Here is a 56,453-nt window from a genome sequence, read left to right as displayed (position 1 = left end):
TCCGCACGGCACGGGCCAAGGGCATGGCACCGATCCGGGTCGTGGCGCTGCATGCTCTGCGCAACGCGCTGATTCCGGTCGTCACGGTCATCGGCCTGCAGGTCGGCACGCTCTTCACCGGCGCAATCCTGACCGAGACCATCTTCTCCTGGCCCGGCGTCGGCAAATGGCTGATCGAGGCGATCAGCCGGCGCGACTATCCCGTCCTGCAAGGCGGCACGCTGCTGCTTGGCGTCGTGGTGATGAGCGTCAATCTGTTCGTCGACCTGCTCTACGGCCTGATCAACCCGCGCATCAGGCACGCGAAATGACCCCCCGCTTTTCCTCTTGCTCCCATCGGAGCCTCGCCGCATGAGCACCGACACACTGCAAGCCCCGGCCGCCGCGCCAAGCGCCGCCCCGCCTCATCCGCTGCGCGAGTTCTGGACCTATTTCAGCGCCAATCGCGGCGCCGTCGCCGGGCTCGTCGTCATCGTGCTGGTTCTGCTCTGCGCGCTGTTCGCGCCCTGGATCGCGCCGCATGACCCGAACCTGACCAACAACGCGGTCTTCCTGAAGCCGCCATTCTGGCAGGCGGGCGGATCGCTCGCCTATCCGCTCGGCACCGACGCGATCGGCCGCGACATCCTCTCCCGCCTGCTCTACGGCGCGCGGCTCTCGCTCGTCATCGGCATCGCGGTCGTCGCGCTCGCCATCGTCGTCGGCATCGTGCTCGGCCTGATCGCCGGCTATTTCAAGGGCATCGCCGATATCGCGATCATGCGCCTGATGGACATCCTGATGACCATGCCGAGCCTGCTGCTCGCCATCGTCATCGTTGCGATCCTCGGCCCCGGCCTGATGAACGCGATGCTTGCGGTCGCCATCGTCGTACTCCCGCATTACGTCCGCATCACCCGCGCCGCCGTCATTACCGAGGCGAGCAAGGACTATGTCGTCGCAGCCCAGGTTTCGGGCGCGCAGACGATCCGGCTGATGTTCTCCGAGATCCTGCCGAACTGCGCCGCGCCGCTGATCGTGCAAGCGACGCTCGGCGTCTCCACCGCGATCCTCGACGCCGCCGCGCTCGGCTTCCTGGGCTTAGGCGCCCAGCCCCCGACACCGGAATGGGGCACGATGCTCGCCGACGCCCGCGAGTTCGTGCTGCGCGCCTGGTGGGTCGTCACCTTCCCGGGCCTTGCCATCCTCATCACCGTGCTCGCCTTCAACCTTCTCGGTGACGGCCTGCGCGATGCGCTCGACCCCAAGCTGAAGCGCTGATCCCATGCCCCTTCTCGAAATCGAAAACCTCAGCGTCGAATTCCCCACCTCGCAGGGGACCTTGCGCGCCGTCGACCGCATCGACCTCACCCTCGACGAGGGCGAGGTGCTCGGCGTCGTCGGCGAGTCCGGCTCAGGCAAGAGCGTGACCATGCTCGCGCTGATGGGCCTTGTCGGCTATCCCGGCCGCGTCCGCGCCGACAAGCTGCGCTTCGACGGCCGCGACCTGCTCACCATGTCCGCCCGCGACCGCCGCCAGCTCACCGGCAAGGACGTGGCGATGATCTTCCAGGAGCCGAGCACCAGCCTGAACCCGTGCTTCACCATCGGCTTCCAGCTCGCCGAAACGCTGAAGAAGCATGAAGGCATGGACGGCAAGGCTGCGAAGCGCCGCTCGATCGAATTGCTCGAGCAGGTCGGCATTCCCGCGCCTGAAAGCCGCCTCAAGGCCTTCCCGCATCAGATGTCCGGCGGCATGAACCAGCGCGTGATGATCGCGATGGCGATCGCCTGCAATCCGCGCCTGCTGATCGCCGACGAGCCGACGACCGCGCTCGACGTCACCATCCAGGCGCAGATCCTGGAACTGCTGATGACGCTGCAGCGCGAGCGCAACATGGCGCTGGTGCTCATCACCCACAACATGGGCGTCGTCGCCGAGACGGCGCAGCGCATCATGGTGATGTATGCCGGGCAGATCATGGAAGAGCGCAAGGTCGACGCGCTCTTCGCCAACCCGCAGCATCCCTATTCCGCTGCGTTGCTCTCGGCCCTGCCCGAGCGTAGCGAGCATGCGACGCGGCTCGCGACCATTCCCGGCATGGTGCCCGGCCTGAATGACCGGCCGAGGGGCTGCCTGTTCAGCCCGCGCTGCGCCTATGCAACCGAGCATTCCCGCACTATCCAGCCGGAGCTCCGGAGCTGGATGGACGGGCGCGTGCGCTGCCACTATCCGCTCGGCGACGCGAACCGGGAGGCCGAGCGCGCCCGCGACGAAGCCGGCCATGCGAAGGAGGCCGTGCGATGAGCAATCCCGTCATCGAGGCCCGAGAGCTGACGCAGATCTATCCGGTCAAGCAGGGGCTCTTCAAACCGCCGGCGCAGTTGCAGGCAGTGAACAAGGTCTCCTTCGCCGTCGAGGCCGGCCGCACGCTTGCCGTCGTCGGCGAATCCGGCTGCGGAAAGTCGACGCTGGCGCGCATGGCGACGCTCATCGAGACGCCGACCTCGGGCGCGCTGACGCTGGACGGGCTCGACGCCGTCTCGCCGCCGGCCAGCGAGCGCCGGCGTCTGCGCCGGACGGTGCAGTTCGTGTTCCAGAACCCCTATGGCTCGCTCAACCCGCGCAAGAAGATCGGGACGATCCTGGAGGAGCCGCTCAAGATCAACACCGACCTCTCCGCGGCCGAGCGCACCGAGAAGGCCCGCGCGATGATGGCCAAGGTGGGCTTACGCCCCGAGCACTATGCGCGTTATCCGCACATGTTCTCGGGCGGCCAGCGCCAGCGCATCGCGATCGCCCGCGCGCTGATCCTCTCGCCCAAGGTCGTGGTGGCCGACGAGCCGGTCTCTGCGCTCGACATCTCGATCCAGGCACAGGTGCTCAACCTACTCGCCGACCTACAGGACGAGCTGAAGCTCGCCTATCTCTTCATCTCGCACGATCTCAGCGTGGTCCGGCACATCGCCCATGACGTGATGGTGATGTATCTCGGCAATGCGATCGAGCACGGGCCGAAGGAGCGCATCTACGCGCGGCCGCTGCACCCCTATACGCAGGCGCTGCTCGCCTCGACGCCGCGCGTCGATGCCGGCAAGCGCGAGCGCATCATCCTGCGCGGCGAACTGCCCTCCCCGCTCAACCCGCCGAAGGGCTGCGTGTTCTCGACCCGCTGCCCGCATGTCACCGATCGCTGCCGGACCGAGCGGCCGGAGAAGCGCGAGATCGACGGCCGGAAGGTCGCCTGCCATTACGCCGAGGATTTTCTCGCCAAGGCCGCGTGAGCGGAGCTGAGCGCTTTCAGGCGGTCCGGCGACGCGGTATTGCGCCGGCCGGAGCAGCTTCGCCCAAGACTTCAGGATGCCGTTGGGTTCGCGGCTACCGGCATTCGCCTCCCCATGAATCCAGCGCTGCGATTTGTTCCATCGCAACGCGGGCCAGATAATTCTCGTGTAACTTTCGAGACAAGCTGGACGAATTCGCGGCTGTGGAATCAAAGTGACTTTCCGGCTCGATACCATAGGGAGGGCGGGATGCGTACGGAAGCTGAGGCGATCAACCGCCATATCGGAGATCGGCTGCGCATCCTCCGCAAGAAACGCGGCCTGAGCCAGGCGGACCTTGGCGCCGTCCTCGACGTCTCGTTTCAACAGATGGGCAATTACGAGAAAGGCAAGGACCGCATCAGCGCGGGCGCCCTCTTCATGCTCGCGCGCTTTCTCGGTACCAGCCCGGCGGCCTTCTTCGAGGGCCTGGCTCCGGCCGAGACAGGATTTGCCGAGGACGCGGCGGACTACCCGGCAGCCAGCGAAAGGCCGCCGCAATCCGACAAGCTCGACGCCGCCTTCGGGCGTATCCGCTCGCAGCGCGACCGGGCACTTGCGGTGGCGCTCGTGGAGACGATCGCGCGCCGCGACGAAAGCCCGGCCTGACGACAGGCCGCTATCCGCCGATAGCGCGCCGGACGGCGATGGCGATGTCCGGCCGGTCGGTGGTGAAGGCCGTGACGCCGTCGACGAAGGCCTTTCTTATCGCCGGCTCGTCATGGGCGCCGTAATAGCCCAGCTTCACAGCCTCGCGGCGGCAAGCCTCGCCATCACCATCGCGGGCTTGCGCGATACGGATCGCGATCTCCGGCACGCCAGCCACGCCCGCCTTGCGACACAGACCGCGGAGGTCGCGCGCCGGCGGCACCAACAGCTTGTCGGCGATCAGCCAGATCGTCGGCGTCGCCGGTGCGAGGCGCAGAAGCTCAACCAATGTCGGCAGATCGAAGGAGGTGAAGGTCGTGCGGTCCAGCAGGCACCGTTCCTGCAATCGCGCCACGACCTGCGCCTCGATGCCCGGATAGCGCTCGCCGCCTTGCCGCGTCTTCAATTCGATGCGCAGCCTGATGCCGCTCGGCTCGAGGATATCGAGGATCTCGTCGAAGCTCGGGATGGTCTCGCCATCCGTGCCGATCAGCTCCACCGCCTGCAGCGTGGCCCAGTCCATGTCGCCGACCGCGCCGGCGCCTGACGCCGTTCGGCCGAGCACGGAATCATGATGGACGATCAGCATGCCGTCGCGGCTGCGATGAATGTCGAACTCGATGAAATCGACCGGAAGGACCGCGGAATTGCGGAAGGCGATGCGGCTGTTCTCGGGCCAGATTCTGGCGCCGCCGCGATGCGAGGCGATGTCCGTCATATCTCTGTAACCATGCGGAGCGATGCCTGTGTATGCAACATAAGTTGCTGATTAGCGAGTCTGCAATTTAACTTGCAGATCACTGCAAGGCTCCGTTACGCTGCCGGGCATGGAAGAGACGATGAACCTGACGGAGATCATCGCGGCGCGACGGGAGGAGCTGACCGAGTCGGATCGCCGCTTGGTCGAGGTTCTCCTGGCCAACCGCACGGCGGGCAGCTTCCTGCCGTCGCACAAGGTCGCCGAGCAGGCGGGCGTGCACGCCTCGACCGCCGGGCGCCTCGCCCGCAAACTCGGCTTCGCCTCCTATCGCGAGATGCGTGGCGCCTTGCAGGACACCGTCGTCGCCGACCTCGATGCGTCGGTCAGGGTGCGCCGCCGGCTCGATCGGGTGCGCGGCGATTCCCTACTGGGCTCCGTCGTCGAGGGCGAGATTCGCGCACTCGGCGCCCTCATCAGCCAGATTTCGGATGCGGAGATCGTCGCCGCGGCCGACATGCTGCGGCAGGCCGGGCGCATCCTCGTCGCCGGCGAGGGCCATGCGAGCAGCCTCGCCGAACTGTTCGCGCGGCGCCTGGTGCGATCCGGCTATCGCGCGACAGTCGTCGCCCATGCCGACTGGCAGGCGGCCGACCAGCTGCTCGGCCTTGCCGCCGACGATGTCGTGATCGCGCTGATCTTCCGGCATGAAAGCCCGGCTATGACCCGCCTCGTCGCCTGCGCACGGGAGATCGGAGCGAAGACGCTCCTGATCACCGACAGGCGCACCGGCGTTCCCGCCTGCGACATGCAGCTCGTCGCCGCACGCGGCGAGCAGGGCGAGTTCCATTCCCTGACCGTGCCGATGGCGATCTGCAATACGCTGATCCTGGAATTGTCACGCACCGATGACGGCCGCTCGCTGGAGACGCTTGCGAAGGTCGAGACCCTGCAACGCCTGTTTCGCGGCAAGCCCGGATAGAGCTGCCGCGGCGACGAGCGACGGAACACCGAACGATTCCTGTCCGATGGGAGGATGCCATGACGAACTCGACCACACGCAAAGCGCCATTCGGGGTCATGCTCGGCGCAAGCCTCGCGATCGCAGCCGGCGCCAGCGCCATCGCGCAGGAGCGGCCTGCCCTCACAGTCGCGGTGAACGAGCTGGCACGCTCGCTCGACCCCGGCGAGCACACGGGCAATGTCGACACCCGCATCTACTACTCGATCTTCGACACGCTGATCCGACGCGACTTCGCCAAGCCGAAGGCAGATGGCGGCGCCAATCTCGTGCCCGGCCTTGCCGAAAGCTGGTCCTGGACCACGCCGACCACCTTCGACCTGAAGCTGCGCCGCGGCGTCGTCTGCCATGACGGCAGCCCGTTCGACGCCAATGACGTGCTGGCGACTTTCTCGCCGGACCGCCTCTGGGGGCCGAAGGCCTATTACCCGGAAGGCCGCATCTATTTCGGCAATTTCACCAATGTCGAGAAGCTCGACGACTTCACCGTACGGATCACGGTGGCGCAGCATGATCCGATCATCGAGCATCGCCTGTCGAGCTACATGTCCTTCGCGATCTGTGACGAGCCCTGGAATGCCTTCCGCAAGGAGGGGGTCGATTCCAAGGTCTGGATGGATCAGGCAGCGAAAGCCCTCCGCTGGAAGCCGGTCGGCACCGGTCCTTACAGCTTCGTCGACTACCAAAAGAACGACAGGATCACGCTCGCCGCCTTCGACCGCTATTTCGGCGGCCGGCCTGCGGCCAAGTCCATCACCTTCCGCTCGGTCCCCGAGGTCGCGGCCCGCGTCGCCGGCCTCGTCGCGGGTGATTTCGACATCGCCGTCGAATTGCCGCCGGACCAGTGGGACGGCCTGAAGCGCTACAAGGACGTCTCGGTGAAGACCGAGCCGCTGGAGAACAGCCATGTGCTCCAGTTCAACACCAGCGACCCCGTTCTCGCCGACAAGAAGCTGCGCCACGCGATGAGCCTGTCGATCGACCGCAAGGCGCTGATCGACGCGCTCTGGAAGAGCCAGACCTATACGCCGAACGGCCACCAGCTGGCGAGCTTCGGGCCGATGTATGTGAAGGAGAACAAGGGCTACGCCTACGATCCGGCGCTGGCCAAGAAGCTGCTGGCGGAAAGCAGCTACAAGGGCCAGGAAATCTCCTACCGGCTGATCCCGAACTACTACCTCTACAATGTCGAGGCGGCGCAGGTGATCCAGGAGATGTGGCGCGCTGTCGGCATCAACGCCCGCATCGATTTCGTCGACAGCTTCAAGGAGGTACGCAAGCCGGGCGCACAGGTCTTCGCCTGGTCGAACACCTATCGCGTGCCCGATCCGTCTGGTGCGATCCTGACCCTCTGGGGTCCCGAGAGCGAGAACCAGAAGACCTGGAAGCTCTATGGCGCGAGCCCGGCCTTCAACGATGCCGCCAAGGAGCTGACCGCCGAGACCGACGAGACCAAGCGCCGCGCGGCCTTCGCCAAGCTGCTGACGGCCTTCGAGGACGATATGCCGATGACGATGCTCTACAACCCCGTCACCGGCTATGGCGTGAAGAAGGGCATCAACTGGACGCCCTACAGCCAATACTACATGGATTTCCGCCCCTCGAACTTCTCGCTGGCCGCGAAGTGACGGGGAGCGGGCGCAGGATCGGCACCGACGGGGGCAGCGACGCGCTGCTCTCCGTCGAGGGACTGACCGTCGGCTTCCGCACCGCGAAGGGTTATGCCGACATCCTGCACGCAGTGTCCTTCGCGGTGCGGCCGGGCACGACGACCTGCATCGTCGGCGAGAGCGGCAGCGGCAAGAGCGTCTCCTGCCAGGCGGTGCTCGGCCTGCTGCCCGGGAACGGGCGCCGGACGGCGGGACGCATCCTGTTCGAAGGGCGCGACCTCGCCGCCGCCAGCGAGGCGGAGCTGGAAACCATCCGCGGCCGCGGCATCGGCATGGTGTTCCAGGATCCGCTCGGCTCGCTCAATCCGCTGCATACGGTGGGGACGCAATTGCGCGAGACCCTGCGCCTGCACACCGCACTCTCCGAGCCGCAGCGGCAGGCCCGCGCGCTGGAGCTGTTGCGCCTCGTCGGCATCCCCGAGCCGGAGCAGCGCCTCGCGTCTTATGTCCACCAGTTCTCCGGCGGCATGGCCCAGCGCGTGATGATCGCGATGGCGCTGGCCTGCGAGCCGCGCCTGCTCATCGCCGACGAGCCGACAACCGCGCTCGACGTGACCATCCAGGCGCAGATCCTCGACCTCCTGAACAGGCTCAAGGCCGAGCTCGGCATGGCGATCCTGTTCGTCACCCATGACCTCGGCGTCGTCGCCGAGATGGCCGACGATGTCGTGGTGATGCGCCATGGCCGTGTCGTCGAAGCCGGCCCGGCCGAGCGCGTCCTGAACGCACCCGAAGCGCCCTATACACGCGAGCTTCTGGCTGCGATGCCGCGCCTCGATGTCGCCGCCCCGGTCTATCGCGAACGGGCGGCGTCATGAGCTGCGCGACAGAGCCTCTGCTGCGCGTTTCTGCCTTGCGTCGGCATTTCGGCGGCGGCCGTTCCTTCCTGCGGGCGCAGCGGACGATCCGCGCCGTCGAGGACGTCTCGCTCACCCTGCGTGTTGGCGAGACGCTCGGGCTCGTCGGCGAATCCGGCTGCGGGAAATCCACCACCGGCCGGATGATCGTCGGACTCGAGCGGCCGAGCGGCGGCGAGATCCTGTTCAAGGGCCGCGATCTCACGAGCCTGACGCCGAAGGACTGGCAGCGGCAACGCCGCGACATCCAGATGATCTTCCAGAATCCGCAATCGGCGCTCGACCCGCGGCTCAGCATCGGCCGGCAGATCCGCGAGCCGCTCGACCTGCACGCGATCGGCGAACGCAGCGGGCGCGATGCCGAAGTCCTGCGCCTGATGCAGGCGGTGGCGCTCGCGCCAGAGATGGCCGACCGTTTCCCGCATCAGATCAGCGGCGGGCAGGCGCAACGCGTGGTGATCGCGCGGGCTCTGGCGATGCAGCCGAGCCTGATCGTCTGCGACGAGCCGGTCTCGGCGCTCGACGTCTCCGTGCAGGCGACGGTGACGGAGCTGCTGCAGGAGCTGCAGGAGCGCTTCGACATCGCCTATCTCTTCATCTCGCACGACCTGCGCGTGGTGAAGAAGCTCTCGCACCGCATCGCCGTGATGTATCTCGGCCAGATCGTCGAGGAAGGCCCGACCGACCCTGTCTATCGCGGGCCGATGCACCCCTACACGATGGCCCTGCTCGCCGCGATTCCGGACCTCTCGGCTTCGCGCGGAGCCCGGCCCGTGCGGCTCACAGGCGATCCGCCCTCGCCGGCCAACCCGCCGGCCGGCTGCCATTTTCACACGCGCTGTCCCCATGCCCGCCCGCGCTGCTCGGCCGAAATGCCGGCTCTGCGCCCGATGGGTGAAGGCCGCAGCGTCCGCTGCCATTTTGCTGGTGAACTGGGAGTTGCGTCATGACCCGGCCGCTCGTCATCGCCCATCGCGGCCATTCCGCGCGCTGTCCCGAGAACACGCTGGAGGCCTACCGCGCCGCGATCGCGTCGGGAGCCGATCTCGTCGAGACCGATGCGCGGCTCAGCGCCGACGGCGTCGTCATCGCCTTGCATGATCCCGATCTCGTCCGCATCGCCGGAAGCGATGCCGCGATCGCGGAGACGTCGCATGAGAACCTCAAGGTCATCGCCCGCTCAGGCGGTGTGCAGCTCGCGACGCTGGCAGAGGCACTCGCCGCGATCTGCCCGCATCGCCAGGCGCTGATCGACATCAAGACGAAAGACCTCGCGATCATCGACGCGGTGCTCGCGGTGATCCGTGAACTCGGCGTGCTCGACCGGGTCTGGATCGGCGCACGCGAGGTGCTTCAGGTCGCACATGCCACGCTTACGGTGCCCGGCCTGCGTGTCCTCGCCTTCCTGCCCGACAAGGCCAATCCGGATCACTATGCCGCCGCCGGCGCGAGCGCCTTCCGAATCTGGGAAGGCAATCTCGACGGCCCGGTCGCGGCGCGGCTGCTGGGGCGCGTGCCTGTCTGGGTCACGTCCGGAGGCAACGGCACCGGCCGCATCGTCGGCGATGTCGATGGCGACGGCCTTCGCGCCATCCTCGCGCATGCGCCGCAGGCCGTGCTGCTCAACGATCCCGACCTGCTGACGGGCTTGCAGAGCCGCAAGGCGTCGTGATGCCGGGCCGGCTTTTCCTGACGAAACTCGCGCGCGGTCTGCTGACCGTGTGGCTGATCGTGACCCTGACCTTCGTCGCGCTCAATCTCTCGGGCGACCCAATCGAGGCGCTGGTCGGCGACCAGGCGCCGGCCGAGGTCATCGCACATTACCGCGAGAAATTCGGTCTCGACCGGCCGCTCTGGCAACAATACGCCTCCTATGTCGCCGGGATCGCGCAGGGTGATTTCGGCCTGTCGCTCTCGGACCAGCGCCCGGCGCTCGAATTGATCGCCGCAGCATTGCCGCGCACGCTCAGGCTCGGGCTGATCGCGTTCGTGCTCGGCCTTCTGCTCGGCGTCGGGCTTGGCATCGTCGCGGCGCTGAACCGCAACCGGCCGATCGACCGCTTCGTGATGAGCTTCGCCGTGCTCGGCTTCAGCCTGCCGAATTTCTTCCTTGGCATCCTGCTGATCCTGCTGTTCTCTTTGCACTGGCGCCTGCTGCCGAGCTCCGGCGACCAGACGACCTGGCACCTGATCCTGCCGGCGATCACGCTGGGCACGCATTTCGCCGGCACCTTCGCCCGCTTCACGCGCTCGGCCATGCTCGAGGTGCTGAACAAGCAATATGTCACCGCCGCCCGCGCCAAGGGCGTGCCGCGGCCGCGCCGCGTGCTCTGGCATGCCCTGCCCAATGCGGCGATCCCGATCATCACGATCATCGGCCTCAAGCTCGGCGACCTCGTCGCCGGCTCGATCATCGTCGAGACGGTGTTTGCAGTGCCTGGCGTCGGGCGGCTTCTGGTCAACGCGGTGACTTCGCGCGATTTCGCGTTGGTTCAGGCGATCCTGATCATGACCTCGATCACGATGGTGCTGGCCAATCTCGCCGTCGACGCGATCTATGCGCTGATCGACCCGCGCATGCGCGCTGCCCGGTCGGAGAGCTGAGATGGCGCTCTTGACCCTGTTCCGCCGGAAGGATGACGCACCGGTCCGCGCCGAGGCGCGCTATCCGGCCCTCGTGATCGCGGCGCTCGTCCTGCTCGGCCTGATCCTCCTGATCTTCCTCTTTGCCGACTGGCTCGCGCCTTACGACTACCGCACGCAATCGCTGCTGAAGCGCCTAAAGCCGCCGAGCTTCCTCGGTGGCATGCCCGAGCACCTGCTGGGGACGGACGAGCTCGGGCGCGATGTCCTCAGCCGCCTGATTTACGCAATCCGCTTCAGCGTGCTCGTCGCGCTCGGCGGCACGCTGATCGGCGCCTTGATCGGCACGACGCTCGGCTTCATCGCTGCCCATTTCCGCGGGCTCACCGAAGAGGCGATCATGATGCTGGCCGATGTGCAGGCGTCCTTGCCGTTCATGATGATCGCGCTCGCGCTGATCGCCCTGTTCGGCGGTGGCTTCTTCCTCTTCGTCGCGATCATGGGCTTCTATGGCTGGGAGGTGTTCGCGCGGCTAACGCGCGGCGTCGTCATCGCCGCCAATACGCAGGGCTATGCGACGGCCGTGACCGCGCTCGGCGCACCGGCCCGCCATGTCTATCTCCGGCATGTCCTGCCGAACATCCTGAGCGTGCTGATCGTCCAGTTCACGCTGAACTTCCCGCAAGTGATCCTGCTGGAGACCTCGCTCAGCTTCCTCGGCCTCGGCATCCGCCCGCCCCTGACCAGCCTCGGCCAGATGCTGGGCGCCGGCCGCGCCTATCTGACCAGCGCCTGGTGGATCGCGGTGCTGCCGGGCATGGCGATCTTCCTGACGACGATGTCGATCTCGATCGTCGGCGACTGGATCCGGGACCGACTCGACCCGACGCTGCAATCACGCTGACCGGTCTTCGTCAGGATAGATCGGCCCGGCCGAGAACCCGTCGCGCCGCCATCCGCAGCGCACGCTGGTCGGCATAGCCAACTGCCTTGACGACCTGCTGCGGCGAAGCGCCATCGCTTGCCATCGTCATCGCCCTGAGCACACGCAGGCGCGAGCGCCAATCGCCGAAGCTCATCCCGGTTTCGGCCCGGAAGCCGCGCGTCAGCGTGCGCCGGCTCGCACCGGCCCGCTCGGCCCAGCCGTCGAGATCGATGTCCAGCGCCGGGTCTTTCAGCAGCGCATCGCAGATCCGCCGCAGGCGCGGATCGCGCGGCAGAGGCAGCGTCAGCGCCGTCTCCGGTGCCCGCGCGATCTCGTCGAGGATCAGCGCGGCGAGATGGCCGCCGCGCCCGGCCTCGTCATAGAGCAACGGCTCGGCGGAGAGCGCCTCAAGCGTCGAGGCCAGCAGGCTTGAGACCTCCAGCACGCGACACCCTGTCGGCAGGATTCCGACCGCCTCGGGCGCGATATAGGCCGAGCACATCGAGACCGCGCCATGCATCCTGACCTCATGCGAGAGGCGCGGCGGTATCCAGAGCGCGTGCCGGGCCGGCAGCACCCAGGTGCCGTCCTCCGCCCGCACCAACGTCAGGCCGGCCGTCGCGTAAAGCAATTGCGCGCGCGGGTGGCTGTGCCAGCCCGTGCTCGCGCCGGCCTCATAGCTCTTCGGCATCACGGCAACTGCGCGTGGCACCGTCTGATAGGCCTCGCTCTCGCTGCGCATTGCCCATTCTCTTTGGCCCGATCATGTCGAATAACGACCCGACAGGCTTAACGGGTCAAGCTAGGATTTCGCATCATCGCTGCGAGATCACCCATGAGTCCCGAGACGCTGTCCAGGCGCACCCTTCTGTTCGTCAACGCCGCCCATGCGCTCGATCATTTCGTGCTGCTGATCTACCCGACCGCGGTCATCGCCATCGCGGCGCAGACGAACCTCAGCTATGCCGAGCTGATCGGCCTCGCCACCGGCGCCTTCGTCGCCTTCGGCCTGTGCTCCCTGCCGATGGGCTGGCTCTCGGACAAGTTCGGCCGGCGCAACATGCTCGCGGTCTTCTTCATCGGCTATGGCCTGTCCTGCCTCGGCGTCGCCAGCGCGGACCGGCCCGCCGCCTTCGCAGGCTGGCTGCTCGTGCTCGGCGTGGCCTCGGCGATCTATCACCCGGTCGGGTCGACCATGCTGGTCAGCCATGCCCGCCAGCTCGGCCGCGATCTCGGCGTCAATGCCGTCTGGGGCAATCTCGGCGCGGCCTCTGCCGCCGGTGTCACCGCGCTCATCGCCGCGCAATTCGGCTGGCGCTTCGCCTTCATCCTGCCTGGGCTCGTCTGCCTCGCGCTGGGGGCGGCGTTCATCGCGCTCGTGCCCGGCGACGGAAGCCCGTCAGCGAACCGCTCCGGCAAGGCCGAGCTCATTCCCGTCAGCAGGCCGGTCGCGCTGCTCGTCGTCTTCGCCGTCGCGATCATCGCCGGCGGCATGACCTTCAACATCACCACGATCGCGCTGCCCAAGGTCATCGACGAGCGGCTCGGTCTCGACCTGCCCTTGGCGCTCATTGGCTCGCTGGCGACGCTGGTCTTCGTGTTCGGCGCCGCCACGCAATGGCTGATGGGCCGGCTGGTCGACCGCTATACGCTGCCGGCCCTGTTCGTCGGGCTCGCGCTGTTCCAGCCGCTGGGCCTCGCGCTCGCGGCGACGACCTCCGGCGTGCCGCTGCTGATCGGCCTCGTCATGACCATGGCCGCGATCTACGGGCAGGTCGTCGTCAACGATGCGATGGTCGCCCGCTACGTGCCGGCGCAGCACCGCGCCAAGGCGTTCAGCGTGCGCTATTTCCTCGGCTTCACGGTCAGCGGCTTCGTCGTGCCGATGCTCGCCCTGCTGCATGCGCAAGGCGGGTTCGGGCTGGTGCTGGCCGGCGCCACCATCTTCGGCCTGATCGTCTGGTGCGCCTCGCTGGCGTTCTTCTTCCTGGCGCAGGCAGCGCCGGCGGCGAGCACCGTCACTGCCGAGCAATAGGCCTCCGGCAGCGCAGGCTGCCGGCCGATCATTCAATCGGGATCGAGGCATAGCCCCGCCATGCATAGCGGGGCTCAAACATCCTTGATCATGCGTTTCTGACATCTCACAAAATGATTGTCAGATGCTAGAAACTGAGCCAGCATGGCTCATGCTCGATCAATCGCCCTTTTCTCTTCCCAAGCCGCCGGCAGCGGAGAGCGACATCGCCTTCGCGGGCCGGCGCCTGCGGCAAGCGCTCGTGCGCTGCGAGCTCGCGCCCGGCACCTATGTCCATGAAGGCGATCTCGCACAGCGTTTCGGGCTGGGGCGCGCGGCTGTCCGCGTTGCGCTGACGGAGCTTGCCGGCGCCGGCTTCGTCGCGCGCCACGCAAGGCAGGGCTGGCGCGTCGCGACGGTCGATGGCGCGCTGGCGAGCGCGATCGTCGAGGCACGGCTGCGGATCGAGCCGACGCTGGTCGAGACGCCGCTCGATGAGCGCAGCACGGCCCTCCTCGGCAGCCTGCGGGGCGCGATCGACGCCGTCATCGGGCGGGACGATCCTTCCGCGCGCACCATGGCCCAGCAATTGTGCCGGCAGGCGCTCGACCTGCTCGCACAACGGACCGGCGGTTTCATCGCGGTCTGGCTGCGCGATCTCTGGGACCACACCGAGCGTCTGGCGCGCGCGCTCGAACTCGCCGGCGCGACGCCGCCCGCGACCGATCCGCGCCCGCTGCTCGATGCGCTCCTGCGCGGCGATCGCGCGGCCGCGCTTCTGGCGCTTCAGCATGAGCAGAAGCGCTTCATCGATGCGGTGGCGCATGGCTTCCTCGCCGCCGCCCGCCTGCTCCCGCAGGACCAGCCCGTTTCCGTGCGCAGCCGCCGGGCACGCCGGAGCACGAACGACCGCAAGCCGTCCACCACCATATCCGGGGAGAAATCGCGATGAGCCGTGTTTCGAAAGCCGCAGCCGTCTTCCTCGTCGCCACCGCTCTCGGCCTCGCGGCCGGGCCCGCGCTGGCCGCCAAGGATCGTTTCGTCGTCGACCTCGTCAACGAGCCGTCCTCGCTCGACCCGCAGGTGCAGTGGAACCCGGACAGCTACTACGTCTACCGCAACATCTTCGACAATCTCGTCACCCGCGACGACAAGGGCGCGATCATCCCGCAGGTCGCCACCGCCTGGAAGCAGCTCTCGGACACCGAGATCGAGTTCGACCTGCGCAGCGACATCACCTTCCATGACGGCTCGAAGCTGACCGCCGACGATGTCGTCTTCAGCGTCAAGCGCATCACCGATCCGAAATTCGCCAGCCCCCAGCTCGGCCAGTTCGACAAGATCACCGATGCGGTCGCGCTCTCGCCGACCAAGGTGAAACTCGTCACCGCCGGCCCCTACCCGGCTCTGCTGGCGCAACTCGTCAAGCTCTCGATCGTGCCCAAGGCCGTCGTCGAGGCCGTCGGCAAGGACGCCTTCAACCTGAAGCCCGTCGGCAGCGGCCCCTACAAGTTCGAGTCCTGGCAGCGCGGCGTGAACGTCCAGCTCACGCGCAACGACGCCTATTGGGGCACCAAGCCGCCCTTCCCGGCCGTGACCTTCCGCGCGGTTCCCGATGCGGCGACCCGCCTCGCCAACCTGCAGGCCGGATCGAGCGACCTCGTCGTCACGCTCGATGCCGACCAGGCCGCCCAGCTCAAGGCCTCGCCCAAGGCCCAGGCCCTGATCGGCCTGACCGAACGCGTCGCCTATGTCCGGCTCAACACGACCAAGCCGCCCTTCGACAATCCCAAGCTCCGGCTGGCGGCGGCCTATGCGCTCGACAAGCAGGCGATGATCGACGGCCTGCTCGGCGGCCATGACAAGCCGGTTCCGGAACTGCTGACCCCGGCGATCTTCGGCTGGATCGACGGCATCAAGGCGCCGGAGCACGACCTCGCCAAGGCGAAGGCCCTGATCGCCGAGGCCGGCCCCGCCGCGAAAGCCGAGATCGACCTCGCCACCGCACCCGTCTTCGACCAGCGCATCGTCCAGGCGATCCAGCAGATGCTGGTCGATGCCGGCTTCAACGTGAAGATCGCGATGTCGGACATGGCGACCTATCTCAAGCGCGCCCAGGCCGGGCCGGAAGCCACTTCGCTGCTCAGCTTCGGCCGCTGGTCCTGCGCCTGCCAGGATGCCGACGGCGTGCTCTTCCCGCTACTGCACAAGAGCAGCGGCTGGTCGGCCTATCGCAATCCAAAGATGGACGCCCTGCTGGAAGAAGCACGCGCGACGCTCGACACGAACAAGCGCCTCGCCGCCTACAAGCAGGTGCATGAGATCGTCGCCACCGACGTGCCGGTCGTGCCGCTTTATCAGGCGGTGGTGATCTATGGAGCGGCGAAGAACCTGACCTTCCAGCCGACGCCGAACGAAAGCATGTTCATCAACCGGATGAGCTGGAAGGACTGAGCCGCGGTGCCGGGTTTCCTGCTCCGCCGGCTGGGCCAGGCGCTCGTCACCATCCTCGGGGTGGTGACGCTGATCTTCTTCGTCCAACGCCTGACGGGGGACCCGACCTACCTGCTCGTGCCTGAGACGGCGACGCAGGCGGACATCGCAGCCTTGCGCCACCAGCTCGGCTTCGATCGACCATTGGTGGTGCAATATCTCGACTTCCTCGGCGAGCTCGCGCGCTTCGATCTCGGACAATCGGTGGTGCAGCGCGTGCCGGTGACGACGATCATCGCCTCACGCCTGCCCTATACGCTGATGCTGGCGGCCGGCGCGCTCACCGTCGCCTGTGGCATCGGCGTGCCGATCGGCATCCTGCTCGCGATCTTCCGCAACTCGCCCGCGGCAAAGGCGGCCGCCGGCTTCGTCCTCGCCGCACAGAGCATGCCGACCTTCTGGAGCGGCATCCTGATGATCCTGGTGTTCTCGGTGCTGCTCGGCTGGCTGCCGCCCTCCTCCACCGGAGATCTCTCGCATCTCGTGATGCCGTCCTTCGCGCTCGGTCTTTTGAGCATGGCGACCTTCGCGCGGATCACGCGCTCGGCCCTGCTCGACGAACTCTCCAAGGATTATGTGCGCACCGCCCGCTCGCGCGGCGTCCGCAGCGGCCGGCTGCTCATCCGCCATCTCGCGCGCAACGCCTCGATCCCGGTCATCACCGTCGCCGCGCTCGAAATCTCGAACCTGCTGGCCGGCGCGGTCATCGTCGAGACGGTCTTCGCCTGGCCCGGCCTCGGACAGGTGACGGTGCAGGCGATCCTGGCGCGCGATTTCATGATCGTGCAGGGCGTGGTGCTGCTCGGCGCCTTCGTCACCGTGCTGCTCAACCTGCTTTCGGACCTGCTCTACAGCCTGGTCGATCCGCGCATCGTGCTGGAGGGGGGGCGGTGAGCGTCGCAGCCGCAAGCCCGATACCGCGCCGCAAGAGTCGTGGCCTGTGGCGCTGGTGGCCGGTCGGCATCATCGTGCTCGTCGTTCTGGTCGCAGTCCTCGCGCCCTGGCTCGCGCCCTATGATCCCAACCAGCAGAACCTGCTTGGCCGCCTCAAGCCGCCCGGCACGGTCTCACGCAGCTTCCATTACTGGCTCGGCAGCGACGAGCTCGGCCGCGACCTGCTCAGCCGCGTCATCCATGGCGCGCGCATCTCGCTGATGGTCGCCTTCGCCTCCGTCGTGCTCTCCGGCGTGGTCGGGACGACGCTGGGTATGATCGCCGGCTACCGGCGCGGCTGGGTCGAGATCGCGGTGATGCGCGTCGTCGACGTCTTCCTGTCGATCCCGGCGATCCTGCTCGCGATCATCACCGTCGCGGTGCTCGGCCCCGGCATCGTCAACGTCATCATGGTGCTCGCGCTGACACGCTGGCCGCGCTACGCCCGCATCGCCTACAGCCAGACGCTGTCGGTCGCGAACATGCCCTATGTCCGGCTTTCGGCGCTGATGGGAGCGAGCGCGCCGCGCGTGCTCTTCCGCCATGTCCTGCCCAATATCGTGGGCGCGGTCAGCGTCGTCGCGACGCTCGAATTCGGGCTGATGATCCTGTTCGAGGCCGGCCTCTCCTTCCTCGGGCTCGGCGTCCAGCCGCCGACCGCGAGCTGGGGCGCGATGCTCTCGACCGGCCGGAACTATGTCGCGACCGCCTGGTGGGTCGCCACGCTCCCCGGCATCTGCCTGTTCGTGCTGGTGCTCGCCGTCAATCTCACCGGCGACGCCGTTCGCGACCGCCTCGATCCGCGCCATCGCTGAAGGAATTACCCATGTTCGAGGACATCAAGGGGAAGCGCGCCGTCGTCACCGGCGCCTGCGGCGTGATCGGCCGCTGGATCACCGAGGTGCTGCACGAGGCTGGTGCCACGCTCTGCCTGACCGATGCGCGCGCTGGTGACCTTGAGGCGCAGGCCAAGGCGATGGGCCTCTCGAGCGAGAGCTTCGTCATGCCGGCCGACCTCACCGACGAGGCTTCGATCGTCGCGCTCTCAGGGGAGATCGGCAAGCGCTGGGGCGCCGCCGACATCCTCGTCAACAATGCCGGCATCTATCCGAGCGCCTTCCTGCTGGACACGCCGACGGCCGAGTTCGACCGCATCCTCGCGATCAACCTGCGGGCGCCGTTCATCCTGACCCGCGAGCTTGCGACGCAGATGGTGCGCAAGGGCGTGAAGGGCTCGATCATCAACATCTCGTCGGGCGCCTCGCGCAAGATGCGCCGCACGGCCTGCGTCTATTCGATGTCGAAGACCGCGCTCGACCGATTGACCAAGGGCTTTGGCGTCGAGCTCGCCGAATACGGCATCCGCTCCAACGCGCTGGAGCCAGGCTTCGCCGCCGGCAGCACGGTCAGCGCCCTGACCGACGCGCATATCCAGAACACCATCGCGCAGATTCCGCTCGGCCGGGCCTCCTCGCGCGCCGATGTCGGCAACGCCCTGCTCTATCTCGCCAGCGACGCCTCGGCCTATGTCACCGGCGCGACCTTGACGGTCGATGGCGGCAACTCGATCGGCTCGCTCGCCGTCCATCAGGACAAGAAGCAGGCGCTCTGAGGAGGCCAAGACATGACCGCCCCGAACGCCGCCCGCCCCGCCTATGAATGGCCAGAGGGCAAGTCGAGCGCCTTCTGCTTCACCATCGATGTCGATGCGGAGAGCCCCTACCAGTGGAGCCTGCCGGAAAGCGCGCCGGTCGCGCTCGGCCAGATCGAGCAAAGACTGTTCGGCCCGCGCGTCGGCATCTGGCGCCTGCTCGACCTGCTCGATCGCTACGGCATCAAGGCGACTTTGTTCGTGCCGGGGTTGATCGCGAAGAACCACCCGGAGCTACTGCCGGCCTTCGTCGCGCGCGGTCACGAGATCGGCCTGCACGGCTATTTCCACGAGCTGGCGACCGAGGCCGGGCCGGAGGAATTCGCCCGCGCCATGGACGAGTCGCTCGCGCTGTTCAAGAGCCAGGCGGGCGTCGTGCCCAAGGGCTTCCGCTCGCCGGCCTGGGAGATGACGCCCTACATGCTGGAGGAGGTGAAGCGGCGCGGGCTCTACGATTCCTCGCTGATGGGCTTCGACCATCCCTATACGATCGACGGCGTCACGCAGGTCCCGGTGCTCTGGGCCGTCGATGATGCCGTCTATTTCCGCTTCACCGGCAGTGCGCAGGACCGTGCTCCGCCATCGGCCCAGAACGGCATCCTCGACGCCTGGCTCGACGAATGGGAGGTGCTGCATCGCGAGGGGCGGATGATGATGCTCACCGTCCATGACTGGATCTCCGGCCGCGCCGGGCGCGTCCGCATGCTGGAGAAGCTGCTCGACGTGGTGACCGCCTCGCCCGGCACCTGGATCGCGACCGTCGGCGAGCTTGCGGCGCATCACGCCGCGAGCGCCAATTCCCAGCGCTTCAGCGTGCCGATGCGCCTGCCGCAGCCGAGCGCGCCCTTGCGCTTCCGGACCAAAGCCTGATGCAGACCTTCAGTATCCGCCGCCCGGCCGTCCGCTCGCCGCACGGGCTCGTTGCCGCGCAGAACCGCCACGCGGCCGAGGCGGGTGCTGCCGTGCTCGCGCGCGGTGGCAATGCGATGGATGCGGCCATCGTCACCGTGCTGGTGCTGAGCATCGTCGAGCCCTGGCTGTCCGGCGTGGGCGGCGGCGGCTTCCTGATCCACGCCGATGGCAAGACGGGCGCGCTCGACACGCTCGATTTCAACGTGCGTTCGCCGCGCGGGCTCGACCCCGCGGACTATCCGCTGACCGAGGCCGGTTCGGGCAACTGGTTCGCCTGGCCTTCGGTGGTCGGCGAGCGCAACGTCGCCGGCTATGGCGCGATCTGCGTGCCCGGCGCCATCGCCGGTTTTGCGGCGGCGCTCGAACGCCATGGCACGATTTCCTGGGATGAGGCGCTGCAACCGGCGATCGAGCATGCCGAACGCGGGCTGGAGATCGACTGGTATGCGGCGCTGTGCATCGCGGTCGAGGTCGCCGGCCTGTCGCGCGATCCGGCGATTTCCGCGCTCCTCCTTGATAACGGCCAGCCGCCCAAGGCCGGCGCCGATACCCGCCGCTTCAAGCCGATGACGGCCAAAGCCGAACTCCTGAAGCGCTTGGCGAAGGCCGGCGCCCGCGACTTCTACGAGGGCGAGACCGCGCGCCGGATCGCCGGCGATCTCGACGCCGGCGGCTCGTCGATCCGCGCTGAGGATCTCGCCTGTTATCAAGCCGTCTGGTCGCCGGCCCTGACCGGGCGCTATCGCGATCTCGACATCGCCGCCATCCCCGGCCTCAGCGGCGGCCCGACCTTCTTCGATGCCGCGCGGCGCGTGGAAGCGCGCGGCCTCGGCCAGGGCAGCACCGAGGCCGATGCGGCGCTGACCTATGCGACCGCGATCCGCGAGGCCTACGCGGTGAGGCTCAACAGCATGGGCCATGCCGCGACACCGCAAGCGGGTTGCACCTCGCATGTCAGCGTCGTCGATCGCGACGGCAACATGGTCTCGCTGACAAACACGCTGCTCTCGCGCTTCGGCGCCCGCGTGGCGCTGCCGCGGGCCGGCATCATCATGAACAACGGCATGATGTGGTTCGACCCGCGCCCCGGCCAGCCCAACAGCATCGCGGCCGGCGCCAAGCCGCTGGCGAACATGTGCCCGCTGGTGCTCAGCCGCGACGGCAGGCCCTGGCTTGCGATCGGCGCCGCCGGCGGCCGCACGATCTTCCCGACTCTCCTGCAGATGATTTCCGGCATGGCCGATTTCGGGCTCTCACTGGAGGACGTCTTCCACCGGCCGCGCATCGACGCCTCCACGCCGCGCATCAAGGTCGATGCCCGGGCGGAGCCCGATGTCGCGGCGCGGATCGCCGGCGCCTTCCCGGTCGAGGTCGTCGAGGACACGCTCTACCCCGTGAATTTCTCCGTGCCCTCCGCCGTGATGCGGGCGGAGGATGGCGGCTTCCTCGGCATGGCGCATCCGACCAGCCCCTGGGCTGCGGTCGCGGCAGCCTCGGTATGAGCGAACGCGCCGACCCGATGCTGGCGATCGAGGGGCTCGCCATCGAGATCGACGGCAACCGCATCGTCGATGGCGTCTCGCTCGGCGTCGAGACCGGTCGCATCCTCGCGATCGTCGGCGAATCCGGCTGCGGCAAGAGCCTGACGGCGCTCTCCGTGCTCGGGCTGCTGCCGGGCGCCGCACGGGTTTCCGCCGGCTCGATCCGGCTCGGCGGACGTGAATTGACGGGGTTGTCCGAGGCGGAGCTGTCGCAGGTGCGCGGCAACGATGCCGCGATCATCTTCCAGGAGCCGGTAGCCTCGCTGAACCCGCTGATGCGCGTCGGCGAGCAGGTCGAGGAAGCCTTGCTCCTGCATCGCGGGCTGTCACGGGCCGAAGCGCGCGAGGAGGCCATCGCGATCATGGCACGCGTCGGCATTCCCGATCCGGCGCGGCGCGCCCGGCAATACCCGTTCGAGCTTTCCGGCGGCATGTGCCAGCGCATCATGATCGCATCGGCCCTGATCTGCCAACCTTCCCTGCTGATCGCCGACGAGCCGACGACCGCGCTCGACGTCACCATCCAGGCGCAGATTCTCGACCTGATGCGCCGCTTGCGCGACGAAGTGGGCAGCGCGGTCGTGCTGATCACCCATGACATGGGCGTGGTCGCCGATCTCGCCGACGATGTCTGTGTGATGTATGGCGGCCGGATCGTCGAGAGCGGCCCGGTCGATGCCATCTTCGCCGAACCCAGCCACCCCTATACCCGCCTGCTGCTCGGCACGATCCCGAAGCTCGACGGCGCCAGAAAGACGGTGCTGCGCACGATCGAGGGCATGGTGCCGCCGGCCGGCGCCTGGCCGGAAGGCTGCCGCTTCCGCACGCGCTGCCCGCTCGCCGACGAAGCATGCGAACAGGTGCCACCGGCCGTGGCGGTCGGAGCGTCCCATAACGCCGCCTGTTGGCATGTCGACCGGCTGGAGGCGATGGCATGAGCGCCCCCCTGCTAGAGGTTCGCGACCTCAAGGTGCATTTCCCGCTGCGCGGCGGCATCGGCACGCCGGGCGGCGTGGTCAAGGCGGTCGACGGCATCTCGCTCGACCTCCAGGCCGGGCGGACGCTGGCGCTGGTCGGCGAATCCGGCTGCGGCAAGTCGACAACGGCCTATGCCGTGGTCGGGCTGGAGCGGGCGACAGCCGGCACGATCCGCTTCGACGGGCGCGACATCACTGCACTCAAGGGCCGCGAGCGGGCGGCGCTGGCGCAGGACATCCAGATCGTCTTCCAGGACCCGTCCTCGGCGCTCGACCCCAAGATGACCATCGCAGACAGCATCAGCGAGCCGCTCGCCATCGCAGGACGCAGCCGCGCCGACCGCAAGGCCCGCGTCGCCGAACTGCTGGACCGCGTCGGCCTGCCCTCAGCGTTGGCCGAACGGCTGCCGAGCGCGCTCTCGGGCGGACAGCGCCAGCGCGTCGTCATCGCGCGGGCGCTCGCCCTGTCGCCGCGCCTGCTCGTGCTCGACGAGCCGGTCTCGGCGCTCGACGTATCGATCCGCTCGCAGGTGCTGAACCTGCTGCTCGAATTGCAGCGCGATCTCGGCCTGTCCTATCTCTTCATCTCGCATGATCTCTCGGTCGTCCGGCATATCGCCGACGAGGCGATGGTGCTCTATCTCGGCACGGTCGCCGAACAAGGCCCGGTCGATGCGATCTTCGAGCGACCGCAGCACCCCTATACCAAGGCCCTGCTCTCGGCGATCCCGCTGCCGGACCCGCGCGCGCAACGCAACCGCGAGAAGATCATCCTGAGCGGCGACCTGCCGAGCCCGCTTTCGCCGCCGGTCGGCTGCCCCTTCGTGACACGCTGCCCGGAGCGGGTCGCAATCTGCGCCAATGACCGCTTCCCGCTCGCCGCCGGGGTTACCGGGACCGAGGCCGCCTGCGTCCATGTCGGGCGGCAGACGGCTGGCTAACCGCGGACGCGCTCCCATTCGGCCAGAGCGAGCAGGAGATGGTAGAGTACCCGCACCGGAATGACGGTCTGCCGGGGCGTTCCGTCCTTCGCGAGCTGGTTGAGCCAGAGGCCCGTTTCAGGCGTGACGAACCAGCGGAACAGGCTGGCGAGATGGAGATCGAGACGCACCGCCGCGTCGGCGTCATCCAGGAATTCGATCCGGGCCAGGAAAGCCTTGATCGCCTCAGTCTGAGGCCAGAGCAGCTTCGTCGGCGCCGTGACATGGCCTGATCGGTCGAACACGTCGAAGGCGGCAAGCGGACCTGCCGCGCCATCGTCGAGGCCGTGCCGGATGGCGAAGCCGTAGAGTCTCTCCGCCAGATCGCGCGCCTGTGCGTCTCCCGTCAGGCGCCAGTGATGGAGCAGAAGCCAGGTCCATTCGAAGTGGTGGCCGGGCTCGCAGACCTGGCTGGCCGCGCCGGGAATAGGCTGCCAGTCATCCGTGAAATACTCGCCGAGCGTGCCGGTCTCCGTATCGACCAGGTGCTCGCGGGCGAGCCGCACGATCGCATCGGCACGATCGAGCCAGCGTTGTTCGCCGGTCGCCTCGACCAAAGCGTGGAAGGCCTCGAGCAGATGCATATGCGGGTTCTGCCGCCGTGGCAGCGTGCCCAGCGTATCCTCGGCGAAGCCGCCCTGTGGATGCGCCATCTCGCTTTCGATGAAGCCGATCACCTCATTGGCGATGGCGAGCGCCTGATCGTCCCGCGTCGCGCGGTAATACCAGGCCATGGCGAAGAGCACGAAGGCGAGGTCGTAGAGATCGGTGCGAGCATCGATCGGTGTGCCGTCCTCGCGGACGGAATGCAGGAAACGGCTCTGCCCCCCTTCCCGGCAGGCATCGCGCAAGAAAGCGAAGCCGTGGCGGGCGGCGGCGAGCGCCTTCCCCTGCGGATCGAGCAGATGGGCATGGCTGAAGACATAGGTCAGCCGGGCCGTGACCAGCGTCGTCCGAACCGGGCCGGGATCGCGATCCGGATCGGCCGGATCGAACATCTCGACGAAGCCGGCATGGCCGGGCCTGACAGCGCGATCGATCCAGGCCGGGATGAGGTTTTCCCGGAGCCACGCCTTCGACGGCAAGCCCGCGGCAGTTCCCAAGGCTTCTTCAGGCTTCATCGGACGATACCCCCGGGGAGAAAACCATGGGCGAGGCAGAGTGCAGAGGAACTGCGCCATCGCGAGCACGTCGGATCGATAGCCGCTGCCCGAGCAGGCGCCAAGACGGGCAACCCCGCTTATGTCGCGCCCCGGCCGACGACTTCGCGCATGGCGATATAGCTGTGATATTCCGCGACATTGGGATCATCGTGGAAGACCTCGCGGGTGAAGGCGGCGTAGGCCGCCATGCTCTCGACCTGCAGGTGCAGCACGAAATCGGCGCCGCCGGTGACATAGGACGCCTGCTTCACTTCGGGCCGGGCCTGCAGCTTGCGGGCGAAATCGCCATAGGTCCGAGAGCCTTGGATGATCGAGACGGTGACATGCACCGTCACCGGCACGCCCATCACCTCCGGGCTGACGATCGAGACATCCGCCGTGATGACCTTTTCCGCCCGCAGGCGCCTCAGCCGGCGCAACACCGCGCTCTGGGACAGGCCAACCCGCTCGGCCAGCACGCGCGCCGGCGTCTGGTTATCGGCCTGCATCTCTTGCAGCAGGGCGTAATCGAACTTGTCGAGGTCGACTGCTTTGGCCACCACCCACCCTATGATTGGCGAAATTCGTCACTCGATAGCAAAAATGGGCGACAATCGCCAAGCGCTTGCCGGCATGATCTGGATTAGATGCCGCCCCTGTCGGTGGCGACCAAACCGGAAAGCGGGTCATGACTGCGACGAAGTGGACCAAGAGAAGCCTTGCCGCGCAGGCCATGGGCAAGATCGACCCGACCACCAAGGGCGTCGTGCCGCCGATCCATATCTCGACGACCTATATCCGCGACGAGGATAACGGCTATTCGACCGGCTTCATCTATGGCCGGCCGGATAACGAGACGGTGCATGAGGCGCAGGCCGTGCTCGCCATGCTGGAGGAAGCACAGGCCGGCGCGCTGCTGTTCGGCTCGGGCATGGCGGCGGCGACCGCCGTGTTTCAGGCGCTCTCGCCGGGCGACCATGTCGTCGCCTCCAAGGTGATGTACTGGGCGTTGCGCGCCTGGCTGCTCAACGAGGCGACGCGCTGGGGCATCAAGGTCGATTTCGTCGAAACCGACGATCTCGCCGCGCTGAAGGCCGCCGTGAAGCCGGGCGCGACCAAGCTCGTCTGGATCGAGACCCCGTCGAACCCGCTCTGGACCATCACCGATATCGCTGGTGCGGCGGAGATCGCGCACAAGGCCGGGGCGAAGCTCGCGGTCGACTCGACCTGTGCCTCGCCGGTGCACACGCGCCCGCTGGCGCTCGGCGCCGATATCGTGATGCACGCGGCGACGAAGGTGCTGAACGGCCATTCCGATGTCGTGGCCGGCGCGCTCTGCGCCCGCGAGGACGATGAATTCTGGAACCGGGTCAAGACGGTCCGCAAGGGCCAGGGCGGCATTCTCGGCCCGTTCGAAGCCTATCTGCTGATGCGCGGCATGCGCACGCTCCATGTCCGGCAGGAGCGGCAGGCGGCGTCCGCGATGGCGCTGGCGCAGCGGCTCTCGGCCCATCCGCTGGTGGCGCGCGTGCTCTATCCCGGCCTGCCGCAGCATCCCGGCCACGACATCGCGGCGCGGCAGATGGAGAACGGCTTCGGCTTCATGCTCTCGGTGCAGGTCACCGGCGGCGAGGCTGCCGCGATCAAGACAGCGGCCCATGTCGAGCTCTACAAGCGCGCGACCTCGCTCGGTGGCGTCGAAAGCCTGATCGAGCACCGCGCCTCGATCGAAGGCGCGGGCTCGCCCTGCCCGACCGACCTGCTGCGCCTCTCGACCGGCATCGAGGATATCGACGACCTCTACGCCGATCTCGATCAGGCCCTGAAGGCCGGACATCGCGCGTAAGACGCCGTGCCATGACCACGACAGGCTCCGCTTCCGTGCCGGCCAGTCAGGCGGTCGGCAAGGTCTTGCTGCTGGCCACGGCCTTCGGCTGGGGCCTCAATTGGACGGTGCTGAAATTCGTCCTGCAGGACTGGCCGCCACTCTTCGCGCGGGGGACGGCCGGCCTCATCGGCGCGCTCTGCCTCGCCCTGCTGGCATTGGCGCGCGGCGACAGCCTTGCTGTGCCGAAGGAGGCGCGCGTGCCTCTCGTGGTTGCGGCGGTGATCAACGTCTTCGCCTGGATGGGCTTTACCGCGCTCGCACTGAACTGGCTCAGGGTCTCGGAAGGCGCCCTGATCGCCTATTCGATGCCGATCTGGGCGATGTTGATGGCCTGGCCCCTGCTCGGCGCGCGGCCAACCCGGCGCAGCCTGGTTGCGCTAGGGCTCAGCATGACCGGCATGGCCGTTCTGATGGGCGGCCCCGACTTCACAGCGGCGAAGCTTCCCGGCGTGCTCTTCGCCTTCGCGGCGGCCGTGCTGTTCGCGTTCGGCACGGTCACGGCGAAGAAGCCCCTCGCGATGCCGGGCCCGGCCGTCGCGGCCTGGCAGGTCGCCCTCGGCTGCCTGCCGATGGTGGTCCTCGGGCTCCTGCTGGAGCGGCCGAACATCACCGCGCTCTCGGTCCCGGGAGCGCTCGGGCTGGCCTACATGGCCGTCGGCCCGATGGCGCTTTGCTATCTTACCTGGTTCGGCGCGCTCAAACGGCTGCCGACCGCGGTCGCGGCCACAAGCATGCTGATCGTCCCGGTCGTTGGGACGATCACCGCCGTCCCTCTGCTCGGCGAAACGCTCGGGCTCCGGGAGATGTTCGCGATCGTGCTGACCATCGGCGGCGTCGCGCTGGCATTGCGGCGCGCCCCTCCGCGCCGCCCGGTCTGAGCTGTGCCGGACAGCGGTGGAGAGACGAGTGCCTTGGCCATAAGCACGGGCACATTCAATCTCCCCAATCGATAGATACTAGAAATATCGAACTTCACAAAACGCCAACTCAATTCAAATATACTTATTTTCTGCAGAGTATTGATTGACAATCGAGCGCCATCGAATGTCGCGAGCCAATTCAACGCTCCACGACAACGGATGGAATCTCGTCATGCCTGACCTGATCGTGAGATCATCTCCGCTCGACCCCAGAGCGGAGGTTCTGCTCGAAGGCCTCATCGCCGAGTATGACGGCCGTTACGGGTTCAACAGCCGCCCCGGCGGCGCACGCTCCGAAATCCTGCGCTACCCGGCGGAGGCCTTCGCTCCGCCGCTCGGGGGCTTCCTGCTGTTGCGGCGCGGCGACGAGACGATCGCTGGCGGCGCCTTCATGAGCCATGACGACGAGACCGCCGAGCTGAAACGCATCTGGACGCGCGACGACCTGCGCCGTCAGGGACTGGCACGGCGTATCGTGCTCGCGCTCGAGGAAGCGGCCGCCGATCTCGGCTATACTCGCGCCTATCTCACCACCGGCTTCCGGCAGCCGGAGGCGACATCGCTCTATCTCTCGCTCGGCTACCGGCCGCTCTTCGACGTGAGCGCCGATCCAACGCTCTATCGCTCGCTGCCCTTCGAGAAGCATATCGGCGCGAAGGCCGGTGTCGCCTCCAGCACACCGGCCTATCCACCCGCTGCCTCGCTGGAAGAAGCGACCGCCCGCGTCGGGCCGGTCAAGGCCGCGCAGGAGGCCAGGATCGCGGCAAGGCTGTCCGCCCATCGCACGGCTGCGGCCTAAGGCCCGGCGCCCAATTCGGATCGTTCCGCAACGTCATTTTCTTGAACGAAGGTCGTACAACTCCTTCGTTCTCCGGAACGCCCAAACAAAAAAATCCTGTTCGGCTTCCGCAAGCCGGCGCGTGGCGAAATCATGGCGGAGCTTTCAATCTCAAGGAGATCGCGCCATGTTCGCCCTGTCCCTGCTGCGCCGGAGCGCCATTACGCTCGCAGCGGCCCTGCTGCTGGGCGGTGCCGCGCTTGCCAATTCCGGCCCGCTCGTCACCACCGACTGGCTGGAGAAGAATCTGAGCGATCCGAAGGTGCGGATCGTCGAGGTCAGCGTCGAGCCCGGCCTTTACGAGCGCGGCCATATCCCCGGCGCGCAGAATGTCGTCTGGCATACCGACCTCGTCGATACGGTCGAGCGCGACATCGCCAAGCCGGAGAAATTCCAGGCGCTCGCCCGCAAGCTCGGCCTCGACAAGGACGTCACCATCGTCCTCTACGGCGACAGCAACAACTGGTTCGCCGCCTGGGGCGCCTGGGTGTTCGACATCTACGGCCTGCGCGACAACGTGAAGCTGCTCGACGGCGGCCGCAAGAAATGGGAGCTGGAGAAGCGCCCGGTTTCGACCAATCCACTAACGGCCAAGGCTTCCGCCTTCACCGTGGCCGAGCCCAACCGCAAGCTGCGCGCCCGGCTCGCCGATGTCGTCGCCACCGTCGAGAAGAAGTCCGAGGCGCGCGTGCTCGACATCCGCTCGGCCGATGAGTTCTCCGGCAAGATCATCGCGCCGGCCGGCTTCCAGGAACTTGCCCTGCGCGCCGGCCACATCCCCGGTTCCGTCAACGTGCCCTGGGCCCAGGCGGTCAACCAGGCCGACGGCACGCTGAAATCGCCGGAGGAATTGAAGAAGCTCTACGCCAATGTCGGCATCGACGGCTCGAAGCCGGTGATCACCACCTGCCGCATCGGCGAGCGCTCCAGCCACACCTGGTTCATCCTGTCGCGCGTGCTCGGCTATCAGGTCGCGAACTATGACGGCTCCTGGACCGAGTACGGCAACACCGTCGGCCTGCCGATCAGCAACCCCGCCGGCACCGTCTGGGGCGGCAAGTAAGCCGCCGCCGCGCCGATGAGCCTGTCCGACGAAAGCGGCGCGCTGGATTACCAGCGCGCCCGTGAAACGACCATGGCGGCTCCGGCTGCCGTGGCCGAGCGCGCTTCCGGGCTGTCCCGGGGCATCCTCGCCGCGCTTGGCCTTACCGCCCTCCTCGCACTGGCGATCATCGGTATCGGCCGCCATGGCGATCCGGCGCCGCAGCTGCAATTGTCGCTCATCCTCGGCGCCACCTTCGGCTTCGTGATCCAGCGCTCGCGCTTCTGCTTCCTCTGCATCTGGCGCGACTGGCTGGACCGCCGTGATCCGCGCGGCCTGCTCGGCATCGTCACGGCGCTGGCCGTCGGCATCACCGGCTACACGCTGATCTTCGGCGCCTGGCTGCCGGACCCGTCGGGCACGCGCCTGCCACCAACAGCCCATATCGGACCGGTAAGCCTCGCGCTCGTGCTTGCCGGCCTCGCCTTCGGAGCGGGGATGGCGCTTTCAGGATCCTGCCTCAGCGCCCATCTCTACCGTCTCGGCGAGGGCTCGCCGACCGCGCCTTTCGCCCTGCTTGGGGCCGTCGGCGGCTTCATCCTGGGCTTCCAGAGCTGGAACGGGCTCTATCTCTGGACGATCGCGGGGGCGCCGGTCCCATGGCTGCCGCGCCATCTCGGCTATGGCGGCGCGCTGGCCACGTCCCTCGCCGTCCTGGCCGCCTTGGCCTGGCTCCTCCTGCGCAAAGGTAGCCTTCCCGCGCGGCCGGAACCGCCGCGCGATCCTCTCGTCGCCGTATTCCGGCAACGCTGGCCGGCCTGGCTGGGCGGCCTGCTCGTCGGCCTGATCGGGGTTGCCGCCTATCTGCGCGTATCGCCACTGGGCGTGACGGCCGAGATCGGCTCGCGCTCGCGCCAGCTCGCCGGTGCCTTCGAGTTGCTGCCGTCTCGGCTCGAAGGTCTCGACAGTTTCCGCGGCTGCGCCACCGTCATCCGCGACACCGTGCTGACGCCGAACGGACTGTTCATCGCCGGCCTCGTCGCAGCCGCGCTGATCGCGGCGCTGGCTGCGGGCGAATTCAAGCCGCGTCGGCCGACCGGCGGCCAGGCGCTACGTGGATTGAGCGGAGGCCTCCTGCTCGGCTGGGGCACCGTCCTCGGCCTCGGCTGCACCGTGGGCACGCTGCTCTCGGGCATTTCGGCTGGCGCCCTCTCGGGCTGGGTCTTCGCGGCGGCGCTCGGCATCGGCGCCACCGCTACGCTGAAGCTCGGACGGTGGGCAGGGTGGCCCCTGTAAGGCGCGAAGGCGAACGAGAAGCCTCGCGCTGGGCTACGAGAAACGTCAAAACGGGTTGATGCCGTCGGTGATCGCGATCTGCCGCAGCATCTCCCTGCGGGTGACATGCGCGATCCCGGCGTTTTACCCGGCCACTGGCGCCCGGCGTGAATGCCAGCGTGCAAACCAATATGTCGCGGCATTTGAAGCGAGCCATCGACGCAAGCTATTCTCTTGTTCACATGGGATGGCAGTGATGAGCGAGGGGGCCGATCAGTGCTGGAGATTTCGCAGCGCTTTCCGCGCTCACATGCGACGAGCGACCGAGCGGCCCCTGTTTCTCGCCCAACGCATGCGGCCTGACGAGAAACGTCCTCCGCCGCCGCAGCGCGGCACTCCATCGATCGCGGCCGTGTTTCATGCCGCGACGGTGCTCGCCGCCGCCTGTTTTTTCATCTTCGCAGGTTCGCAAGCAAGCGCCGCCAGCAAACCGCCGCTGTTCCTGCGCAGTTGCACCATCACGCCTCCGGACCCGGCTCCGCTTTTCTCCTTCTCCACCGCCTCGAAGCCCCCCGCGGCAAGCGATGAGGACGACGACGCCGATGATGAGGACGACGAGGATCAGGATGACGAAAGCCCTCGCGGCTTCGTCTCGCCGGGCTCAGGCACCTGCATCGCCGTGTCCGGCTCGGTCAATGCCGGGATTCAGCGCGACGACTACAAGGCGAATGCGCTGGCGCGGGCGACCGGGCTGGTCCCGCAGAGCGCGACCAGCTTCCCCCTGAGCACCACCTTCCGGATCGAGACCGGACAGACGCTTGCCAATGGCAGCTATCTGGCGAGTGCCTTCGAATTCTCGGTGGACACGACCAGCGAGGGCGGCAGCGAGCTCACGATGAGCGAGGCCAGCGTCACCTTCGGCGCGTTCGTTTTCGGGTTGGCAGGCTCGCGCTTCGATTTCTGGGCCGGCGACGAATTCGCCTTCGTCGGGCGGGTTCCGAGCCGCACCGTGGCGCTGATCGGCTATGAGCGCCAGCTGACCGAACAGCTCAGCCTGTCGCTTTCGGCCGAAGACACCTCCGCCGACCGGCGCGCGGTGTTGCCGACCCGGGGAAATCGTGTGCCCGACGGTGTCGCGCGCTTTCTCTACGAACAGGGCGGATTGACGCTGCACGGGGCCCTCGCGGCGCGGGACTTGCCGGGTGGCGGCTCCAGCCGCGTTGGCCGGGCCGCGATCCTCGGCGCGACCTGGGAGAAGACGCTTCTGGGCCGACCGATGAAGCTGACCGCCCAGGTCGCCGGCGCCGTGGACGCGGCGACCTATATCGGCTCCAGGCTCGATCAGCGCACAGCCTTTTCGGTCCTGACCGGCGACCTGACGACGCGCGGCTGGTCCGGCGTCGCCGCGATCGGGCGGGAATGGACCGACGAATGGTCGAGCAACGCCTATGTCAGCCGCTACCGGCTCTCGATTCCGAACGCCTCCGGGCTGGCTGGCCGTATCCAGATCGACCGCGTGGCGGCCAACCTGGTCTGGGCGCCGGTCGATGGACTGCGCCTCGGTCTCGAGGGCTCCGTCGCCTGGCAGAAACTCGACATCGCCGGAAACGCGCGCGCGGCGAGCCTTTCCGGCCGGCAGAGCTCGGCACAGCTCTTCCTCGAACGAACCTTCTGATGCGGCGCTCGATCGCGCAGGCGTCGGCACGGGCCAGGCGGTGGGAAACCATCAAGCAGCAGCGACCTTCGCCGGATCGAGTCTCTCAGTGCGTGGGAGCGGCCGTGATCGTCATTGCCTCTGCCCCTCCCCGGCGAGGCAGGCGCGCGCCTGCAGCGCCATCACACGTTCTTCGTTCGCCTTGATCACGACGACGTCGAAGGCGCCGAGAAAGCGCAGGCGCTCGACGATCGCATCGCGTATGGGCGCCGCGTGTTCGCCGATGCCGCCGGTGAAGACGAGCGCGTCGATCCCGCCGATGACGGCAGCCATGGATGCCGCGAGCTGCGCGACCTTGAGCGCGAAATAGTCGAGCGCGAAGCGGGCGCGCGGGTCGTCGCTTTTCAGCAGCGTCTCGACATCGTTGGAGAGGCCCGACAACCCGAGCAGGCCCGAGCGCTCATAGAGCGCGTCCGAAACCTCCTGCGCGTTCATCCCCAGGCTCTGGAACATGTAGAGCACCGCCCCGGCATCGAGCGCGCCGCAGCGCGTCCCCATCGGCAGGCCATCGAGGGCCGTCATGCCCATGGTCGTGTCGATGCTGCGCCCGCCCAGGATGGCGCAGAGGCTGGCGCCATTACCGAGATGAGCCGCGACGACGCGGCCCGCATGGAGCTCCGGATGCTCCTCGGCCAGCACCAACTCCAGCCATTGGTAGGACAGGCCGTGGAAGCCGTAGCGGCGGATGCCCTTGTCGCGCAGCGCCTGCTCGAGCGCGAAATTGTGGGTGAGAGCGTCGTGCCGGGCGTGGAAGGCGGTGTCGAAACAGGCGATGTTCGGCACGTCGCCCATCAGGCGCCGCGCGGCGGTCACTGCGGCGAGGTTGTGCGGCTGATGCAGCGGCGCCAGCGGCGAAAGCGCCTCCAGCGCCGCGAACACCTCGGGCGTGACCACGACCGGATCGACGAAGCGTTCGCCGCCATGGACGACGCGATGGACGATCGCCGTCATCCGCCAGGCATCGTTATGGCAGTCGACGAAGGCGAGGACAGCGGCAAGAGCCGTGTCATGGTCGCAGGCCGGCGGCAGCGCAATGCGCTCCCGGGTGCCGTCCGCGAGGCTCGCGTCCATGGCGGGTTCCGGTTCGCCAAGGCGCACGGCCTTGCCGCGCGCGAGCACGTCGAGATCGCCGACGCGAAAGACCTGGAACTTGAGGCTGGACGAGCCGGCGTTGAGGACGAGGACGGTGTCGATCACTTGATCCGCCCCGTGCGGCGCGCTTCCGCCAGGAGGACGGCCAGCGCGCAGGAGAGCAGGCGTGCGCGCAGATTGTCGGCGCGGCTCGTCAGGATGATCGGCACGCGCGCGCCGAGCACGATTCCCGCAGCATCGGCGCCGCTCAGGAAGGTCAATTGCTTCGCCAGCATATTGCCGGCCTCGATCTCGGGCACGAGGAGGATATCGGCATGGCCGGCTACGGTCGAGGTGATGCCCTTCTCCTTCGCCGCTGCGGCGCTGATCGCATTGTCGAAGGCGAGCGGCCCGTCGACGATGGCGCCGGTGATCTGGCCGCGATCGGCCATCTTCGAGAGGGCGGCGGCGTCGAGCGTCGCCGTCATATGAGGATTGACGGTCTCGATGGCGGCCAGCACCGCGACCTTCGGCAATTCGTCGATGCCATTCAGCGCGACATGCCAGAGATTGACGGCGTTCTGGACGATATCGGCCTTCGTCATGAGATCGGGCGCGATGTTGACCGCGGCGTCGGTGATGATGAAGGGCTTGGGATAGCTCTCGATATGCATCACGAAGGCGTGCGAGATGCGCCGCTCGGTCCGCAATCCGGAATCGGCCCGGACGACCGCGCCCAGCAGCTCGTCGGAGTGGAGCGAGCCCTTCATCAACGCATCGAGCTCACCCGCGGCGGCCAGCGAGACCGCCTTCGCCGCGGCTTCGTGGCTGTGCTCGGTATCGACGATCTCCCAGGGCGAGATGTCGATGCCGGCTTCCTGCGAGGCAGCGCGGATGCGGCCGGCCGGGCCGATCAGGACAGGCGCTATCAGCTGCTCGCTGACGGCGTCGGCCACCGCCTCGATCACATTGGCCTTGACGGGATGCACCACCCCGGTCCGCACGGCCGGAAGAGCCTCGCAGCGGCCGAGCGCGAGCCGGAAATACTCGGATGAGGTCAGCGTCGTCATGGCGCCTCTCTAGCTTTGAGCAACGAGCCAGCGGGCGATGCCGGGCCATGTCTCGCCCAGCGTCTTGCGGCCCATGAACAGGCCGATATGGCCGCCGGGCACCAGCTTCTTCTCGATCTGCTTCTTCGGCGTGCCGACGAGGTCCTCCGCTGCGAAGACCTGCTCGCTGGTGGTGATGTCATCCTCGGCGCCGGCCAGCAGATAGACCGGGCAAGTCACGTCCTTCAGGCTGAGGCGCCGGCCGAGGCCAACGAACTCGCCCTTGGCGAAGCGATTGCCCTTGAAGATCTGCTCGATGGCCTGAAGGTAATAGACGCCCGGCAGGTCGAGCGGGTTCTCGTACCAGGCGGCGAAGGTCTCGGTCCGGTCGAGATAGTTGCGGTCGGCGAGATTCTGGTAGAGCCGGACGAACTTGTCGACGTAGTGCTCTTCGGGATGCATGTTCTTCCAGCCCGCGAGCATGAAGCGTCCCGGCATCAGCCCGCGGCCGGCCCGCACCATCGCCTGATAGCTTTTCAGCGGCATGGTCTGGGCCATCTGCTTGATCGGGCCGTTGCCCGCGTCCGCATCGATCGGCGAGCCCGCCAGGACCAGAGACCTGACCTTGTGCGGGAAGCGCGAGGCGAGCATCGCGCTCAGCCAGCCGCCCTGGCAGAGCCCGACAAGGTGCACCTCGCCGCCGAGATCGTCGATCGCAGCGTTGAGCTCGGCCAGATAGGTGTCGATGCTGAAATAGCGCATTTCCTGCGTCGCCGGCTTCCAGTCGGTGACGAGGACGTGTTCCACGCCGTTCTCAAGCAGAACCTCGACGAGGCTCTGGCCCTTGTCGTAATCGGCAATGGTCGCGCCATGCCCGGCATAGGGTGCGTCGACGAGAACGGGAATGCTGCCGGGGACGGCCCTGCCGAACTCGCGCAGGCGCATGGTCGGCAGGTCGAGGCGCACCGTATTGGGCGTCGCCCAGTCCGGCGGCGGCGGGCGGGTGATCTTCACCGCTTCGGAGAGGAAATCGAGATTGCGCTCGGTCAGGCGCAGCGCGGCATCGACCGGCCAGAACCAGGGCAGGCTGAGTTCCGCGGGGCGGTCGCCATCGGCCTTTGGGAGGGGATTCGTCTTCTTGCGGGCGGTCATGTCGAGCGGAGCCTCCTCCCGTCAGGTCGGAACACTAGGAAGCCGACAGCGCGATGACAATTGATCGGAGGGTCTCCCCTCCCGCGGCAAAACCGCCCTCACGCGAAGATCACTTTCCGGAAGCGGGCGAGCGCGAAGGCGAAATAGGCCGCGCCGATCGCGATGATCTTGGCGATCTCGGGCCAGACCACGTCGAGGCCGGCGCCGCGGTAGAGCACGCCTTGCGAGAAGGCGACGAAATGCGGCGTCGGCGAGAAGACCCGCATGATCCATTGCAGCCAGATCGGCATGCTCTCCATTGGCGTTGTCGCGCCGGACAGAAGCTGCGTCACCACGAAGACCGGGATCGCGAGCAGGCCGAACTGCCCCATCGTCGTCGCCAGCGTGCCAAGCAGGATGCCGAGCGCCGCGACCGAAAAAGCATAGATCGCCGTGCCCAGCACGAAGATCAGGAGCGAGCCGACGATCGGCACGCCGAGCGTCCATTCGACGACAAGGACAAGCGAGGCCACCGCCGCGACGAGGATGACCAACGCGTTCGCCACCATCTTGGCGAGCATGATCTCGACCGGCGTGACCGGCATCACCAGGAGGTGCTCGACCGTGCCCTGCTCGCGCTCCCGGATCAGGGCCGCGCCGGTCAGGATGATCGTCAACAGGGTGACGTTGTTGAGCACCTGCATGACCGAGCTGAACCAGCCGGAGTCGAGATTGGGGTTGAAGCGCGCCCGCACGACGAGATTGATCGGCAGCGCCGTCGCGGTCTCGCGCCCGGCCTGCCGGTTCGCGATCTCCTGCGCGATGATCTGCTGGATATAGACCGCGCCATTGCCGGCCTGGGTCATCGCGGTGGCATCGATATTGAGCTGCAGCGCCGTCTGCCGCCGGGCCAGCAAGTCCGCCTGGAATTTGGGCGGAATCTCCAGCACGAAGACGAGCCGGCCGGAGTTCATCTCGGCGTCGATCTCCGAGGCGGCGATGCGCTTCGAGACCTTGAACAGCGGCGGCCCGAAGGCGCCGAGCAGCGAGCGCGAGAATTCCGACTGGTCCTCGTCGACGATCCCGATGGTGAGGTCGCGCGCCTCCAGCTTCACGCCGGTCGCGACCGTGTAGACAGCGATGCTGAAGGTATAGGCCACCAGCACCAGCATGATCGGGTCTGCGCGCAGGCTGCGCAGCTCCTTCACGACGAGGCGCAGGATGTTCTGGAGATGGATGACGAGCGCGGCCATCTCAGGCCTCCTGCTTGCGTAGCGCCAGCTGCGCGACGACGAGGAAGAGCAGGAAGAAGAAGCCCAGCATCACCAGATTGGGCCAGAGCTCGGCTGCGCCCAGTCCCTTGGTGAAGACGCCGACGCTGACCGGCTGGTACCAGGCCGGCGGCAGGCTCATGCCGATGATCCGGCCGCCGCCGGAGAGCGAGGCGACTGGCACCATCAGGCCGGAGAAATTGACTGCCGGAATGATCGACAGGATCGCGGTCGCGAAGACGGCCGAGACCTGCGTGCGGGTGAAGCTGGAGATGAGCTGGCCGAAGCCGGTCGTGGCGGAGACATAGAGCAGAGTCGCCAGCACCAGCACCCAGGCCGGGCCCTTGATCGGAACCGCGAAGACGGTAAGCGAGATCAGCGCCAGCATGACGAAGCTCGCCATCGCCACCGCGATATAGGGCAATTGCTTGCCGAACAGGAACTCGAAGCGGCTGATCGGCGTCGAGCGGAAATTGGCGATCGAGCCGGTCTCCTTCTCGCGGACGACGCCGATCGCCGACATGATCGCCGGGATCAGGATCAGCATCAGCATAATCACGCTCGGCACCATCGCATTGGCGCTTTTGAAGGCCTGATTGTAGCGGAAGCGGGTTTCGATCGTGACCGGCGACGGCGCATGGCTCGACGCCGCCTGTGCAGCCGCGAAGCCCTGCGCATATTGCGTCGCCAGGCCGGTGACATAGCCGCGCGTCGTCTCGGCCCGGAACGGCATGGCACCGTCAAGCCAGACCGAGAGCTCCGGCGCGCGCGCCGCCATCAGGTCGCGGCCGAAGGAGGGCGGGATCTCGATCGCGAGCTGGATCTCACCGCTTCGCAGGCGCTGGTCGAGTTCAGCCGCGGAGCGGATCGGCGCCTGCTCGTCGAAATAGCGCGAGCTGGAGAAGGCCTCGACCAGTTGCCGGCTCTCCATCGAGTTGTCCTGGTCGAAGGCCGCGAATTTCAGGTTCTCGACATCGAAGGAAATGCCGAAGCCGAAGGCCAGCATCAGCAGGAGCGGCCCGAGGAAGGAGAAGCTCAGCCGGATCGGATCGCGCAGCAGCTCCATGGTCTCGCGGCGGGTGCAGGCCCAGAGCCGGCGCGGATCGAAGCGGCGGGCCGGGGGCGCCGGCCGGGTCGCGGCGGCAGGCACCGCAGCCGCCTCCGGAGGCGTATCAGCGATGCCGGCAGCCTCCTTGAGATAGGCGATGAAGGCCTCTTCGAGCGTATCGACACCGCGCTTCTGCACGAGCTCCGGCGGGGTGCCGACCGCGAGCACCTTGCCGGCATGCATGAAGGAGATGCGGTCGCAGCGCTCCGCCTCGTTCATGAAATGCGTCGACAGGAAGATCGTCACGCCGTCATCGCGCGAGAGATCGATCAGCGTGCGCCAGAAGGCGTCGCGCGCGATCGGATCGACGCCCGAAGTCGGCTCGTCGAGGATCAGCATGGCCGGCTTGTGCAGGACGGCGACAGCGAGCTGCAGGCGCTGCCGGATGCCGAGCGGCAGGCTCTCGGGCCGCTCGTCGGCGACATCGGCCAGATCGAAGCGGGTCAGCAGCTCCGTGATCCGGCCGGGGATCTCGGCCGGCGGCAAATGATAGAGCTCGGCATGGAGCACGAGATTCTGGCGGACCGTCAGCTCGCTGTAGAGCGAAAACGCCTGCGACATGTAGCCGACATTGCGGCGCGTCTCCATGTCGTCGGCGGCGAGCGGCTGGCCGAAGAGCCTGGCCGTGCCTTCGCTCGCCGGCAACAGGCCCGTCAGCATCTTCATCGTCGTCGACTTGCCGCAGCCATTCGAGCCGAGAAAGCCGAAGATCTCGCCGCGGCCGATGCGGAAGCTGACATGATCGACCGCGACGAAATCGCCGAAGCGGCGGGTCAGGCCCTCCGCCTCGATCGCGGGCGTGGCATCGTCGCCCACGACCCGCGGCCGCAGCACGACCTCCCGGTGCTGCGCGCGCTTGGCTTCCGGCAACAATGCGACGAAGGCGCCTTCCAACGTCGATTGCCCGGCCTTTTCGCGGAGTTCGGCGGGCGTGCCGGTGGCGATCGCCTTGCCGTCATCCATCGCCACCAGCCAGTCGAAACGCTCGGCCTCCTCCATATAGGCGGTGGCGACGATGACGCTCATGCCTGGCCGGCGGGTACGGATCGTATCGATCAGGTCCCAGAACTGGCCGCGCGAGAGCGGATCGACGCCCGTCGTCGGCTCGTCGAGGACGAGCAGATCGGGGTCATGGATCAGGGCACAACAGAGCGAGAGCTTCTGCTTCATGCCGCCGGACAGCTTCGCGGCAGGCCTGGCCTCGAACGGATCGAGCCCCGTCGCCTTCAGCAATTCGTCGATGCGGCTGCGGCGCTCGGCCGCGTCCTGCCCGAAGAGCCGGGCGTGGAAGTCGATATTCTCGAAGACCGAGAGCGTCGGGTAGAGATTGCGGCCCAGTCCCTGCGGCATATAGGCGATGCGCCCGCGCCGCGCCTCGCGCTCGGCCTTGATACCGAGATCGCCGCCAAGCGCATGGACGCTGCCCTGCTGGATGACCCGCACCCCGGCGACCAGCGCGAGCAAGGTCGATTTGCCGACGCCGTCCGGCCCGATCACCCCGATCATACGGCCGGCGGGGATATCGAGGGTCAGAGCGTCGAGGGCGATCGCCTGGCCATAGCGGTGCGTGACCCCCGCGAGGCTGGCGGCAGGGGCAGCCTCCGTCATGGCAGCTTCACGGCGAGAGAATCGGGCCATTTCGCGCTGGGGGAAGTGCGGACGAAGCCGAGGCCGCGTACGCCCGTCTTCACCTGCCGGTGATATTTGGCGAGCAGCTCGCGATCGACCTGCAGCTTGGCCCGGAAGACCAGCTTCTCGCGCTCCTCGGCGGTCTCGACGGCCTTGGGCGTGAACTGGGCATCGGCCGCGACAAAGCTCACGGTCGCCGGAATGACATATTGCGGCACGGGATCGAGGATGATGCGCGCCTCGTCGCCCAGCGCGAGCTGCCCCGCCTGCGCGGCCGGCAGGTAGATCGTCATGTAGACATCCGAGAGGTCGAGGATCGTAACGACGCGCGTGCCGGCCGCAACCACTTCGCCGGCCCGGGCAAGCTGGTACTGGACGCGCCCGCTGCGCGGCGCCAGCAGCACGAGATCGACCAGGATCGCCTTGATCTGCTCGGCATCGGCCTCGGAGGCATGGATCGCGAACTGAGCCTGATCGCGCTGCGCCTGGGCGGCCCGCAGCGCCGCATCGGCCGCATCGGCCTTGGCCGAGCGCTGGTCGTCGACCTGCTTGCTGAGATAGCCCTTCGCCACCAGCTCCTTGCCGCGCTCGGCATCCGTGCGGGCGAGGATCTGGTCGCTCTTGCGCTGGGCGATCAGCGCCTCAGCCTCCGCAAGTGCCTGACGGGCGCGCAGAACCTGCGCCTGCGCGGACCGCAACTGCGCTTCGTATTCTGGCGACGAGATGCGGGCGATCACCTGCCCGGCGGTAACCTCGTCCCCCTCCTTCACAGTGACCTCAGCCAGGCGGCCGGCATATTTCGAGGACACGTCGACCTGCGTCGCCTCGATGCGGCCGTTGGTCTTGACGATGCCTTCCGGCATCGTGTCGCCCCGCAACCTCTCGATCAACGCCCTGATACGGGATTGCGCCTGCACGCCTGGCGCCGGCAGGACGAGTGCAGCGAGAAGGATTGCTGCAACGGCTCGAAAGCGGCGCATCTTGCATCTCCGAAGAAAGCGGCGGAACCGGTATAGGCTATCGCCTTAGCATGCGGGACGCAGCCGACGAGGCCAAGCCGCGACTTCGCGTCACAATGCCTCGTCAGTTCCTTCCGCTGGAAGCAACGTCTGCGATGCCGGTCTCTCTCGCCAGCCGCGTTTGGTGCTCGACAACCGAGCATGCCGGCTCTGGCCCAACGGCCGATGCATTGCAGCCGCACGGCCAGAGGGCTTGCTCCCATTGAATGGGGGCGAGATAGCGAGGTGACGGGGGCAGGCCGTCGGGGCGGAGCGGGGCTGACGCAGGGGCGCCTACGACACGGCCATCCAACCGGGTGTTGGCCGAAAACCGTCCTTGTGCATCGCGACTAAAGCGGGGTGGATCATCGACCATAGCGAATCGATGATGAACTCGACGTGCGATGCCAGCTGGAGCGCAGCCTCGCAGTTAGTTTTTGCATCATCTTTCGCATTCTCGGCGATGTAAGCTCGGAGGAAAGCGCGCCTCTCGGGCGTGGGCGGGTGGGTGTCGGCAGCCCAAGGCCTCTCCTCGCCATAGGCCAGCACCGACACAGCTTTCTCGACCACGTCGATGCATCCGAAGAAGGCGTCCGCCCCCCAGAAACTAAGGCTGAGATCGTAACCTCTCTCGTTCATAACCGAGAGCATCGCATGGAGGCCGATGAAGTCCGCTTCGAACTCTTGCCGGTGGTTGGTCGAGATCGCGTCCACGTCGAGGTCGGCCACGGCTTTTCGCTGGTCAGCGGCGTCGTCGAGGTGTCCGGCGACCAGGTGCCCGTATTCGTGCGCAACCACGAAGGCTTCCATCGAATTGCGGAGGCAATCCGCGGTGATCATCGCGGTCCGGGGCGCGATGTACGGCTCCGCCATATTTGGATGTCCCTCGACCAGATACGACGCGAGAGCATCGAAAAACCGCGCAGGGATCTCCTTGTTGGTTCTCAGTACGGTCTCGATCTCGCGCCGATCAGTTGACACCGAGACTCGTCCGCCCTGCTCGCCTGGCTTTTCAGGAAACGCCATGGCGATGGCCTTGCACATGAGATTCGCGAAGCCGAACAAGCCGTCCTCAAGGAGGATCACTCGGTAGCGGGTGTTTGGTACGCGCGCCGCGAAGCCGTTGACGCGCCCTGTCGGCACAGTGCCAAAGAGCGGCTTGATCTGTGACCTTTCAAGTTGAGCTGCGAGAGCTTTTTCGATGCTTCCTGCAAAATCCGTCAGAACAGCATACCAGGCTGGGTTTTCAAATTTTGTCGGGACGGCCTCTCGCATTTTTACGAGCTCGTCGTAGAAATTATCCATGTATTCAGAAGATAATTTCAATTCTTTCTGTAAGTTCTTTAAATAATCTTGAGTATCGTCCGAAATTACATTATCCCCGTTATATTCTTCCGGGTCGATATTAAGAGCGCCGTATATCTTTTCTTGAATATCCGATAACCATGCTATGGCAACTTCATATTCAGGATCAACAACGCGAGGATTTTCCATGAGCGATTTTTGATGCTGGTCAGACATGATTGCGTCCGGCGACAGGGAATGAGCGCAGCACAAGATCAGAGGAATTGCCGTCTGCTGGCAAGCTGTTCCTGCAGGCAAGCGAATAATTCCGCATCGTCTTAGCAGCTCTATTCTTTGGCGAGAGACAGGTTCTCATCGGATATCACGCGGAATATCGTGATCGTTCCCGGCATGATCGGAATGGCCAGGTGCGTCGGGGGCACGCCCCCAGAACGCCTCAAGTCCACCCGCGCCTGCGCCCGCCCGCCAGAACACTTCCATATCGGTCCAGCGCGCTTCGAGAGCCGGGTTTTGCGCGGCAAACCAGCGCGCCTCGATCAGAAGCGTCCGCGACCGCGCGAACAACGTCACGGGACGTTTCAGAGCCATAGAAAGATACCGACTGACGGATTCACTCACGGTGTCGTCAGAGGCGTCCTTGGGCCGGTTATAAATCCAGGCCCAGGCGGCGATCACGGGGCCGTCCGACGCATAGGGAGAAGCGTGACACAGATTGCCTGCCCATTCCAGCGGCAGGCGAGCCGGGCTGAAACGCAGGAGGTAATGTGCCGCAATCAGCGCTTCGGCTGGCTTGCGGAACTTGTCGAGCAGCATCGCGAGAATGGTGTCGGTATCTTGCGCCGCCTGTTCCACGAGATCGGGCGATACCTGGCTCCAGATTGTCTCGGCCGATTGCGTGATCGGGGAGGCAAGAGCCGACAGAAGATCGGCGACCGCCGGCCTGGCCGGGTTCACCACGGCAACGGGAACCCGCTGCTGGCCTGGGCTTGTCCCACGATCGATAGCGTAGGCGGAGAGGCCTTTCTTCACGAAGGTCAGTTCGACCGGGTCGGCGAAGGGAGGCAGCATGACATGCGGCCCGAAACCCGTGCCGTCGACCGCGCTGATGCACCGGACCGTGCCTGCTCCATCGCCGCCTGCGGCGGCCGGCCGAATGGTTACCTTGTAAAGGTCGTCCGCTCTTGTCACCTCCAAGGCGCCGTCCGGCGCTTGGGCTTCTTGCCAACCTCGACCGTCGAAACGCCACGTCCTGAACGCCGGCGCCGCCAAATCTGGGGGCGGCTTGGTGCCGGCCACGATGGCCCTGACGGCTGCATTGCCCAGGATAGAGGCGAAAACGCCTGACAGCGGCGCGCCGAAGCTCGGCTGTGTCGTTCTGGTGGGGAGTGCGATGTCCCCACGCTCGATTTCCCGCTGCATCTTCGGGTTGGGCACCGGACGAAGCGCCTCGGCGAGGTTGACGGTCATGTCTTCGTTCGACACGTCCGCATTGCGGCGCAGCTTCGAGCCGTTGGGTCGCCGTGCAATCACCGTGTACCGGCCCGCATGGGCCGGCAATGTCTTCGACAGAGTGCCCGAGGAGAGCGTGAACTCGAAAGGTTGCTCGCTCTCGTCTGGGGGATAAACGGAGACGTCGAGCGGCCCCATGGCGACCGAGCAGGATATCGTGAGTTCGATCATTGCACCTCGAACTCCGCGGGGTCTGCAAGCGGCAGGTCGGCGAAGCAAGAGCGCAACTGCGGCGTCGCTCCCTCGGCCAGCACGACGGCCTTGACCGTGTAGGTCTTGCGCGGCGGCAGCTTGAAGCAAACGAGCGCGGTGTCCGGCTGCTTCGGCTCGAACCCCAGAACTGCTTTTGAGTCGTCATCCTCACCATCCGGGAGCACGCATAGGCGCATCTGCTTCAGCGCCCCCTTGCGAGGCGCTGAACTCGCGAGCAGGAACGACATCGGCGGCGCGGTCAGAGCGCGAAAGCGCATCCGCTCCGGAGTGTCCGAGAAGAAGGGCGTGGAAAAGATGTAGAATTCGGGGTTCTTCAACGCGGGGTGCCGCTTGACGTAGGTCTGCATCGCCTCCTGGATGCCGATGTGGTCGACCCACCATGTGCCCTCGATGAGCTTCGTGGCACCGGCGCCGTCCAGCGCTTCGACTAACATCTCGGTGAACCGGGTCGCCTGTCCGGGCACGCCGAACGCCTTCGCGCCGAGCGCCGAGGAGGCGATGCCGAACCGGGAGGATCGACCCTTCGACGCGATTGCGGCGGAAAGCTTCGAGGCGAGAGGCTGAATCAGCGAATCCCCCACTTCGCCGAGTGCATCAAGAATCTCCATCGGGATGTCGGCGCAGCAATCCCAGAAGAGCCACACGGTGCGTGGCGACTCCTGCTGCAGTGCGAGGTCAAGTTTCGTCAGGTTCACGACCTTGCGGCCCCACGGGTTGCCGCCCAGACCGAAATCCCCGGCGACGAAGTATCGATCGGTCCTTGAGAACCCGTGGCCGCAGAACAGCAGCAGCAGGGCTTCGTCCGCCTCAGCTCCAGCGCGCGCCTCCTGCAGTGCCTGGTCGATATTGTCGAAGGTCGCGGGGCTGATCGGCGTGAGGGCGGCCACCTCGCCGGCAGCCCCGAAACCTGGCCAGACGGCGCCGGCGGGCTGTGCCGGATCGCTCAGGAGCAGGTCCACCGTCAGCAAGTCTGTTGCGAGGGTATCGCGCCAGGTCGTGAGCAAGCACTGAGCGAACGTCATGATCCCGGGCGCGACGCTGGTCAGGTCGTCAAGGAGAGGGATCCCAGCCCGGCCCTGCTTGGTGTGCGGGTAGACGCCTGCTCCGACAAGCAGCACCCGTAAGCCCTTCGTCTTGCCGGGCGCCGTGTAGACGCGGGTCACGCCTGCGCCGGCAGGCCCAGACGGTCCTGCAGCCTGCTGTAGAAGCTGGGGCGCTGGAAATAGGCCGAATGCGCCTCCAGGGCTCCCGATACGTTGTCGAAAGCCAAGTCCTTGACGTCGGAAAAGAACGGCTCACACCGAAACGATAAGACGTCTGTGTAGTCGAAGACGTTCATCCAGCTCTGGACACAGGAAGGCCGCGGCAGCTTGCCCGATTCGCTGTTGCCATAGAGACCCATGTCGGCGAACAGGCCGGGCTGGGCGCCGACTGTGACCAGGGCATCGATCGACAGATCCTTGCCGGCGGCGTCCCGCACGGCTTTCAGAGACCGCTCGTTCGTGAGCAGGTCATAGAGAATGACAGCCCCCAGACTGTGACCGACCACGATCAGCTTCTGGCCGTCCCGCTGGGCGGCGACAGCCTTCACGAGCGCCGTGATAATGGGCGTGAAGATGCGGTTGTAGGTCCCGTTCTCTCCATCCGTCTCGCGGTAGCGAAGATAGACGAAGATGTCACCCAAGAAGAGCGCGACCTGCTGGCTGAGCGGTTCACGCACGAACCGGAGCACGGCATCCGACGACTTGTTCCTGACCGAATCCGTCACCTTCTTAACCGCGTCGCCGATGGCCGAGAACACGTTGCCGATGCTCATGGCCTCGACCACCGCAGGCGGCATGGCCGGCCCCAGTTCGTCCCTCAGGGTCTGCGTGAACTGCGCATCTGTCTCGTTTGGCCCGAAGGCCGTCTTGTCGCCGCCCTTGGCGAGATAGCCGACCGCCGCCGCGAAGACGTCGAGATCCTGTTGGCTGAGTGGCTGGTTCTCGGCGGCGCGACGCTGGAGAAGCGCTGCCATTGCGAGATCGACACCCTGTTCGACATCGCGCGATGCGACGGCGGACGCGACCGATGCACCGTCGGCTACGAGGGCTTTGCCGCCGCCCATCGCCTCGTTCCCGCCGGGTGTCGGAACCCATCCGCCCCTGAAGAAGGTGACGGCGTCACTGCCCCAATCGGGGTCGAACACTTGATCGTCGTTGCCGATGACGAGCCGCTTGAACAGGTCGTCCCGCTGGCTCACGAAGGCTTGGTACGCAGGGGTCTGGCGAGTGGCAACACCATGAACGAACACAAGAGGCATCGCTGCTCGTCCCTTCGGCAATATCAACAGGTTCTATCGTCCCGCCGGGTTTTGCAATCCCCAATGGGCCGCTTCTTGCGAGGCTGCCGATTTCCGCTTCTGGCACATCGGACATGTCCGACAAATCGCCAAAGCCGATCATGGCTTCCACGCCACGAGCCTTTCAGCCCAAAATGTTTGATGATCGAGCTCCCGGATGCGTTGAGCTAAGTGAGGCTCCCCTTTGCGGCCCGGCTGTTTGCACTCCGACGTCAATTCCACGAGCGTCGCAGCGAAACTGGCGGACCTGGAGGCCGCGCGCGAAACGCATGACCCCCCAACCTGGCCGGCCTGTATCGCAGGAAGGTCGAAACCTTGCGCGAGGCTCTGACAGATAAGGAACGTGCACGGAGGCGCTCGACATTTCTCGGTTGCTGATCGAGGCCTCTGTATCCGGCCGATCGAGGGCGGCTATGAGATCGCGAGCATGATCGATGTTGCGGTCGATTCTCCCAACAAAAAAGCCGCCCTTTGGAGGGCGGCTTTGGATGCCGAAGCACGGCATTCTTTTATTTTGGTTGCGGGGGCTCGCAACCACCGATCCCGACATTCGTTAGTGCTGGCGATCTAACGCCTTGTGGTCGAGATGACCCGTTTCCGCGAACTGTTCCCAGGTGTGGTGCTCATCGTGGAGCTATTCATCTTCGATATCTAAGCGGCGACCAATGTTACAGCCCAACTCCGCCTACGAGCATGTACTTGATCTCGACGAACTCATCCATGCCGTGGAGCGATCCCTCGCGGCCGAGGCCCGACTCCTTCACACCGCCGAAGGGGGCGACCTCAGTGCCGAGAATGGCGGAGTTGATGCCGACCATGCCGGATTCGAGTTCCTCCGCGACGCGGAAGGCGCGGCCGAGATCCTTCGAGTAGAAATAGGCGGCCAACCCGAAGGGCGTGTCGTTGGCCATAGTGACGACCTCGTCCTCGGTCGTGAAGCGGTAGACCGGCGAAAGCTCAGAGGGAGCAAACCGGGACAAAAATTTAATGATTTTAGCTATAGAAATGTAATGACGATAACACCAATGAGTCATCGATTTAAATGGCGCGAGCGACGGGGTTCGAACACGTAACCTCCAGAGTGACAGGTCGGAAATTCGTGCATGGCTCTAATGGTCCGTTACACATTTCCGCGTACGAACCGGCTCATAACCAGAAATGTAATGGTTCCCTTGTGGCCTTTATTTCTCGTGGAGCCGCACCGCCAAACGATCGAACACGAAGATCGTCATTGGGTATCTCGTTCGTCATCGATCAGGATGCGCTCAGCCGCTCCGTTGAGGTCATCATATTGGCCATTGCGAAGCGACCATAGGAAGGCGGCAAGACCCGCCCCGCCCAGTAGCAATGCTAATGGGACGAGGAAAACGAGGCTGCTCATTCACCCGGCTCCTGAACCAAGAGTCTTCCAGCCGGTTGCGAGCTGGCGTTGACAGGCACGAGCGCTCGTCCTGCATCGAGGCGCAAGGCATTGGCGACGACGAGGATCGAGGACAGCGACATGGCAAGCGCCGCGATCAGCGGCGTGACATAGCCGGCGATCGCGACCGGCAGGGCGAGCACATTATAGAGGATCGCGAGCGCGAAGTTCTGCCGCACCAGCCGGCCGGCGGCCCGCGCGACGGCGACAGCGACCGGTACGGCATCGAGCCCGTCATGCAGGAAGACAAAATCCGCGGCGTTGCGGCCGATATCGGCGGCCGAGGCCGGCGCCATCGAGGCATGCGCCATGGCCAGCGCCGGAGCATCGTTGAGGCCGTCGCCGACCATCAGCACCTTGCGTCCCTCGGTCGCCAGCGCGGCGAGACGCTGAACCTTCCCGGCAGGCAGCAAACCGGCTGAGACCTCGTCGATGCCAAGCCGGCCCGCGATCGGTTGCACGGCCTCCGGACGATCGCCGGAGAGCAGCACGATGGCGAGCCCACCCCCGCGCAGGGCATCGACGGCGGCACGCGCCTGCGGGCGCAAGGTCTCGGCAAAGGCGAAGCAGGCGACGAGCGCGCCATCGCGGCTCAGCACCGTGCCGTTTTCCGGCTGGCCGCCCGCTTCCGCAAGTGCCCATTCCGCCCGCCCGAGGCGATAAAGATGGCCTTCCAGCGCGGCCTCGATTCCGAGCCCAGGATGCTCCCGAACTTCGCTCGGCGCCAGCCCCGCGTCCGGCGCCGCAGCCGCGATGGCGCGCGAGAGCGGGTGGCTCGAACGCCGCGCAATGGCCGCCGCGATGGCAAGATCGTTTGCCTGGAGCGAAGTAGGATCGACAAGTTGCGGCTGGCCATAGGTCAGCGTGCCCGTCTTGTCGAAGGCGACCGTATCGATCTCGGCGATCCGCTCGATGGCGGAGCCATCCTTCACCATGATGCCGGCCTCAAACAGGCGCCGCGAGGCCACGACCTGCACGATCGGCACCGCCAGCCCCAGCGCGCAGGGGCAGGTGATGATCAGTACGGCAATCGCGATGGTGATTGCCCGGTGCCAGTCGCCGGTGGCCATCATCCACCCGAGGAAGGCGATCAGCGCGGTCGCATGGACGACTGGCGAATAGAGCGCCGCCGCCCGGTCGGCGATGCGCCGATAACGGGCGCGGCCACCCTCCGCCGCCTCCATCAATCGGACCATCTCGGCAAGGAACGAGCTCTCGGCCTTTGCCGTTGCGCGGATCGTCAGCGGACCGGAGAGATTGAGCGTTCCGGCCTGCACCGGCATGCCCGGCGAGACGGATCGCGGCGCGCTCTCGCCGGTGGCGATGGCGCAGTCGAGCTCGGAAGCGCCCTCCTCCACGATGCCGTCGACCGGCACACGTTCGCCGGCGGTGAGCGCGATGCGCATGCCCGGCACGACCTCCCCCAGTGGCAGATAGTTCCGACTGCCATCGGCATCGAGCACGGTCGCGCCGCGCGGCGCCAGTCGCATCAGGCCGCGCACGGCAGCCCGCGTCTTCTCATGCATCAGGTGGTCGAGCGTTCGGCCAATCAGCAGGAAGAAGATCAGCGAGGTCGCGGCATCGAAATAGGCATGCGGGCCATCGTGGATCGTGTCGTAGAGGCTGAGCGCGAAGGCGAGGCAGATGCCGATCGAGATCGGCACGTCCATATTGGTGCGCCCGCGCCGCAGCACGACCCAGGCGGAAGCGAAGAAGATGCGGCCCGAGTAGATCAGGCAGGGCAAGGCCAGCGCGCCGGAAATCCAGTGGAAGGCCTGCCGCGTCTCAGGCTCCGCCCCCGACCAGACCGAGACCGAGAGCAGCATGATGTTCATGGCGCAGAAGCCGGCGACTGCCAGCGCCCGGATCAGCCGGTCGCGCTCGGGGTCCGTCCCTTCCGCCGCGCTCTCGAAGAGATGGCCGGGATAGCCGAGCCCGGCCAGCGCCGTCAGCAGCTCCGGCGCCTGCTCGCCCCGCCACTGCACGGCAACGCGGCGGGTCGAGAGATTGACCCGGACCTGCGCCACGCCCGGCAGTCGCGCAAGCCCGGTCTCGACCGTCCTTATGCAGGCGGCGCAGTGCAGGCCGGGGACCGAAAGGTCGCTCTGCCGCAGACCATTGCCGAGATCGCGGCTGGCGAGGCGAATCTCCTGCCGCGCAGCGGACGGATCGGGCGCGCCGTCCAGAGCCAGCGGCGGCGCGCAGCAGCTCACCTGAGCGCCTTGTAGCTGTGCCAGGTTGCGTGGCCGAGCAGCGGAAAGACGACGATCAGGCCGAGCAGCCCTGTCGCAACCGCGACGAGGAACAGCGCGAGCACGATAGCGCCCCAGGCGAGCATCACCGGCAGGTTCCGCCAGACCATTGAGATGCTGGTACCCATCGCGGTGAAGGCATCGACCCGCTCATCCAGCAGCATCGGGATCGCGAAGGCGCTGATGGCGAAGGAGAAGGCCGCGAACAGCCCGCCGACCACGGTGCCGACCAAGAGCATCGCCCAGCCGACCGGCGTCCCGAACAGCATGGCAGCGACCTCGTGGAGTCCTGGGAACGGCCGCAGGCCGAAGAACAGCGCGTAGATGATCACGGCCGCCCGCATCCAGACCAGCATCAGCAGCGACAGGATCGCGCCCGTGTACCAGACCTGCCCGCCCGAGGCCGCCTTGACGAAGATCATCCGCGAGAGGCTGACGGGCTCGCCCTGCCCGATCGCGCGGCTCTTCTGGTAGAGCCCGATCGCCAAGAGCGGCCCCATCACCATGAACCCGGCCAGAGCCGGGAACAGGATGTAGTCGAGCCCGAGCCGGAACAGGCCCCAGACGATGACGGCCGAGACCGCGAAAACCGCAAGCCCGTAGAGCAGGCTCGGCGCCGGATCGCGCCAGAGGTCGCGCCAGCCCGCTCCGAGCCAGGACAGGGCGGCCCCCGCCGGCAGATTGCGCCGCCGCTGCGCGGCGAGAGGCAGCGGCATCTCCTGGCCGTTCCCGATCGCAGCCATGTGCTCCTCCTCCCTCAGCAGGACGGACGGGCGGCGCGGAACCCGCCCGCCTCGCCCGCCGATTTCGCATGCGGCACACAGTCCGGCTGCGAGTCGATGGCGACATAGACCAGATGGGCGTTGGCGAGGATCAGCCCGCCCGCCAGCACCCCCGCGAGCGTCAGCCATAGGACCCTGCGCCCGCCGCGCCGCCGCGCCTCACCGTCCACTGGCGCGTTCATCGCTTCGCCTCGCCCAGCGAGCCGACATAGAGCGCCAGCAGCTTGATATCCGTCGGCGACAGGCGGCCCTCCCAGCTCGGCATCTGGCCCTGCCGCCCGCCATGGATGCTGTTGACCACCGATTGCAGGTCCCCGCCATAAATCCAGTTGGCATCAGTCAGGTCCGGCGCCCCGAGATCATGCTGGCCCTTCGCGTTTTCGCCGTGGCAGGCGACGCAATTCGCCGCGAAGACCTCTTTGCCGGCCGGGACGCGCGCCTGCTCGGCCGCGTCGAGCTTCTGGCCCGAGAGCGAGCGGACATAAGAAGCGACGGCGAGCACTTGCTCGCGCTGGAGGATGCCATCGCGGCCGAAGGCCATCATCTGCGCGGTGCGCGTATCCTTGGCCGTGCCGTTGATCCCGACACGGATCGTCTCGGCGATCGCCTCGGGACTGCCGCCCCAAAGCCAGGAGCCGGCGGCGAGATTGGGGAATCCCGGCCCGCCCCTGCCCTGCACGCCGTGACAGACGGCGCAGTTGTCCTCGAAGAGCGTGCGGCCGGTGTCGCGGACATGGCGCATCAGCTGGGGATCGGCGGCGATCTCGGCGAAGGAGGCCTTGTCGAGCTTCGCGGTCCAGCTTGCCCGCTCGGCCGCGGCATTACGCACCTGCTCGGTCACGACCTCGCGCTGATCGATGCCGAGCAGCCCCTTGGTGTAGGTCACGCCCAGCGGCCAGGCCGGCATCAGCAGCCAGTAGCCGATGGCGAACAGGGTGGTGACGGCCAGGAAGAACAATACCACACGCGGAATCGGCGTATCGAGTTCCTCGATGCCGTTCCACTCGTGGCCGGTGGTCATTGTCCCGGTGACGGGATCGCGTGCCGAATCTGCCATCGCTCAATCCCCCGGCCTGTCGTCCTTGTCGAAAATGCTCGTCTTGGCCCGGTCGAAGCGTTTCCGGTTCGAGGGCCACAAGGCGTAGATCAGCACGCCGGCCGCCATCGTGATGAGGTAGAACAGTCCCCAGCTCTTGGCGAAACCGGCCAGCGTGTTGTGATCGACCTCCATCGGCTCACTTCCCCGCCGCCGCGGTCTGCTTCTGCGCAGCGTCGGTCAGGCGGCCCAGAATCTGGAGATAGGCGACGACCGCGTCCATCTCGGTCAGGCGGCCGGGCTCGCCGTCGAAAGCGCGCACGTTCGTCGCCTCGCCATAGCGCTCGCTGACGCCGCCGGCATAGGCGCTGTCGGGGCTGGCCTGGCCATAGGCGTCCGCGCTCGCATTGGCGATCTGCGCATCAGTATAGGGCACACCGACCGCGCGCTGCGCCTTGAGATGCCGGCCAAGATCCGCGGCCTTCAATTCGTTGCGCATCAGCCAGCCGTATTTCGGCATCACCGATTGCGGCACGACATCGCGCGGGTTGATCAGATGCGCGACATGCCAGGCGTCGGAATACTTTCCGCCGAGCCGGGCGATATCCGGTCCCGTCCGCTTCGAGCCCCAGAGCATCGGGTGATCGTATTTCGACTCCACCGCGAGGGAATACGGCCCGTAGCGCTCGACCTCGTCGCGCAGCGTCCGGATCATCTGGCTATGGCAAGCATAGCAGCCCTCGCGGATGTAGATGTTGCGCCCGGCCAGTTCGAGCGGCGTGTAGACGCGCATGTCCGGCGCCTTCTCGACGGTCTCGCCGATGGTGAAGAGCGGCGCGATCTCGACGAAGCCGCCGATCGCGGAGACGCCGATAATAGCGAGCACGAAGCCGATCGCACTGCGCTCGAGCTTGCGGTGAAAGAACTCGCGCATCGGCTCACTCCCCCGCCTGAAGCGCTGCGCCCGGCAGCGCCGGCAGGTCCGTATCGACGGCGCCCGCCGCAGCCTGCCAGCGCGACATCCGGATCGTCATCCAGACATTGTAGGAGGCGACCACGGCGCCGAGCAGGAACAGGAACCCGCCGACGGTGCGCGCGATGTAATAGGGGCGCATCGCGACCAGACTGTCGATGAAGGAATAGGCCAGCGTGCCGCTGTCATTATAGGTGCGCCACATCAGGCCCTGGATGATGCCCGAGTTCCACATCGCGAAGACGTAAATGACGGTCCCGGCCAGCGCGAGCCAGAAATGGACCTCGATCAGCTTGGGCGAATACATCCGCTCGACCTTCCACATCCACGGCACCAGCGCGTAGAGCGAGCCGAAGGTGATCATCGCCACCCAGCCGAGCGCGCCGGCATGGACATGGCCGACGGTCCAGTCGGTGTAGTGCGAGAGCGAGTTGACGGCCCGGATCGCCATGAACGAGCCCTCGAAGGTCGAGAGCCCGTAGAACACGGCGGCGACCATCATGAAGCGCAAGGTCGCGTCGTCACGGACCTTGCCCCAGGCGCCGTTCAGCGTCGCCAGTGCGTTGCCGGCCGAGGCCCAGGACGGCACCAGCAGCACCACCGAGAAGGTCATGCCCAGCGTCTGCACCCATTGCGGCAGCGCCGTGTAGTGCAGGTGGTGCGAGCCCGCCCACATATACATGAAAGTGATGCCCCAGAAGCTGATGATCGACAGCCTGTAGGAGAAGATCGGTCGCCCTGCCCGCTTCGGCAGGTAGTAATACATCATCCCGAGAAAGCCGGAGGTCAGGAAGAACGCGACGGCGTTATGGCCGTACCACCACTGCGTCATTGCATCCTGCACGCCGGAGAACAGCGAATAGCTCTTCACCTCGCCGAAGGAGATCGGCACCGCCAGGTTGTTGACGATATGCAGCACCGCCACGACCAAAATGAAGGCCATGTAGTACCAGTTAGCGACGTAGATATGCGGCTCCTTCCGCCGCTGCAGCGTGCGGATATAGAGCAGGAAATAGGTGACCCAGACGACGACGAGCCAGAGATCGGCATACCATTCCGGCTCGGCATATTCCTTCGACTGGGTGACGCCCATCAGGTAGCCGCTGGCCGCCAGTACGCAGAACAAGTTGTAGCCGATCAGCACGAACCATGGGCTGAATTGATCGGGCAGGCGCGCCCGCGTCGTCCGCTGCAGGACATGGAACGAGGTCGCGATCAGCGCATTGCCGCCGAAGCCGAAGATCACGCCGGAGGTATGGACCGGCCGGATGCGGCCGAAGCTCGCCCAGCCGGCATCGAAGGTAAGATCCGGCCAGGCCAACAGCGCCGCGACCCAGACGCCGAAGAACATGCCGACCACGGCCCAGCCGAGTGAGAGCACGATGCCGACCCGAGTTGGATCGTCGAAATAGCGCGTCAGGCGCTCGTCAGACGGCTCCGGCGCGAAATATTGCGACATGACGAGGCCGAGGCAGCCGAGTCCAAACAGCATGACGATGACGCCGTGGACGCCGAACAGGTCTTCCTTACCGGCGATCGCCATGGCGAGCCCGCATAGCGCCAGGGCGGCCGAGATTCCAATTGCGCGCTGTCGCTCCGCGACAGTGAGTGCCGCAATCATCGCTCCCCCTCTCCGTAGCCAGCGCGGGCCTGCGGCCTCAGGCTTTCAAGGTCGGTATCGCACAAAAGAAGTATTTCAGATACCTAATTTGCCGATGGCAGGGTCGGACAAAATGCCGTAGTCGGCATCTGATCGTAGCGACAGTGGGCCGTATCCTCCCCCTCACTGTTTCTCGATCTCCGCGAGATAGGTCCGCACCGCCCGCTCCGGCCCGTGCCAGGAGGCACTGACCTTGCCCTGCAATTCGGGCGCGTCCTTCCAGCCCGGCTCGATTCCGGTCATGTCCGGCAGCAGGTGGGCGATGCCCTTGTGGCAGTCGATGCAGGTCTTCTCGCCCGTCGTCAGGAAGCGGCTATGGATATCGGCGGCGCGGCGCGTCTGCTTGGTGAAATCCATAGCGACCGAGGAATGGCAGTTCCGGCATTCCAGTGAATCATTCGCCTTCAGCCGGGCCCATTCGTGCTTGGCGAGTTCGAGCCGCAGGTTGAGGAACTTTTCGCGCGTCGAGATCGTGCCGAAGATCTTGCCCCAGACCTCCTTGGAGGCCTGCATCTTGCGGGCGATCTTGTCGGTCCAGTTATGCGGAACATGGCAGTCCGGGCAGGTCGCGCGCACGCCCGAACGATTCGAGAAATGGATCGTCGACTGCAGCTCCTGATAGACGTTGTCGCGCATCTCGTGACAGGAGGTGCAGAACTTCTCGGTGTTGGTGACCTCCAGCGCCGTATTGAAGCCGCCCCAGAACAGCACGCCGCCGACGAAGCCGCCGAGCGTCAGAACGCCAAGCGGCAGATAGGCGCTCGGCCGGCTGATGATGCGCCAGAAGCTGACGACGACGCCCCAGCACCACAGGACGAGGGATTTGAACCTGGCCATGATCCCGCCCCGCTATGGCTTCCGGCCGATGTCTTTGGCGTCCTGGAACCGGTTCGGGACCAGGGGCGCAACATCGGTCTGCTGGACATGGCAGGCGGTGCAGAAATAGCGCCGCGGCGTCACATCCGAGAGCACCTGCCCGTCGCGGTCCTGGAAATGGGTCACGCTGATCATCGGCGCGCCCGAGCCTTCCGTGAACTCGCGCTTGTGGCAGTCCATGCAGCGATTGGTGTTGAGGGTGAGCTGGTAGCCGTCGATCGCATGCGGAATCACCGGCGGCTGCTCGGGATAGTTGCGCATGCGCCTGACATCATCGACGATCGGGCGGCCGAGAGCCGGAACGCGTTCGAGCGCCATCGGATCGGCGGTGCCCGTGAGGCGCGGCACGATCTTCACCGGCGCGCCCTCCTGCGAGACGGCGGCACCGAAGGCGAGGACGAGGCCCGCCGCGAGGGCGGCCCCGAGGAAGGTCCGCGAGCGCATCAGCCCGAGACCGGAACGATCTTGACCGCGCATTTCTTGAAATCCGTCTGCTTGGAGATGGGATCGGTGGCGTCGAGCGTCGTCTTGTTGATGAGCTGGCTGGCGTCGAACCAGGGCACGAAGACCACGCCGGGCGGCATGCGGTTACGCCCACGCGTCTCGACGCGGGTGCGCATCTCGCCGCGCCGCGAGACCACCGTGATCTCGGCGCCTTGGTTGAGCCCGCGCTTGCGGGCATCCTCAGGGTGCATGAAGCAGCGCGCGCCGGGGAAGGCCTTGTAGAGCTCCGGCACGCGCATGGTCATCGAGCCGGAATGCCAGTGTTCCAGCACGCGGCCGGTGACGAGCCAGAGATCGTATTCGGCGTCGGGCGATTCCGCCGGCGGCTCGTAGGGCACGGCGATGATCCGGGCCTTGCCGTCCTTGTTGCCGTAGAACTCGACGCCCTTGCCCGGCTTCACATAGGGGTCGAGCCCCTCGCGATAGCGCCAGAGCGTCTCCTTGCCGTCGACCACCGGCCAGCGCAGGCCGCGCACCTGATGGTAGAGGTCGTAAGGCCCGAGATCATGACCATGGCCGCGGCCGAAGGCGGCATATTCCTCGAACAGCCCCTTCTGCGCGTAGAAGCCGAAATGCTTGGCTTCGACATTGTCGTATTCGGGATCGATCTCGCTTGCGGCGAACTTGTCGACATTGCCGTTGCGGTAGAGCACGTCGAAGAGCGTCTTGCCCTTGTAGTTCGGGTTGGCGTCGAGGATTTCCGCCGGCCAGACCTCGTCGGTGGTGAAGCGCTTCGAGAACTCCATGAGCTGCCAGAGGTCGGAGCGCGCCTCGCCCGGCGCCTGCACCAGCTGATGCCAGACATGGGTGCGCCGCTCGGCATTGCCGTAGGCCCCCTCCTTCTCGACCCACATCGCGGCGGGCAGGATCAGGTCGGCGGCCATTGCCGTCACCGTCGGATAGGCATCGGAGACGACGATGAAATTGTCAGGATTACGATAGCCCGGATAGGCCTCGTTGGTGTTGTTCGGCGAGGCCTGCAGGTTGTTGTTGACCTGGATCCAGTAGAAATTGAGCTTGCCGTCCTTGAGCATCCGGTCCTGCTCGACGGCGTGGTAGCCGGGCTTTTCCGGGATGATCCCGTGCGGGACGCGCCAGATCTCCTCGGCATGCTTGCGGTGCTCGGGATTGGTCACCGTCATGTCGGCCGGCAGGCGATGGGCGAAAGTACCAACCTCGCGCGCCGTGCCGCAGGCCGAGGGCTGGCCGGTGAGCGAGAACGGGCTGTTACCCGGCTCGGAGATCTTCCCCGTCAGCAGATGCAGGTTGTAGACGAGCTGGTTCGCCCAGACGCCGCGCAC

The 56,453-nt window shown here is 66.5% G+C and carries 53 protein-coding genes and 1 pseudogene (2 of these 54 cut by a window edge); 28 read left to right on the top strand and 26 right to left on the bottom strand.

The features are described 5' to 3' along the window. From NUV79_RS19005 to NUV79_RS18985, 5 genes are all read left to right on the top strand, one after another. On the top strand, window positions 1-311 hold the 3' end of the coding sequence (locus NUV79_RS19005; RefSeq protein ID WP_257734634.1) for an ABC transporter permease subunit. Its footprint begins 700 nt before the window's first position; only the last 311 of its 1,011 coding nucleotides appear in the window; the start codon falls outside the window, past its left edge; the stop codon is at window positions 309-311. 40 nt (window positions 312-351) lie between these two features. Beyond that, window positions 352-1,260 carry an ABC transporter permease subunit gene (locus NUV79_RS19000; RefSeq protein WP_257734633.1) on the top strand — a complete coding sequence of 303 codons (909 nt, stop codon included), beginning with the start codon at window positions 352-354 and terminating at the stop codon, window positions 1,258-1,260. Window positions 1,261-1,264: 4 nt separating this feature from the next. After that, on the top strand, window positions 1,265-2,287 hold the full coding sequence (locus NUV79_RS18995; protein WP_257734632.1) for an ABC transporter ATP-binding protein: 1,023 nt from the start codon (window positions 1,265-1,267) through the stop codon (window positions 2,285-2,287). Continuing rightward, window positions 2,284-3,264, top strand: a complete 981-nt coding sequence (locus NUV79_RS18990; RefSeq protein ID WP_257734631.1) for a peptide ABC transporter ATP-binding protein — start codon at window positions 2,284-2,286, stop codon at window positions 3,262-3,264. The genes NUV79_RS18995 and NUV79_RS18990 overlap by 4 nt, the downstream gene beginning before the upstream one ends. A gap of 249 nt (window positions 3,265-3,513) precedes the next feature. Next, complete coding sequence (locus NUV79_RS18985; RefSeq protein WP_257734630.1) at window positions 3,514-3,912, top strand: helix-turn-helix domain-containing protein; 399 nt, start codon at window positions 3,514-3,516, stop codon at window positions 3,910-3,912. 10 nt (window positions 3,913-3,922) lie between these two features. On the opposite strand, the gene NUV79_RS18980 is transcribed toward NUV79_RS18985, so the two are convergent. Next, the gene (locus NUV79_RS18980; RefSeq protein ID WP_257734629.1) at window positions 3,923-4,669 is read right to left on the bottom strand and encodes a glycerophosphodiester phosphodiesterase; all 747 of its coding nucleotides are present in this window, start codon (window positions 4,667-4,669) and stop codon (window positions 3,923-3,925) included. 121 nt (window positions 4,670-4,790) lie between these two features. On the opposite strand from NUV79_RS18980, the gene NUV79_RS18975 reads away from it, so the two are divergent. From NUV79_RS18975 to NUV79_RS18945, 7 genes are read left to right on the top strand one after another with little or no spacing between them, the layout of a single operon-like run. After that, on the top strand, window positions 4,791-5,630 hold the full coding sequence (locus tag NUV79_RS18975; RefSeq protein WP_257734627.1) for a MurR/RpiR family transcriptional regulator: 840 nt from the start codon (window positions 4,791-4,793) through the stop codon (window positions 5,628-5,630). A gap of 59 nt (window positions 5,631-5,689) precedes the next feature. Further along, on the top strand, window positions 5,690-7,297 hold the full coding sequence (locus NUV79_RS18970) for an ABC transporter substrate-binding protein (RefSeq protein WP_257734626.1): 1,608 nt from the start codon (window positions 5,690-5,692) through the stop codon (window positions 7,295-7,297). After that, the gene (locus NUV79_RS18965) at window positions 7,294-8,157 is read left to right on the top strand and encodes an ATP-binding cassette domain-containing protein (protein WP_257734625.1); all 864 of its coding nucleotides are present in this window, start codon (window positions 7,294-7,296) and stop codon (window positions 8,155-8,157) included. The genes NUV79_RS18970 and NUV79_RS18965 overlap by 4 nt, the downstream gene beginning before the upstream one ends. After that, entirely contained in the window at window positions 8,154-9,146 is a 993-nt protein-coding gene (locus tag NUV79_RS18960) for an ABC transporter ATP-binding protein (RefSeq protein WP_257734624.1), read from the top strand. Before NUV79_RS18965 ends, NUV79_RS18960 begins: the two co-directional genes overlap by 4 nt. After that, entirely contained in the window at window positions 9,143-9,868 is a 726-nt protein-coding gene (locus NUV79_RS18955) for a glycerophosphodiester phosphodiesterase (RefSeq protein WP_257734623.1), read from the top strand. The genes NUV79_RS18960 and NUV79_RS18955 overlap by 4 nt, the downstream gene beginning before the upstream one ends. Beyond that, window positions 9,868-10,800: an ABC transporter permease gene (locus NUV79_RS18950; RefSeq protein ID WP_257734622.1), complete on the top strand. Its 933-nt coding sequence runs from the start codon at window positions 9,868-9,870 to the stop codon at window positions 10,798-10,800. Before NUV79_RS18955 ends, NUV79_RS18950 begins: the two co-directional genes overlap by 1 nt. Before the next feature lies 1 nt (window position 10,801). Continuing rightward, a complete protein-coding gene (locus NUV79_RS18945) occupies window positions 10,802-11,683 on the top strand; it encodes an ABC transporter permease (protein ID WP_257734621.1) in 882 nt (293 codons plus the stop codon). A gap of 10 nt (window positions 11,684-11,693) precedes the next feature. On the opposite strand, the gene NUV79_RS18940 is transcribed toward NUV79_RS18945, so the two are convergent. Next, the gene (locus NUV79_RS18940; protein ID WP_257734620.1) at window positions 11,694-12,446 is read right to left on the bottom strand and encodes an AraC family transcriptional regulator; all 753 of its coding nucleotides are present in this window, start codon (window positions 12,444-12,446) and stop codon (window positions 11,694-11,696) included. Between the two features lie 93 nt (window positions 12,447-12,539). Between NUV79_RS18940 and NUV79_RS18935 the strand changes: the two genes are divergently transcribed. The 10 genes from NUV79_RS18935 to NUV79_RS18890 all read left to right on the top strand — a co-directional run bounded on the left by NUV79_RS18935 (window position 12,540) and on the right by NUV79_RS18890 (window position 23,166). Then, complete coding sequence (locus NUV79_RS18935) at window positions 12,540-13,739, top strand: MFS transporter (RefSeq protein WP_257734619.1); 1,200 nt, start codon at window positions 12,540-12,542, stop codon at window positions 13,737-13,739. Between the two features lie 151 nt (window positions 13,740-13,890). After that, the gene (locus NUV79_RS18930; RefSeq protein ID WP_257734618.1) at window positions 13,891-14,670 is read left to right on the top strand and encodes a GntR family transcriptional regulator; all 780 of its coding nucleotides are present in this window, start codon (window positions 13,891-13,893) and stop codon (window positions 14,668-14,670) included. After that, on the top strand, window positions 14,667-16,172 hold the full coding sequence (locus NUV79_RS18925; protein WP_257734617.1) for an ABC transporter substrate-binding protein: 1,506 nt from the start codon (window positions 14,667-14,669) through the stop codon (window positions 16,170-16,172). Before NUV79_RS18930 ends, NUV79_RS18925 begins: the two co-directional genes overlap by 4 nt. Window positions 16,173-16,178: 6 nt before the next feature. Beyond that, window positions 16,179-17,105, top strand: coding sequence for an ABC transporter permease (locus NUV79_RS18920; protein WP_257734616.1), 927 nt, complete (start codon window positions 16,179-16,181; stop codon window positions 17,103-17,105). Beyond that, a complete protein-coding gene (nikC, locus tag NUV79_RS18915) occupies window positions 17,102-17,959 on the top strand; it encodes a nickel transporter permease (RefSeq protein WP_257734615.1) in 858 nt (285 codons plus the stop codon). Before NUV79_RS18920 ends, nikC begins: the two co-directional genes overlap by 4 nt. Window positions 17,960-17,970: 11 nt before the next feature. After that, a complete protein-coding gene (locus NUV79_RS18910; protein WP_257734614.1) occupies window positions 17,971-18,756 on the top strand; it encodes an SDR family NAD(P)-dependent oxidoreductase in 786 nt (261 codons plus the stop codon). A 12-nt stretch (window positions 18,757-18,768) separates the two neighbouring features. Then, the gene (locus tag NUV79_RS18905; protein WP_257734613.1) at window positions 18,769-19,665 is read left to right on the top strand and encodes a polysaccharide deacetylase family protein; all 897 of its coding nucleotides are present in this window, start codon (window positions 18,769-18,771) and stop codon (window positions 19,663-19,665) included. Then, a complete protein-coding gene (locus tag NUV79_RS18900) occupies window positions 19,665-21,209 on the top strand; it encodes a gamma-glutamyltransferase family protein (RefSeq protein WP_257734612.1) in 1,545 nt (514 codons plus the stop codon). Before NUV79_RS18905 ends, NUV79_RS18900 begins: the two co-directional genes overlap by 1 nt. Beyond that, window positions 21,206-22,186 (top strand): ABC transporter ATP-binding protein, encoded by a 981-nt coding sequence (locus NUV79_RS18895; protein ID WP_257734611.1) that lies wholly within the window; start codon window positions 21,206-21,208, stop codon window positions 22,184-22,186. Before NUV79_RS18900 ends, NUV79_RS18895 begins: the two co-directional genes overlap by 4 nt. Beyond that, on the top strand, window positions 22,183-23,166 hold the full coding sequence (locus tag NUV79_RS18890; protein ID WP_257734610.1) for an ABC transporter ATP-binding protein: 984 nt from the start codon (window positions 22,183-22,185) through the stop codon (window positions 23,164-23,166). The genes NUV79_RS18895 and NUV79_RS18890 overlap by 4 nt, the downstream gene beginning before the upstream one ends. On the opposite strand, the gene NUV79_RS18885 is transcribed toward NUV79_RS18890, so the two are convergent. Both NUV79_RS18885 and NUV79_RS18880 read right to left on the bottom strand, forming a co-directional pair. Continuing rightward, complete coding sequence (locus NUV79_RS18885; RefSeq protein WP_257734609.1) at window positions 23,163-24,326, bottom strand: AGE family epimerase/isomerase; 1,164 nt, start codon at window positions 24,324-24,326, stop codon at window positions 23,163-23,165. The two genes, NUV79_RS18890 and NUV79_RS18885, sit on opposite strands and share 4 nt — an antisense overlap. A gap of 119 nt (window positions 24,327-24,445) precedes the next feature. Continuing rightward, window positions 24,446-24,907, bottom strand: a complete 462-nt coding sequence (locus NUV79_RS18880) for an Lrp/AsnC family transcriptional regulator (RefSeq protein ID WP_257734608.1) — start codon at window positions 24,905-24,907, stop codon at window positions 24,446-24,448. A gap of 128 nt (window positions 24,908-25,035) precedes the next feature. On the opposite strand from NUV79_RS18880, the gene NUV79_RS18875 reads away from it, so the two are divergent. The 6 genes from NUV79_RS18875 (at window position 25,036) to NUV79_RS18850 (ending at window position 31,985) form a co-directional block, all read left to right on the top strand. Next, the gene (locus NUV79_RS18875) at window positions 25,036-26,193 is read left to right on the top strand and encodes a trans-sulfuration enzyme family protein (RefSeq protein WP_257734607.1); all 1,158 of its coding nucleotides are present in this window, start codon (window positions 25,036-25,038) and stop codon (window positions 26,191-26,193) included. A gap of 11 nt (window positions 26,194-26,204) precedes the next feature. Continuing rightward, window positions 26,205-27,113, top strand: a complete 909-nt coding sequence (locus NUV79_RS18870; protein WP_257734606.1) for a DMT family transporter — start codon at window positions 26,205-26,207, stop codon at window positions 27,111-27,113. A gap of 214 nt (window positions 27,114-27,327) precedes the next feature. After that, window positions 27,328-27,954, top strand: coding sequence for a GNAT family N-acetyltransferase (locus tag NUV79_RS18865; RefSeq protein WP_257734605.1), 627 nt, complete (start codon window positions 27,328-27,330; stop codon window positions 27,952-27,954). Between the two features lie 166 nt (window positions 27,955-28,120). Next, complete coding sequence (locus NUV79_RS18860) at window positions 28,121-29,056, top strand: sulfurtransferase (RefSeq protein ID WP_257734604.1); 936 nt, start codon at window positions 28,121-28,123, stop codon at window positions 29,054-29,056. Between the two features lie 15 nt (window positions 29,057-29,071). Continuing rightward, window positions 29,072-30,331 (top strand): YeeE/YedE family protein, encoded by a 1,260-nt coding sequence (locus NUV79_RS18855; protein ID WP_257734603.1) that lies wholly within the window; start codon window positions 29,072-29,074, stop codon window positions 30,329-30,331. Between the two features lie 58 nt (window positions 30,332-30,389). Beyond that, the gene (locus NUV79_RS18850; RefSeq protein WP_257734602.1) at window positions 30,390-31,985 is read left to right on the top strand and encodes a porin; all 1,596 of its coding nucleotides are present in this window, start codon (window positions 30,390-30,392) and stop codon (window positions 31,983-31,985) included. A 111-nt stretch (window positions 31,986-32,096) separates the two neighbouring features. Here the strand turns inward: NUV79_RS18850 and NUV79_RS18845 are convergent, their stop codons facing one another. The 22 genes and pseudogenes from NUV79_RS18845 to napA form a co-directional block, all read right to left on the bottom strand. After that, window positions 32,097-33,221, bottom strand: coding sequence for an acetate/propionate family kinase (locus NUV79_RS18845; RefSeq protein ID WP_257734601.1), 1,125 nt, complete (start codon window positions 33,219-33,221; stop codon window positions 32,097-32,099). Beyond that, on the bottom strand, window positions 33,218-34,165 hold the full coding sequence (locus tag NUV79_RS18840; protein WP_257734600.1) for a bifunctional enoyl-CoA hydratase/phosphate acetyltransferase: 948 nt from the start codon (window positions 34,163-34,165) through the stop codon (window positions 33,218-33,220). The genes NUV79_RS18845 and NUV79_RS18840 overlap by 4 nt, the downstream gene beginning before the upstream one ends. Window positions 34,166-34,174: 9 nt before the next feature. Then, on the bottom strand, window positions 34,175-35,296 hold the full coding sequence (locus tag NUV79_RS18835) for an alpha/beta fold hydrolase (RefSeq protein ID WP_257734599.1): 1,122 nt from the start codon (window positions 35,294-35,296) through the stop codon (window positions 34,175-34,177). Window positions 35,297-35,394: 98 nt separating this feature from the next. Beyond that, window positions 35,395-36,528, bottom strand: a complete 1,134-nt coding sequence (locus NUV79_RS18830; protein ID WP_257734598.1) for an ABC transporter permease — start codon at window positions 36,526-36,528, stop codon at window positions 35,395-35,397. Window position 36,529: 1 nt separating this feature from the next. Next, on the bottom strand, window positions 36,530-39,262 hold the full coding sequence (gene rbbA / locus NUV79_RS18825; protein ID WP_257734597.1) for a ribosome-associated ATPase/putative transporter RbbA: 2,733 nt from the start codon (window positions 39,260-39,262) through the stop codon (window positions 36,530-36,532). Next, window positions 39,259-40,263: an HlyD family secretion protein gene (locus NUV79_RS18820; protein WP_257734596.1), complete on the bottom strand. Its 1,005-nt coding sequence runs from the start codon at window positions 40,261-40,263 to the stop codon at window positions 39,259-39,261. The genes rbbA and NUV79_RS18820 overlap by 4 nt, the downstream gene beginning before the upstream one ends. A 312-nt stretch (window positions 40,264-40,575) precedes the next feature. Then, the gene (locus NUV79_RS18815; RefSeq protein ID WP_257734595.1) at window positions 40,576-41,802 is read right to left on the bottom strand and encodes a M48 family metalloprotease; all 1,227 of its coding nucleotides are present in this window, start codon (window positions 41,800-41,802) and stop codon (window positions 40,576-40,578) included. A gap of 135 nt (window positions 41,803-41,937) precedes the next feature. After that, window positions 41,938-43,266 carry a hypothetical protein gene (locus tag NUV79_RS18810; RefSeq protein ID WP_257734594.1) on the bottom strand — a complete coding sequence of 443 codons (1,329 nt, stop codon included), beginning with the start codon at window positions 43,264-43,266 and terminating at the stop codon, window positions 41,938-41,940. Further along, complete coding sequence (locus tag NUV79_RS18805) at window positions 43,263-44,471, bottom strand: hypothetical protein (RefSeq protein ID WP_257734593.1); 1,209 nt, start codon at window positions 44,469-44,471, stop codon at window positions 43,263-43,265. Before NUV79_RS18805 ends, NUV79_RS18810 begins: the two co-directional genes overlap by 4 nt. Continuing rightward, complete coding sequence (locus NUV79_RS18800) at window positions 44,468-45,610, bottom strand: hypothetical protein (protein WP_257734592.1); 1,143 nt, start codon at window positions 45,608-45,610, stop codon at window positions 44,468-44,470. Before NUV79_RS18800 ends, NUV79_RS18805 begins: the two co-directional genes overlap by 4 nt. A 707-nt stretch (window positions 45,611-46,317) precedes the next feature. After that, window positions 46,318-46,605, bottom strand: a pseudogene (locus tag NUV79_RS18795) (aldehyde dehydrogenase family protein); the annotation flags it as partial. Window positions 46,606-46,877: 272 nt separating this feature from the next. Then, on the bottom strand, window positions 46,878-47,030 hold the full coding sequence (gene ccoS, locus NUV79_RS18790) for a cbb3-type cytochrome oxidase assembly protein CcoS (protein WP_173048764.1): 153 nt from the start codon (window positions 47,028-47,030) through the stop codon (window positions 46,878-46,880). Beyond that, window positions 47,027-49,282, bottom strand: a complete 2,256-nt coding sequence (locus NUV79_RS18785; RefSeq protein WP_257734591.1) for a heavy metal translocating P-type ATPase — start codon at window positions 49,280-49,282, stop codon at window positions 47,027-47,029. The genes ccoS and NUV79_RS18785 overlap by 4 nt, the downstream gene beginning before the upstream one ends. Then, on the bottom strand, window positions 49,279-50,064 hold the full coding sequence (locus NUV79_RS18780) for a DUF2189 domain-containing protein (protein ID WP_244639019.1): 786 nt from the start codon (window positions 50,062-50,064) through the stop codon (window positions 49,279-49,281). The genes NUV79_RS18785 and NUV79_RS18780 overlap by 4 nt, the downstream gene beginning before the upstream one ends. A 14-nt stretch (window positions 50,065-50,078) precedes the next feature. After that, window positions 50,079-50,285, bottom strand: a complete 207-nt coding sequence (locus NUV79_RS18775; RefSeq protein WP_173042966.1) for a hypothetical protein — start codon at window positions 50,283-50,285, stop codon at window positions 50,079-50,081. Next, window positions 50,282-51,160, bottom strand: a complete 879-nt coding sequence (ccoP, locus tag NUV79_RS18770; RefSeq protein ID WP_173048768.1) for a cytochrome-c oxidase, cbb3-type subunit III — start codon at window positions 51,158-51,160, stop codon at window positions 50,282-50,284. The genes NUV79_RS18775 and ccoP overlap by 4 nt, the downstream gene beginning before the upstream one ends. A gap of 3 nt (window positions 51,161-51,163) precedes the next feature. Next, on the bottom strand, window positions 51,164-51,334 hold the full coding sequence (locus NUV79_RS18765) for a cbb3-type cytochrome c oxidase subunit 3 (RefSeq protein ID WP_173048770.1): 171 nt from the start codon (window positions 51,332-51,334) through the stop codon (window positions 51,164-51,166). Window positions 51,335-51,338: 4 nt separating this feature from the next. Further along, window positions 51,339-52,073, bottom strand: a complete 735-nt coding sequence (ccoO, locus tag NUV79_RS18760) for a cytochrome-c oxidase, cbb3-type subunit II (protein WP_173048772.1) — start codon at window positions 52,071-52,073, stop codon at window positions 51,339-51,341. Window positions 52,074-52,077: 4 nt separating this feature from the next. After that, the gene (ccoN, locus tag NUV79_RS18755; RefSeq protein WP_173048774.1) at window positions 52,078-53,733 is read right to left on the bottom strand and encodes a cytochrome-c oxidase, cbb3-type subunit I; all 1,656 of its coding nucleotides are present in this window, start codon (window positions 53,731-53,733) and stop codon (window positions 52,078-52,080) included. A 162-nt stretch (window positions 53,734-53,895) separates the two neighbouring features. Further along, window positions 53,896-54,609, bottom strand: a complete 714-nt coding sequence (locus NUV79_RS18750; protein WP_257734590.1) for a cytochrome c3 family protein — start codon at window positions 54,607-54,609, stop codon at window positions 53,896-53,898. A gap of 12 nt (window positions 54,610-54,621) precedes the next feature. Beyond that, window positions 54,622-55,125 carry a nitrate reductase cytochrome c-type subunit gene (locus tag NUV79_RS18745; RefSeq protein ID WP_173048778.1) on the bottom strand — a complete coding sequence of 168 codons (504 nt, stop codon included), beginning with the start codon at window positions 55,123-55,125 and terminating at the stop codon, window positions 54,622-54,624. After that, window positions 55,092-56,453, bottom strand: partial view of a periplasmic nitrate reductase subunit alpha gene (gene napA / locus NUV79_RS18740; RefSeq protein ID WP_173048780.1) — the 3' portion only. Its footprint extends 1,140 nt past the window's final position; 1,362 of the gene's 2,502 nt are visible here — the last part of the coding sequence; its start codon lies off the right edge, out of view; the stop codon is at window positions 55,092-55,094. Before napA ends, NUV79_RS18745 begins: the two co-directional genes overlap by 34 nt.

Source organism: Allobosea sp. 47.2.35, from assembly GCF_024655635.1.
In the GTDB taxonomy this organism is placed as follows: Bacteria; Pseudomonadota; Alphaproteobacteria; order Rhizobiales; family Beijerinckiaceae; genus Allobosea.
Note: the sequence above shows the minus strand (reverse complement) of the source record. Positions and strands in the feature narration are given on the sequence as shown.

Excerpts from the sequence above, each read along its gene's own strand:
- NUV79_RS19000 (WP_257734633.1), top strand. The coding sequence starts at position 352 with ATGAGCACCGACACACTGCAAGCCCCGGCCGCCGCGCCAAGCGCCGCC.
- NUV79_RS18995 (WP_257734632.1), top strand. The coding sequence starts at position 1,265 with ATGCCCCTTCTCGAAATCGAAAACCTCAGCGTCGAATTCCCCACCTCG.
- NUV79_RS18990 (WP_257734631.1), top strand. The coding sequence starts at position 2,284 with ATGAGCAATCCCGTCATCGAGGCCCGAGAGCTGACGCAGATCTATCCG.
- NUV79_RS18985 (WP_257734630.1), top strand. The coding sequence starts at position 3,514 with ATGCGTACGGAAGCTGAGGCGATCAACCGCCATATCGGAGATCGGCTG.
- NUV79_RS18980 (WP_257734629.1), bottom strand. The coding sequence starts at position 4,669 with ATGACGGACATCGCCTCGCATCGCGGCGGCGCCAGAATCTGGCCCGAG.
- NUV79_RS18975 (WP_257734627.1), top strand. The coding sequence starts at position 4,791 with ATGAACCTGACGGAGATCATCGCGGCGCGACGGGAGGAGCTGACCGAG.
- NUV79_RS18970 (WP_257734626.1), top strand. The coding sequence starts at position 5,690 with ATGACGAACTCGACCACACGCAAAGCGCCATTCGGGGTCATGCTCGGC.
- NUV79_RS18960 (WP_257734624.1), top strand. The coding sequence starts at position 8,154 with ATGAGCTGCGCGACAGAGCCTCTGCTGCGCGTTTCTGCCTTGCGTCGG.
- NUV79_RS18955 (WP_257734623.1), top strand. The coding sequence starts at position 9,143 with ATGACCCGGCCGCTCGTCATCGCCCATCGCGGCCATTCCGCGCGCTGT.
- NUV79_RS18950 (WP_257734622.1), top strand. The coding sequence starts at position 9,868 with ATGCCGGGCCGGCTTTTCCTGACGAAACTCGCGCGCGGTCTGCTGACC.
- NUV79_RS18945 (WP_257734621.1), top strand. The coding sequence starts at position 10,802 with ATGGCGCTCTTGACCCTGTTCCGCCGGAAGGATGACGCACCGGTCCGC.
- NUV79_RS18940 (WP_257734620.1), bottom strand. The coding sequence starts at position 12,446 with ATGCGCAGCGAGAGCGAGGCCTATCAGACGGTGCCACGCGCAGTTGCC.
- NUV79_RS18935 (WP_257734619.1), top strand. The coding sequence starts at position 12,540 with ATGAGTCCCGAGACGCTGTCCAGGCGCACCCTTCTGTTCGTCAACGCC.
- NUV79_RS18930 (WP_257734618.1), top strand. The coding sequence starts at position 13,891 with ATGCTCGATCAATCGCCCTTTTCTCTTCCCAAGCCGCCGGCAGCGGAG.
- NUV79_RS18925 (WP_257734617.1), top strand. The coding sequence starts at position 14,667 with ATGAGCCGTGTTTCGAAAGCCGCAGCCGTCTTCCTCGTCGCCACCGCT.
- NUV79_RS18910 (WP_257734614.1), top strand. The coding sequence starts at position 17,971 with ATGTTCGAGGACATCAAGGGGAAGCGCGCCGTCGTCACCGGCGCCTGC.
- NUV79_RS18905 (WP_257734613.1), top strand. The coding sequence starts at position 18,769 with ATGACCGCCCCGAACGCCGCCCGCCCCGCCTATGAATGGCCAGAGGGC.
- NUV79_RS18900 (WP_257734612.1), top strand. The coding sequence starts at position 19,665 with ATGCAGACCTTCAGTATCCGCCGCCCGGCCGTCCGCTCGCCGCACGGG.
- NUV79_RS18895 (WP_257734611.1), top strand. The coding sequence starts at position 21,206 with ATGAGCGAACGCGCCGACCCGATGCTGGCGATCGAGGGGCTCGCCATC.
- NUV79_RS18890 (WP_257734610.1), top strand. The coding sequence starts at position 22,183 with ATGAGCGCCCCCCTGCTAGAGGTTCGCGACCTCAAGGTGCATTTCCCG.
- NUV79_RS18885 (WP_257734609.1), bottom strand. The coding sequence starts at position 24,326 with ATGAAGCCTGAAGAAGCCTTGGGAACTGCCGCGGGCTTGCCGTCGAAG.
- NUV79_RS18875 (WP_257734607.1), top strand. The coding sequence starts at position 25,036 with ATGACTGCGACGAAGTGGACCAAGAGAAGCCTTGCCGCGCAGGCCATG.
- NUV79_RS18870 (WP_257734606.1), top strand. The coding sequence starts at position 26,205 with ATGACCACGACAGGCTCCGCTTCCGTGCCGGCCAGTCAGGCGGTCGGC.
- NUV79_RS18865 (WP_257734605.1), top strand. The coding sequence starts at position 27,328 with ATGCCTGACCTGATCGTGAGATCATCTCCGCTCGACCCCAGAGCGGAG.
- NUV79_RS18860 (WP_257734604.1), top strand. The coding sequence starts at position 28,121 with ATGTTCGCCCTGTCCCTGCTGCGCCGGAGCGCCATTACGCTCGCAGCG.
- NUV79_RS18855 (WP_257734603.1), top strand. The coding sequence starts at position 29,072 with ATGAGCCTGTCCGACGAAAGCGGCGCGCTGGATTACCAGCGCGCCCGT.
- NUV79_RS18850 (WP_257734602.1), top strand. The coding sequence starts at position 30,390 with ATGCCGTCGGTGATCGCGATCTGCCGCAGCATCTCCCTGCGGGTGACA.
- NUV79_RS18840 (WP_257734600.1), bottom strand. The coding sequence starts at position 34,165 with ATGACGACGCTGACCTCATCCGAGTATTTCCGGCTCGCGCTCGGCCGC.
- NUV79_RS18835 (WP_257734599.1), bottom strand. The coding sequence starts at position 35,296 with ATGACCGCCCGCAAGAAGACGAATCCCCTCCCAAAGGCCGATGGCGAC.
- NUV79_RS18830 (WP_257734598.1), bottom strand. The coding sequence starts at position 36,528 with ATGGCCGCGCTCGTCATCCATCTCCAGAACATCCTGCGCCTCGTCGTG.
- rbbA (WP_257734597.1), bottom strand. The coding sequence starts at position 39,262 with ATGACGGAGGCTGCCCCTGCCGCCAGCCTCGCGGGGGTCACGCACCGC.
- NUV79_RS18820 (WP_257734596.1), bottom strand. The coding sequence starts at position 40,263 with ATGCGCCGCTTTCGAGCCGTTGCAGCAATCCTTCTCGCTGCACTCGTC.
- NUV79_RS18815 (WP_257734595.1), bottom strand. The coding sequence starts at position 41,802 with ATGTCTGACCAGCATCAAAAATCGCTCATGGAAAATCCTCGCGTTGTT.
- NUV79_RS18810 (WP_257734594.1), bottom strand. The coding sequence starts at position 43,266 with ATGATCGAACTCACGATATCCTGCTCGGTCGCCATGGGGCCGCTCGAC.
- NUV79_RS18800 (WP_257734592.1), bottom strand. The coding sequence starts at position 45,610 with ATGCCTCTTGTGTTCGTTCATGGTGTTGCCACTCGCCAGACCCCTGCG.
- ccoS (WP_173048764.1), bottom strand. The coding sequence starts at position 47,030 with ATGAGCAGCCTCGTTTTCCTCGTCCCATTAGCATTGCTACTGGGCGGG.
- NUV79_RS18780 (WP_244639019.1), bottom strand. The coding sequence starts at position 50,064 with ATGGCTGCGATCGGGAACGGCCAGGAGATGCCGCTGCCTCTCGCCGCG.
- NUV79_RS18775 (WP_173042966.1), bottom strand. The coding sequence starts at position 50,285 with ATGAACGCGCCAGTGGACGGTGAGGCGCGGCGGCGCGGCGGGCGCAGG.
- ccoP (WP_173048768.1), bottom strand. The coding sequence starts at position 51,160 with ATGGCAGATTCGGCACGCGATCCCGTCACCGGGACAATGACCACCGGC.
- NUV79_RS18765 (WP_173048770.1), bottom strand. The coding sequence starts at position 51,334 with ATGGAGGTCGATCACAACACGCTGGCCGGTTTCGCCAAGAGCTGGGGA.
- ccoO (WP_173048772.1), bottom strand. The coding sequence starts at position 52,073 with ATGCGCGAGTTCTTTCACCGCAAGCTCGAGCGCAGTGCGATCGGCTTC.
- ccoN (WP_173048774.1), bottom strand. The coding sequence starts at position 53,733 with ATGATTGCGGCACTCACTGTCGCGGAGCGACAGCGCGCAATTGGAATC.
- NUV79_RS18750 (WP_257734590.1), bottom strand. The coding sequence starts at position 54,609 with ATGGCCAGGTTCAAATCCCTCGTCCTGTGGTGCTGGGGCGTCGTCGTC.
- NUV79_RS18745 (WP_173048778.1), bottom strand. The coding sequence starts at position 55,125 with ATGCGCGGTCAAGATCGTTCCGGTCTCGGGCTGATGCGCTCGCGGACC.